The organism is Mesorhizobium neociceri (assembly GCF_013520985.1).
Classification (GTDB): Bacteria; Pseudomonadota; Alphaproteobacteria; order Rhizobiales; family Rhizobiaceae; genus Mesorhizobium; species Mesorhizobium neociceri.
The window spans coordinates 1-57,671 of record NZ_JACDTY010000002.1 but is presented as its reverse complement, the minus strand read 5'-3'; the positions used below and the strand labels follow the sequence as shown (position 1 = coordinate 57,671).

The 57,671-nt window shown below is 59.1% G+C and carries 46 protein-coding genes, 1 tRNA gene and 5 pseudogenes (1 of these 52 running past the window's edge); 28 read left to right on the top strand and 24 right to left on the bottom strand.

The features are described from left to right. On the top strand, positions 1–481 hold the final stretch of the coding sequence (locus H0241_RS04390) for a hypothetical protein (protein WP_328824638.1). The gene continues 575 nt to the left of window position 1, outside the view; 481 of the gene's 1,056 nt are visible here — the last part of the coding sequence; the start codon falls outside the window, past its left edge; its stop codon occupies positions 479–481. 57 nt (positions 482–538) lie between these two features. Next, on the top strand, positions 539–1,699 hold the full coding sequence (locus tag H0241_RS04385; protein ID WP_181056202.1) for a DUF4236 domain-containing protein: 1,161 nt from the start codon (positions 539–541) through the stop codon (positions 1,697–1,699). A gap of 35 nt (positions 1,700–1,734) precedes the next feature. Here the strand turns inward: H0241_RS04385 and H0241_RS04380 are convergent, their stop codons facing one another. After that, a complete protein-coding gene (locus tag H0241_RS04380; RefSeq protein ID WP_328824614.1) occupies positions 1,735–2,385 on the bottom strand; it encodes a thermonuclease family protein in 651 nt (216 codons plus the stop codon). A gap of 219 nt (positions 2,386–2,604) precedes the next feature. Then, the gene (locus H0241_RS04375) at positions 2,605–3,054 is read right to left on the bottom strand and encodes a MucR family transcriptional regulator (RefSeq protein ID WP_181056201.1); all 450 of its coding nucleotides are present in this window, start codon (positions 3,052–3,054) and stop codon (positions 2,605–2,607) included. A gap of 636 nt (positions 3,055–3,690) precedes the next feature. Here H0241_RS04375 and H0241_RS04370 point away from each other — a divergent pair. From H0241_RS04370 to H0241_RS04340, 7 genes and pseudogenes are all read left to right on the top strand, one after another. Next, positions 3,691–9,261, top strand: coding sequence for a DUF3320 domain-containing protein (locus H0241_RS04370; protein WP_181056200.1), 5,571 nt, complete (start codon positions 3,691–3,693; stop codon positions 9,259–9,261). A gap of 1,792 nt (positions 9,262–11,053) precedes the next feature. After that, positions 11,054–11,791, top strand: coding sequence for a 3-oxoacyl-[acyl-carrier-protein] reductase (gene fabG / locus H0241_RS04365; protein WP_181056199.1), 738 nt, complete (start codon positions 11,054–11,056; stop codon positions 11,789–11,791). A gap of 1,005 nt (positions 11,792–12,796) precedes the next feature. Then, positions 12,797–13,387, top strand: a complete 591-nt coding sequence (locus H0241_RS04360) for a NodA family N-acyltransferase (RefSeq protein ID WP_027038548.1) — start codon at positions 12,797–12,799, stop codon at positions 13,385–13,387. A 288-nt stretch (positions 13,388–13,675) separates the two neighbouring features. Further along, positions 13,676–13,957: an acyl carrier protein gene (locus H0241_RS04355; RefSeq protein WP_027038547.1), complete on the top strand. Its 282-nt coding sequence runs from the start codon at positions 13,676–13,678 to the stop codon at positions 13,955–13,957. Next, on the top strand, positions 13,958–15,166 hold the full coding sequence (locus H0241_RS04350) for a beta-ketoacyl-[acyl-carrier-protein] synthase family protein (protein ID WP_181056198.1): 1,209 nt from the start codon (positions 13,958–13,960) through the stop codon (positions 15,164–15,166). Positions 15,167–15,354: 188 nt separating this feature from the next. Then, positions 15,355–15,634 (top strand): annotated as a pseudogene (locus H0241_RS04345) (transposase); the annotation flags it as partial. Between the two features lie 5 nt (positions 15,635–15,639). Further along, positions 15,640–16,314, top strand: coding sequence for a glutathione S-transferase family protein (locus H0241_RS04340; RefSeq protein WP_181056197.1), 675 nt, complete (start codon positions 15,640–15,642; stop codon positions 16,312–16,314). A 962-nt stretch (positions 16,315–17,276) separates the two neighbouring features. On the opposite strand, the gene H0241_RS04335 is transcribed toward H0241_RS04340, so the two are convergent. Further along, the gene (locus H0241_RS04335; RefSeq protein WP_027038545.1) at positions 17,277–18,230 is read right to left on the bottom strand and encodes a GDP-L-fucose synthase family protein; all 954 of its coding nucleotides are present in this window, start codon (positions 18,228–18,230) and stop codon (positions 17,277–17,279) included. A gap of 757 nt (positions 18,231–18,987) precedes the next feature. Then, positions 18,988–19,977 carry a nodulation protein NodZ gene (locus H0241_RS04330; RefSeq protein WP_210284770.1) on the bottom strand — a complete coding sequence of 330 codons (990 nt, stop codon included), beginning with the start codon at positions 19,975–19,977 and terminating at the stop codon, positions 18,988–18,990. Between the two features lie 347 nt (positions 19,978–20,324). Here H0241_RS04330 and H0241_RS04325 point away from each other — a divergent pair, with 347 nt between their 5' ends. The 7 genes from H0241_RS04325 to H0241_RS04295 all read left to right on the top strand — a co-directional run bounded on the left by H0241_RS04325 (position 20,325) and on the right by H0241_RS04295 (position 27,922). Next, a complete protein-coding gene (locus H0241_RS04325; RefSeq protein ID WP_181056196.1) occupies positions 20,325–21,269 on the top strand; it encodes a LysR family transcriptional regulator in 945 nt (314 codons plus the stop codon). A 993-nt stretch (positions 21,270–22,262) separates the two neighbouring features. Next, positions 22,263–23,156, top strand: a complete 894-nt coding sequence (gene nifH / locus H0241_RS04320; protein WP_181056195.1) for a nitrogenase iron protein — start codon at positions 22,263–22,265, stop codon at positions 23,154–23,156. A gap of 98 nt (positions 23,157–23,254) precedes the next feature. Continuing rightward, positions 23,255–24,754 carry a nitrogenase molybdenum-iron protein alpha chain gene (gene nifD / locus H0241_RS04315; RefSeq protein WP_181056194.1) on the top strand — a complete coding sequence of 500 codons (1,500 nt, stop codon included), beginning with the start codon at positions 23,255–23,257 and terminating at the stop codon, positions 24,752–24,754. 156 nt (positions 24,755–24,910) lie between these two features. Continuing rightward, positions 24,911–26,452, top strand: a complete 1,542-nt coding sequence (gene nifK / locus H0241_RS04310; RefSeq protein ID WP_181056193.1) for a nitrogenase molybdenum-iron protein subunit beta — start codon at positions 24,911–24,913, stop codon at positions 26,450–26,452. Then, complete coding sequence (locus H0241_RS04305) at positions 26,436–26,642, top strand: hypothetical protein (protein ID WP_181056877.1); 207 nt, start codon at positions 26,436–26,438, stop codon at positions 26,640–26,642. The genes nifK and H0241_RS04305 overlap by 17 nt, the downstream gene beginning before the upstream one ends. Beyond that, a complete protein-coding gene (locus H0241_RS04300; protein ID WP_181056192.1) occupies positions 26,635–27,114 on the top strand; it encodes a NifX-associated nitrogen fixation protein in 480 nt (159 codons plus the stop codon). Before H0241_RS04305 ends, H0241_RS04300 begins: the two co-directional genes overlap by 8 nt. Before the next feature lie 103 nt (positions 27,115–27,217). Then, entirely contained in the window at positions 27,218–27,922 is a 705-nt protein-coding gene (locus tag H0241_RS04295; RefSeq protein ID WP_235983994.1) for a response regulator transcription factor, read from the top strand. 305 nt (positions 27,923–28,227) lie between these two features. Here the strand turns inward: H0241_RS04295 and H0241_RS04290 are convergent, their stop codons facing one another. After that, on the bottom strand, positions 28,228–28,464 hold the full coding sequence (locus tag H0241_RS04290) for a hypothetical protein (RefSeq protein ID WP_050596693.1): 237 nt from the start codon (positions 28,462–28,464) through the stop codon (positions 28,228–28,230). Between the two features lie 571 nt (positions 28,465–29,035). Here H0241_RS04290 and H0241_RS04285 point away from each other — a divergent pair. Further along, complete coding sequence (locus H0241_RS04285) at positions 29,036–29,263, top strand: hypothetical protein (protein WP_027038818.1); 228 nt, start codon at positions 29,036–29,038, stop codon at positions 29,261–29,263. A gap of 285 nt (positions 29,264–29,548) precedes the next feature. Here the strand turns inward: H0241_RS04285 and H0241_RS04280 are convergent. The 6 genes from H0241_RS04280 to nodB all read right to left on the bottom strand — a co-directional run bounded on the left by H0241_RS04280 (position 29,549) and on the right by nodB (position 34,031). Then, positions 29,549–29,625: transfer RNA gene (locus H0241_RS04280), tRNA-Arg, on the bottom strand. A gap of 5 nt (positions 29,626–29,630) precedes the next feature. After that, positions 29,631–29,816: a hypothetical protein gene (locus H0241_RS04275; protein ID WP_181056191.1), complete on the bottom strand. Its 186-nt coding sequence runs from the start codon at positions 29,814–29,816 to the stop codon at positions 29,631–29,633. A gap of 259 nt (positions 29,817–30,075) precedes the next feature. After that, positions 30,076–30,864 (bottom strand): ABC transporter permease, encoded by a 789-nt coding sequence (locus H0241_RS04270; protein WP_181056190.1) that lies wholly within the window; start codon positions 30,862–30,864, stop codon positions 30,076–30,078. A gap of 3 nt (positions 30,865–30,867) precedes the next feature. Continuing rightward, positions 30,868–31,782, bottom strand: coding sequence for a nodulation factor ABC transporter ATP-binding protein NodI (nodI, locus tag H0241_RS04265; RefSeq protein WP_181056189.1), 915 nt, complete (start codon positions 31,780–31,782; stop codon positions 30,868–30,870). Between the two features lie 222 nt (positions 31,783–32,004). Continuing rightward, the gene (gene nodC / locus H0241_RS04260) at positions 32,005–33,357 is read right to left on the bottom strand and encodes a chitooligosaccharide synthase NodC (RefSeq protein ID WP_181056188.1); all 1,353 of its coding nucleotides are present in this window, start codon (positions 33,355–33,357) and stop codon (positions 32,005–32,007) included. A 14-nt stretch (positions 33,358–33,371) separates the two neighbouring features. Then, a complete protein-coding gene (gene nodB / locus H0241_RS04255; protein ID WP_181056187.1) occupies positions 33,372–34,031 on the bottom strand; it encodes a chitooligosaccharide deacetylase NodB in 660 nt (219 codons plus the stop codon). 534 nt (positions 34,032–34,565) lie between these two features. Here nodB and H0241_RS04250 point away from each other — a divergent pair. Then, positions 34,566–35,510 (top strand): LysR family transcriptional regulator, encoded by a 945-nt coding sequence (locus H0241_RS04250; protein WP_027038824.1) that lies wholly within the window; start codon positions 34,566–34,568, stop codon positions 35,508–35,510. 1,355 nt (positions 35,511–36,865) lie between these two features. Here the strand turns inward: H0241_RS04250 and H0241_RS04245 are convergent. Continuing rightward, the gene (locus H0241_RS04245) at positions 36,866–37,897 is read right to left on the bottom strand and encodes a LacI family DNA-binding transcriptional regulator (protein ID WP_181056186.1); all 1,032 of its coding nucleotides are present in this window, start codon (positions 37,895–37,897) and stop codon (positions 36,866–36,868) included. A 267-nt stretch (positions 37,898–38,164) separates the two neighbouring features. Continuing rightward, complete coding sequence (locus H0241_RS04240) at positions 38,165–39,469, bottom strand: dicarboxylate/amino acid:cation symporter (RefSeq protein ID WP_181056185.1); 1,305 nt, start codon at positions 39,467–39,469, stop codon at positions 38,165–38,167. A 292-nt stretch (positions 39,470–39,761) separates the two neighbouring features. On the opposite strand from H0241_RS04240, the pseudogene H0241_RS35555 reads away from it, so the two are divergent. Then, positions 39,762–40,003: pseudogene (locus H0241_RS35555) on the top strand (hypothetical protein); the annotation flags it as partial. Between the two features lie 21 nt (positions 40,004–40,024). On the opposite strand, the gene H0241_RS04235 reads toward H0241_RS35555, so the two are convergent. Continuing rightward, on the bottom strand, positions 40,025–40,297 hold the full coding sequence (locus tag H0241_RS04235; RefSeq protein WP_181056184.1) for a hypothetical protein: 273 nt from the start codon (positions 40,295–40,297) through the stop codon (positions 40,025–40,027). 540 nt (positions 40,298–40,837) lie between these two features. Here H0241_RS04235 and H0241_RS04230 point away from each other — a divergent pair. Together H0241_RS04230 and H0241_RS04225 are read left to right on the top strand one after the other, a co-directional pair. Then, on the top strand, positions 40,838–41,677 hold the full coding sequence (locus H0241_RS04230) for a host specificity protein (RefSeq protein ID WP_210284769.1): 840 nt from the start codon (positions 40,838–40,840) through the stop codon (positions 41,675–41,677). Positions 41,678–42,587: 910 nt separating this feature from the next. Then, positions 42,588–42,824 (top strand): annotated as a pseudogene (locus tag H0241_RS04225) (helix-turn-helix domain-containing protein); the annotation flags it as partial. A gap of 242 nt (positions 42,825–43,066) precedes the next feature. On the opposite strand, the gene H0241_RS04220 reads toward H0241_RS04225, so the two are convergent. The 8 genes from H0241_RS04220 to sctW form a co-directional block, all read right to left on the bottom strand. Next, positions 43,067–43,975 (bottom strand): LysR substrate-binding domain-containing protein, encoded by a 909-nt coding sequence (locus tag H0241_RS04220; RefSeq protein ID WP_027038832.1) that lies wholly within the window; start codon positions 43,973–43,975, stop codon positions 43,067–43,069. A gap of 381 nt (positions 43,976–44,356) precedes the next feature. Continuing rightward, positions 44,357–44,599 (bottom strand): EscF/YscF/HrpA family type III secretion system needle major subunit, encoded by a 243-nt coding sequence (locus tag H0241_RS04215; protein WP_181056183.1) that lies wholly within the window; start codon positions 44,597–44,599, stop codon positions 44,357–44,359. Positions 44,600–44,832: 233 nt separating this feature from the next. Continuing rightward, on the bottom strand, positions 44,833–46,197 hold the full coding sequence (locus tag H0241_RS04210) for an FHA domain-containing protein (protein ID WP_235984121.1): 1,365 nt from the start codon (positions 46,195–46,197) through the stop codon (positions 44,833–44,835). Between the two features lie 5 nt (positions 46,198–46,202). Further along, positions 46,203–48,290 (bottom strand): type III secretion system export apparatus subunit SctV, encoded by a 2,088-nt coding sequence (gene sctV / locus H0241_RS04205; protein WP_181056181.1) that lies wholly within the window; start codon positions 48,288–48,290, stop codon positions 46,203–46,205. Further along, complete coding sequence (gene sctY / locus H0241_RS36580; protein WP_456238126.1) at positions 48,287–48,667, bottom strand: type III secretion apparatus assembly chaperone SctY; 381 nt, start codon at positions 48,665–48,667, stop codon at positions 48,287–48,289. The genes sctV and sctY overlap by 4 nt, the downstream gene beginning before the upstream one ends. 4 nt (positions 48,668–48,671) lie before the next feature. After that, positions 48,672–49,103 carry a type III secretion apparatus assembly protein SctX gene (gene sctX, locus H0241_RS04200; protein ID WP_181056180.1) on the bottom strand — a complete coding sequence of 144 codons (432 nt, stop codon included), beginning with the start codon at positions 49,101–49,103 and terminating at the stop codon, positions 48,672–48,674. Between the two features lie 2 nt (positions 49,104–49,105). Then, a complete protein-coding gene (locus H0241_RS04195) occupies positions 49,106–49,468 on the bottom strand; it encodes a type III secretion system chaperone family protein (RefSeq protein WP_027038839.1) in 363 nt (120 codons plus the stop codon). Further along, positions 49,465–50,448 carry a type III secretion system gatekeeper subunit SctW gene (gene sctW, locus H0241_RS04190; RefSeq protein ID WP_181056179.1) on the bottom strand — a complete coding sequence of 328 codons (984 nt, stop codon included), beginning with the start codon at positions 50,446–50,448 and terminating at the stop codon, positions 49,465–49,467. The genes H0241_RS04195 and sctW overlap by 4 nt, the downstream gene beginning before the upstream one ends. Before the next feature lie 1,417 nt (positions 50,449–51,865). Between sctW and H0241_RS04185 the strand changes: the two genes are divergently transcribed. From H0241_RS04185 to H0241_RS04160, 6 genes are all read left to right on the top strand, one after another. Further along, positions 51,866–52,432 (top strand): hypothetical protein, encoded by a 567-nt coding sequence (locus H0241_RS04185; protein ID WP_181056178.1) that lies wholly within the window; start codon positions 51,866–51,868, stop codon positions 52,430–52,432. Then, entirely contained in the window at positions 52,429–53,412 is a 984-nt protein-coding gene (locus H0241_RS36195; RefSeq protein ID WP_181056177.1) for a FliM/FliN family flagellar motor switch protein, read from the top strand. Before H0241_RS04185 ends, H0241_RS36195 begins: the two co-directional genes overlap by 4 nt. Next, positions 53,412–54,074, top strand: a complete 663-nt coding sequence (sctR, locus tag H0241_RS04175; protein WP_032901314.1) for a type III secretion system export apparatus subunit SctR — start codon at positions 53,412–53,414, stop codon at positions 54,072–54,074. The genes H0241_RS36195 and sctR overlap by 1 nt, the downstream gene beginning before the upstream one ends. Continuing rightward, the gene (gene sctS / locus H0241_RS04170; RefSeq protein ID WP_027038844.1) at positions 54,074–54,337 is read left to right on the top strand and encodes a type III secretion system export apparatus subunit SctS; all 264 of its coding nucleotides are present in this window, start codon (positions 54,074–54,076) and stop codon (positions 54,335–54,337) included. Before sctR ends, sctS begins: the two co-directional genes overlap by 1 nt. A gap of 98 nt (positions 54,338–54,435) precedes the next feature. Continuing rightward, positions 54,436–55,233, top strand: coding sequence for a type III secretion system export apparatus subunit SctT (gene sctT, locus H0241_RS04165; RefSeq protein WP_181056176.1), 798 nt, complete (start codon positions 54,436–54,438; stop codon positions 55,231–55,233). After that, a complete protein-coding gene (locus H0241_RS04160) occupies positions 55,230–56,288 on the top strand; it encodes an EscU/YscU/HrcU family type III secretion system export apparatus switch protein (RefSeq protein WP_027038845.1) in 1,059 nt (352 codons plus the stop codon). The genes sctT and H0241_RS04160 overlap by 4 nt, the downstream gene beginning before the upstream one ends. A 181-nt stretch (positions 56,289–56,469) precedes the next feature. On the opposite strand, the pseudogene H0241_RS36575 reads toward H0241_RS04160, so the two are convergent. After that, positions 56,470–56,631, bottom strand: a pseudogene (locus H0241_RS36575) (IS91 family transposase); the annotation flags it as partial. Positions 56,632–56,834: 203 nt separating this feature from the next. On the opposite strand from H0241_RS36575, the pseudogene H0241_RS04155 reads away from it, so the two are divergent. Beyond that, positions 56,835–57,011: pseudogene (locus H0241_RS04155) on the top strand (phage integrase N-terminal SAM-like domain-containing protein); the annotation flags it as partial. 341 nt (positions 57,012–57,352) lie between these two features. Here H0241_RS04155 and H0241_RS35375 read toward each other — a convergent pair. Next, positions 57,353–57,671 (bottom strand): hypothetical protein (locus H0241_RS35375; RefSeq protein ID WP_210284768.1); only part of this gene is annotated, 319 nt, incomplete at its 5' end.

Sequence of the window (57,671 nt, the reverse complement as noted above, 5' to 3'; positions counted from 1 at the left end):
TAGCGAACTCGATGGCTATAACTTTGATACAGGAAGCGCGGAGCTTTCCGGTCGGTTCAAAACGAAGCTGCGCGATCTCTCGAAGACGATTGCGGGCATTGCAACATCATACGGTGTCGACGTGATCGAAGTGATCGGTCACACGGACGAGCAGGCAATGTCCGGCGAGTCATCGAATATGGACAAGGGGCTGCAGTCGGTTTTGGCCGGCAAAATTGAGGTTGGTTCCCTTCGCCCCGCCGACAATGCGGGCCTTGGACTTGCGCGTGCGATTTCGGTTACCCGTGTACTCAGCGAGATGCACGACCTGGATGGTTTCACGATCCTGCCGATGTCGGGGGGGCAGTTGATCCTGCCTGGGGACCATCTGACGAACGGAGCGCAGACTGGTAACGTGAAGGCAAGACGGCGAATTGAAATTAGGGTGAGACAGCGTTCCCACGAAACGGACCTCGCGCCGGCTCAGGGATCGAAGTCATGAGTGGGAAAGAATGGTTGTGACCTAGCGTTCACAGCAATCAGATGGGGGCTCAGGGGGATGGGTTTTTACCTTCGCAAATCGGTCAGCGCAGGACCGTTCCGGTTCAACTTTTCATCGGGCGGCGTTGGCGTCTCCGTCGGCGTGAAGGGCCTTCGGATCGGGACAGGGCCACGGGGCCATTACATTCATGCCGGCGTTGGCGGTCTCTATTATCGCGGCACGCTCGGAAAGGCCGGCGCAAAAAACATCGCTCGACAGCCGGCGCCTCAAACGCCGCAGATACAGCCGCAACCGTCAGCGCCGGAATACGTCGCCGATGGTGTCATGATGAGGGAGATCGAGTCCGGCGACGTGATGGACATGCGCGATGAGACCTCTTCCGATGTGCTGGACGAAATCAATGCCAGGCAGTCCCAAAGGCGGCTCTCCGTGATACTGGCAGTCTTATTCGGCATCGTAGGCTTCCTCGTCGGCAAAGCGATCGGAGGTGTAGGGCCGGTGCTGGGGACAGGTGCCTTTCTACCGGGCATGCTGATAGGCAAATGGTTTGACGGCTATCGCCGGGTGAGCGTGCTTTTCTATGATCTGGAACAAGACGCCGAGGCTGCCTATGGTAGGCTGGTGGCCGCTTTCGAGACGCTCACCGGTTGCGCCGGAAGGTGGCATGTGGCGGCAGGGGGCAAGATCGAGGATCTGACGACTTGGAAGCGCAACGCCGGCGCTAGCATGCTGGTCGATAAAAAGCCGACGACACTTGCAAGCACCTTACCGATCGTTGTTCGCAGCAATGTCACGCCGCCTTCAATTCACGTTGGCCGACAAGTGCTCTATTTCATGCCGGACCTTGTCCTTATAAAGGACGGAAACCGGTACGGCGCGGTCGGCTATGGCGACCTTCGAACCCAATTTGCACCGAGCAATTTCATCGAGACCGGCCAAGTTCCGTCCGATGCTCAGGTCGTAGGACATACTTGGGCACATCCAAACAAAAGCGGCGGCCCCGACAGGCGGTTCAAAAACAATCGGCAGATTCCGATCTGCCGATATGAGGCATTGCGTCTGTCTAGCGCGAGCGGGCTGAATGAACTCGTTGAATTCTCGAAAACGAATGTCAGTCAGCCATTTTGCCAGGCTATATTAGCATTGGCCCAAGTGCATGGCGCAGCCCGAACGTCGTCGCCTTCGGCGGGGCAGCGGAGCCTGACGGCTGGTTTCTAAACGAGCGAAGCTGGCCCGATCCGCGCCCCGACAGATCAGCAGAGGCCCTCGCAAGGAATCCCGTCGCCATCACGGTCCAGCTTCCTGCCCCATGAGCAATTGTTAAGGTACCAATGCGCCTCTTCGCAGGAGGAAATCTGAGAGCAGTAGCGTCGAGGCTGGCAGGAATAGCTCTGCGCTATCTTACTTGGGGTGATCACACCCAACTTGCGGTTCGTTGACGGCTTTGGATCGTCAGAATGATCGGCGCGCCAGTCCCATGGCGCTTCGAACTCACCAGTCCACAATCCGACTTTCGCTGCTTTCGCTTGCGCCTGCTGTTCAGCATACGCGCCGTGGCTGTAGCGAGGCCAATCCAGAGCCTGACCGTGTTTGACCATCCAGGAACCAACACTGGCGCCATCGGCCCGGCGACAATCGCCGACGAAGCGGTGATACCTGTCCCATGCCACGAACGTGCATTGTGCTGGACGAGACACGGCCAAAAAGGTGTCTAGGGCCTCGGCGGATCGACGCCCGCAGGGATAATCCAGGCCATTAGCATCTTTGCACAGCTGCCGGCTTTCGGGTGCATCGATACCGTTGAAACGGATACGCTGACCGTGGATCTCGACCGTGTCACCATCCACAACCGAGGCCGTCCCCATGATGGTCGGTCGGCTTGCAGTGGTCCAGTCGGCGATCACTGAGCCAAGTTCCCTGTGGTTGCCTCCCGTTAGGGAAAAAAGGGCGTAGGCTGAAGCAGACAGGCCAGCGACTGCTAGGGATACGATGGCAACGGTCCGGCCGCGGGAAACGTGGCCGAGGAAGCTTCGCCGCCCGCGCCCTAGGCGCGACCGGTGTCGGTGGGATTGCCGATCGTTCTTCAACTGCTAGCTCCCCGAACGAGAAAAGGCGTGCCTGACCTACCGTGTCTTTCCCTTCTTCGCCGGCGCCTTATCTGCCGCGGCTGCCTTACGTCCAAGTCCGATCGATTTGGCGAGAACCGAACGGCTCTGCGAATAATTCGGAGCTACCATCGGATAGTTGTGCGGCAGCCCCCATTTTTCCCGATACTCGTCGGGTGTGAGGCCGAAATGAGTGGTCAGGTGTCGCTTGAGCGACCTGAACTTCTTTCCGTCCTCGAGGCAGATTATATAGTCTGGCGTCACTGATCGCTTGGGGTTAACGGCAGGGGGCTGTGTTGGCTTTTCAGGTTCGATCGGCCGACCAATACGTGCCAACGACGAATTCACACTCTCGATGAGATCCGGCAGCGATGATACAGGAACGGCGTTTTTGCTGACATAAGCTGAAACAATGTTGGCCGTGAGCTCGATGACTGATCCCAAGTGGTTATGATCTTCGTCAGCCAATTCGATGCTCCACAAATTACCCAAGCAGCTAGTTGTCTCCGACCATATTTCAAAGGGCCGATCGGCCGAATCCAATCCTGCACGAATTATTGTTTTACTAATAGAGGACGGAATGCGACGCCAGCCTGGCGAGAGCCAATTTTCTCTGTATACAGTCGAGCTCGCGGCTTGAGAAGAGGCATATCACCATCCTACACTAAGGGTATCAAGTAAGGGGCGCAGAAAGTGAAATCTTCCACGCCCGCTGGTAACCTTACGGCGCCCGGGAGAGATCGTGTTGTCAGATGGCAGCCGAGTGCTCGCCAGAGCTTGCGACCGCGGAATCTGAAAGTTTTCCAATAAGATCATTAAGTTCCAAACAGTGTTGGTTGGTGCTGTTGGTTGGAACAAAAGAGAGACAAGCAGGGCCAAAAAGGTGGTGCTATTGCGTCTCTGGGTTGGGCAATTGTTCCATACGTCCGGAGTGGAGCTATTGCTTGAGATTTGAGGGAAGGCAGCCCGTCGGATCGGTTTCACAAATATTGAGGCCTAGCCGGCATGAAACCTTTTATTCACAAATTTCAGAAGCGGCTGGTTTTTTTGTTGCGACTGCCATTGCGTAGGTTCTATGTGTTTCGTTCTGCGCGGGGGGTGTAGTTGTCTGACGTCGAAAAATCGGTCTTCCAAAGCGACCTGCCTCTGAAGGAGAAACTCGAGCGCGCCAGGATGGAGTTGCTCGATCTTTCCGCCCGCAACCGGCTATTGAACGTGCCGCGGTTTTCCAAGAGCGCGAAAACGATCGACATCGTCGATGAGCGGTCATCCGAGGTCTATCGTTTGCTGGCGAACGAAGGGAAGGTTTTTACCTTCCTCGCCGGCAAGCCCGATAGACCGAGGGCAGGCCAAGAAAGTACCGCCACGGAAGACGACATTGATTTCTCCCCCATTTCCCTTGCTCAGCCAGAGGACGATGACGTCGACGATAGGGGGGTGTCTGCGCGACATTCAGACACCAAACTGCAGACGCGGATGACCCCAACCGGGCTACAACGTCGACTTCTTGATCTCTACCATGATGCCAGGACTCTAGAAGAGGAGCAGGGCGTCAACATCCTCTTTTTAGCTCTGGGGATGCTGAAGTGGATTGATCCCAACAACAAAGAAAACATTCGTCAAGCGCCGCTCATTTTGGTGCCGGTCCGGCTCGAGCGAGGAACGGCTGGAGAGAAGTTCCGGCTACGCGCCAGGCCAGAGGATCAGAGCGCGAACCTTTCCCTCGAGCTCTATCTCGATCGGATGCACAAGCTCGCCATGCCGAGCTTCGACGCGGGAGACGACTTCGACGCCTCAAAGTATCTCAGTGCCGTGGCCGAAGCGGTTTCAACCAAAGAGGGTTGGGAGGTGCTCCGGGACGACATGGTCCTGGGCTTCTTTTCGTTCGCGAAGTTCTTGATGTACCGGGACCTTGATCCCGAGATCTGGCCCGAGGGCTCCAAGATCATCGAGCAGCCGAAGATCTGCTCGCTCCTTTCAGACGGCTTTGAAGCACGCGAGCCGTTGATGTCGGATGATATCGCGATTGATCCGCACATCGCGCCTGCGGAGATGTTGCATATCGTCGACAGCGACAGTTCCCAGACGCTCGCGATCCACGACGTAAGAAAGGGACGCGATCTTGTGATCCAAGGTCCCCCCGGCACAGGAAAATCGCAGACAATTGCAAACGTTATCGCGTCGGCCGTGGCCGACGGAAAGACCGTGCTTTTCGTTGCCGAAAAAATGGCCGCGCTGGAGGTCGTGAAGCGCCGCCTCGACAATGCCGGGGTAGGGGACGTGTGTCTGGAGCTCCACAGCAACAAGGCGAACAAGCGCATGATGCTGGAGGAGCTGCGTCGTACCTGGCAGCTCGGATCGCCTCGAGGACAATTCCCGTCTGCGCTCACTGATCAGTTGTCGCAGGCGCGCGACAAGCTCAATGCGCATGCCGACCGGATGCATGTTCCGTTCGGCGCATCCTCCCTGACCCCTTACCAGGTTTTCGGCCAGCTAACCCGGCTGAGGCAGAACGGGCAAAAGCCCGTAGATATCGAGCTCGAAGGTGCCACCGATTGGACGAGTGAAGGCGTTTCGTCACGCCGGAAGCTTCTGGACGAGGTCTCTCAACGGATCAACGAAATCGGGCTACCCATCCACCACCCCTGGAGAGGGGTAGGCTTGGATGTCGTACTGCCAACCACCGTCGAGCGGCTCGTCCCGCGCATCGGGTCGTTGCTCGATCAGGCGAAGGCCGTGCAGGCAAAGCTGATCGACATTGCCGCGCGGATCGAAGCCGAGGCCCCGCGAATTCTCAGCGACAGCGGCGACATAGAAGATCGTGCAGAACTGCTCGCGTCCGCACCAGAGCTCCCCGCCGACGCGTTGGTCTCACCGGTGTGGGATGACCATCCTAAGGAGATTGCATCACTTCTTTGGACAGGATCGGATTTCGCCCGCAAATTCGAAGACCTTTCGCAGCATTTGGCGGCGACGGCGATCGACACGCCAATTGAAGATCTCGAGACAGAGCTTGCAACACTGCCATCGGACTTTCCCAAAGACGGCTTTGTTCGCGCGCACCAGCTGACCGTTCTGCTCCCGCGCTTGCGGGATGAAGCGGAGCGGTTGAACCAAGAGCTAGGGTCAACGGTTGTACCAGACACGCTGGCAGGTCTCGTTAGACTAATCGTGACTGGGGAGAGAGTAGCGGCCGCCCCTGACGCAAGCCCCGAAGCGTTTGCGGCAACCGTTTGGGACTCAGGACTTGAACAAGCGGCGGAGCTTGCCGAGAGCGTCGCGGCGCTTGAGGCGGTTCAAGCAGAACTGAAGGGAAAAGTTGTCGATGCTGCCTGGAATACGGACGTAGCACCGACAAGGCAAGCCCTCGCCACCCATACGGGACTGTTGAAGGCGTTGAGTGGCGACTACCGTCGCGCCAAAGCCCTTCTGCGGTCCCTTCTGGTCGATCCCAACGCGCCGTCGACGGAGACAGTGCGTCTCCTAGACTTGTTGATGAAGGGGCAAGCCGCGGCCGCAAGGGTTCGTGATGGCGACGCATTTGGTCGTTCCGCCTTTGGAGCAGATTGGCGCCGTGAGAAATCCTCGTCGGCACCGCTCTTAGCTCTAGTGGAATGGATGCGCACGCTAAGGGGGCTTGGCTCGGAACCGCGACTTATTGCTGGTCGGATGGCCGAGCGCGCCGAAGCGGGCGCGCGGGCGGTCCGGGTTCGCAAGGTGATCGATATCGGCCGGCCGATGATCGAGGGTTTCTGGAACGATCTCGGCCACCTCGCGCCGTCCGTGCTGGGTGATGTGGCTTCCGCCGAGCGGGCTTCGCTGCAGCTGATGGAGGTCAAGGCGCGATCCGTGGCTCAAGCGGACGAAGCGTCTCGAGTGGTTCTGGCCAGAGTGCCAGATCAGTTGTCGCATCGGCTGGAGCTTGTACGGCGCCTGGGCGCGCTGCAGAAGCTTGCTCAAGAGATCGATGCTGCTGAAGGCCTTGGCAGGTCCGCATTCGGCTCATCTTGGCTCGGCCGAGGATCCAACTGGGTCGCGCTTACGCAGGCTGAACTCTGGTTGAAAAACAATAGCGCACTCCGACATCTGGTCGCGCGTCTGTCTGACAGGGTCGAGATCGCAAAATCGGCTCGTGCGACGCGAGAAGCGACCCAAGCCGCGGCGCTGCAGTTGAAGGCGCTTGCGGAGGATTTGAAAGCGGATGCTTCGTCTTTGTTCGGAGTAGGCGATTTCTCTGAGGTCGTGATTGCCGAGTTGATTGCCCGATTGGAGGGCTGGGTCGAGCATCAGGAACAGCTCTCGAAATGGGTTGCCTACGAAGAACGATCTGAGAGCGCCCAAAAGGCGGGACTAGGACAGTTGATCGGCGGCCTAGCCAACGGCCAGGTTCCAATCGCATCGGCGCGATCGGTCTTCGACATGAGCTTTTACGAGAAAATGCTCACGGCGATGGCGAATAAGGAGCCAGAGCTCGGCAGGTTTGACGGCGAGCTACATTCGAGGGCTGTCCGCGACTTTGCGGATTTGGACCGGCAGAGGATCAAGGCTAGCGCCATCGAGGTCGTAACCGCGCATCATCGCAAGATCCCGTCGAGGGATGGCGGAGCTGGTCCTGTCGGTTTGCTTCGATCTGAGATGGCGCGCAAAAGAGGCCATATGCCTATCCGGCAGTTGATGCTGAGGGCAGGGCCCGCTGTCCAGGCGTTGAAGCCGGTATTCATGATGAGCCCACTTTCGGTGGCGCAGTTCTTGTCGCCCGGTCGAATGTCGTTCGACCTCCTGGTTATGGACGAAGCGTCTCAGATCCAGCCGGTGGACGCACTCGGCGCAATTGCCAGAGCGAACCAGGTGGTCGTCGTTGGTGATGAACGCCAGCTGCCGCCGACGACATTCTTTGCGAAGATGACGGGCTCGCAATCAGAAGATGACGAGGGCGAGGGTGCGCAGGTTGCTGACATCGAGAGCATTCTCGGGCTCTTCACGGCCCGCGGTTTGCCACAGCGCATGCTTCGCTGGCACTATCGCAGCCGACATCAATCGCTCATCGCCGTGTCGAATAGCCAGTTCTACGAGAACCGGCTCTTCATCGTTCCAAGTCCGTATACCCAAGAGGCCGGCATGGGGCTGCGGTTCCATCACGTGCCGGACGGAGTGTTCGATTCAGGCGGGACAGGGACGAACCCGATTGAGGCGCGGGCTGTAGCAGAAGCGATCATCCGTCATGCGAAGTCGAATCCGCAAGAGTCTCTTGGTGTTGCGACTTTTTCGGTCAGCCAACGCCGTGCGATCCAAGATGAGCTCGAAGCGCTGCGGCGGTTGAATCCGGATACGGAAGAATTCTTCCACGCCCATCCGAGCGAGCCGTTTTTCGTCAAGAACCTGGAGAACGTTCAAGGCGACGAGCGGGATGTGATCATGATCTCGGTAGGGTACGCGAAGAATGCGCAGGGTTACATGGCCATGCGCTTCGGCCCACTCGGTTCGGAAGGCGGCGAGCGTCGTCTCAACGTCCTCATAAGCCGGGCCAAGCGAGCTTGTGAGGTGTACGCGTCCATAACAGATGAGGACATCGACCTAGAGCGAGCAAAGGGCAAGGGCGTCTTCGCCTTCAAGCTCTTTTTGCACTACGCGAGGACCGGACGTATCTCGCTTGCGCAGACGACGACCCGAGAGATGGATTCCATCTTCGAGGAACAGGTGGCCAACGCATTGATCGAAAGAGGCTATCAGGTCCATGCGCAGGTGGGTATCGCAGGCTTCTTCATCGATCTTGCAGTTGCTGATCCGGAGCGGCCAGGGCGCTATCTAATTGGGATCGAATGCGACGGCGCCGAGTATCACTCCTCGCGCTCCGCCAGAGATCGGGATCGGCTGCGACAGGCTGTGCTCGAAGACCATGGCTGGATCATACATCGCATCTGGAGCGCCGATTGGTTCCAACGCCCGCGCGAGCAGCTCGAGCGGACGGTGGCGGCGATCGAGGCTGCAACGAGAGAACTTGCTGAACGGGCGGAGTTGGGAAACCAGAGAAGTCGCGCGGCGGCTGTACAAGTCGTGACGGTCGACCGAGGTAGCGTCACCGAAATCGGCTTGGAAACCGCGAACGGAGCCGCGGAACCCGATCGGGCCTACGCGGAAGCCAGTGTACAGAAACCGCCCGGCCAGTTTGAACTTCACGAGACGCCCACCGGTCTTCTGGCTGGGCTGGTCGAGCAAGTCGTGGCTGCGGAGACGCCAATCCATCTCGACGAGGTCGTATCGCGTATCCGGGATGCGTGGGGCCTACAGCGGGCCGGCGGTCGAATTCAGGACGCAATTGAGCGTGGGCTTGTTGTCGCCGAAGCGCGGGGAGCGGTGGCGCGGCGAGGCGACTTCTGCTTCAAGCCTGGCGCGCCTATTCAGCTACGGGACCGCAGCGGCGTCATGTCCCCTGGATTGCGTAGGCCCGAAATGATCTCGTCGGAGGAAGTTGCCCAAGGAGCCATCGAGGTGGTCAGATCCAATCTCGGCGCGACGGAGGCCGAAATTGGAACGAGCATTGCCAGGATGCTGGGCTTCAAAGCCGCAAGCGCGCAATTGAGGCAATTGATTTCAACGGCGGTCGCCGCTGCTGTAGCCAAGGGATCGTTGCGATACCAAGACGGGCTGCTGATAGACGGCGCAAACGGTCAGTAAGACATCAGCGCGCCACTCCCAGCAGGCTGATGAGAGGATCATCGCTCATTTGGCTGATGGTTTCAGCGTCATCTATCTGGCGCGCTGCATGGCCAATTCATCGCTACGTTCGAGCAGGATCGCGCCCGCAAGGCGGACGACAGTGTCGTCGTTGGTGAATATTCCGACGACCTAGGCGCGCCGCTTCCTATCGCCGGTGAGGGGCTCGACGGATTCGTACCGGTATGATCACTGACGGTGCCGTCCGGTTCACCCGCTGGAGATGATGTTCGGCGTATGCGACCATCCGGGACAGGAGCACCGGGAGCACGCCAAGTGCGGGCAAGTCGATCAATTGGATCAGCTGCGAGCTCGCACCTGGAGATCGGAAGCTGGAGCCTTCCCGGGAGCGCGCGCAGACTCATCATCTCGTCGGTCACCTCCTTCGAAACAGGTTGGCGTGATTAACAACCTACCGGCGAACTGTCGATGACCCCCGCAAAGCCGATCGCTCGCTACGGCGCTGTTGAGGGCGCGCTCGCGAACGGCTTCGCTACTGCCGAGCTTCCCGTTCCTACCGCTCGTGCGGCAAGCGCTCCTCCCACAGCCGTTCTCGCAGCCTTTGCCGATCGGCTCCGAGGTGGTCGACTCGTGAGCGAGTCGACCGTGAATGGGATCCTTTCTATTTTTGATGAGCCAGCGGCCAAAGCGGCGAAGACTAGGCGAGCCGACCGTGAATGGGATCTTTTTTATTTGCGATGAGCCAGCTGGCAAAGTTGCGAAGGATACCTGCATGCTTCCTTGCGGTGCCCGCGGCGGTCCCGCCGCCCTCGAGGGCCTTCTCAAGCCCCGAAGGGCAACATCGTCGGAATCGAGAGGCTGCCGCTTCCCACGAAGCCCAGTTGACTGCGCCGGCTGCGGCGCCGAGCCGGCAGGCGCTGTTTTGCCATCTTCGCCTGCATTAGCTATCTCGCTCAGTTGCCGCTCAAAGGCCGACTGCGGGCCGAGCCGATGGTGAGCTGTTACGCGTGCCAGCCGTGTTCGATTGCCCACGCACCCGCTTGGTCGAGGTGAAATCCATCCGTTCTCACTTTCAGCACTGGAATCTCGTTTGAAGCTGGGCGGATCTGACACAGGAAAGCTGTCGAGAACCTGTCGACGACAACGTGCTTGCCAACGGACGTGTTGCAATTTTTTCCGTAAGCAGAGGCATGCGATGGCCTTCGGTTTTTCGCCATCGCGGTTTCGACCAGTCGGTCGTCCCCCATAGCTTCCTTGGTGTAATCCGCGAAAGGACTGCGAGCCTTTGCCCGCTTGTTCTGCGAAACGTGCGCTGGTTCAACTCCGATGATCGCGAACGTATCGCGATGTCCTTGTAGCCAGTGATGGCGTCAGGAAAGACCGAAAAGAGCCGCTGCCCGTGCTGCCGCGGCCGATATTTTTGCGTGACAGTTTAAATACATTCGCGTAGCGCGTGCCTTGCAGGCCGAGCGAACAAGGATTACGAAACGCGCCGGCAAAGCCGCGCCAAACTCTCATCGAACTGCAGCAGGGCGATGCCGAAATCGCTTGCGCTGAAACCGGCCAAGCAGCTGGCAATCGTTCATGCCAGATCGCTAACGACAATGTCTGCGGCCAGTTGGTGATCTCCGAAGCTAAACCGACGCTGGGGCTGGCTTCGAGATTGTGCACGGAAAAGGGCGCCAAGCGGGCGCAGGTAGTTAGCTCGCGTGCGCTGGCGGCGCTTGGACAGCCAGCTGGCAATTTGACCTCACCGAGTGAAGCGTGTTCTTTGAAATCAGGAGACAAAAAAATGTTCGAACTGACCGGCCGCAAGGCGCTCGTCACCGGCGCATCGGGAGGCATCGGCGAGGCGATCGCCAGGGTGCTGCACAGCCAGGGCGCGATCGTTGGCCTGCACGGCACCCGCGTCGAAAAGCTCGAGACGCTGGCCAGTGAACTCGGCGATCGGGTAAAACTGTTTCCCGCGGACCTGACCAACCGCGATGCAGTCAAGGCGCTCGGCCAGAAGGCGGAGGCCGACCTAGAAGGCGTCGATATCCTGGTCAACAATGCCGGCATCACCAAGGACGGCCTGTTCGTGCGCATGTCGGATGCCGACTGGGATTCCGTGATCGAGGTCAACCTCACCGCCGTGTTCCGGCTGACCCGCGAACTGACCCATCCGATGATGCGCCGCCACCATGGCCGCATCATCAACATCACCTCGGTGACCGGAGTCACCGGCAATCCCGGCCAGGCCAATTACGGTGCCTCCAAGGCCGGCATGATCGGCTTTTCCAAGTCGTTGGCGCAGGAGATTGCCACTCGCAACATCACCGTCAACTGCGTCGCCCCGGGCTTCATCGAATCCGCCATGACCGACAAGCTCAACGACAAGCAGAAAGAAGCGATCATGGCTTCGATCCCGACCCGGCGCATGGGCATCAGCGCCGAGGTCGCGTCCGCGGTCGCCTACCTCGCCTCCAACGAGGCGGCTTACGTCACCGGCCAGACCATTCACGTCAATGGCGGCATAGCGATGATTTGAACCTAAGCGAGACAGCTGAATAGGAGCAGGAGAACCTACTCCAGAAACGATGTCCGCCGTCCACTTGGCCAGATGCGGCTGTGTCGCTCAATATCATCTTGATCAATACTGCGGTCAGCAGGCTCAGTATTGAGGTCGCCCGACCGTTGCGCGGCATTTGTCCATAGTCGGTCGTGACAATGAAGCTTGTCAGGCTGCGAGCGGTTTCGGTTGGGTTTTGAACGCCGCGACGAGAGGCCACAAAAGCTGCCTGCAGCAGTTGAGCAGGGGGCGAGCCGGCAGCGTGGCAGCATGGCGTTGACGCTTCACCCTGCTTGCTGGCGAGTTGTGGCCCCGATGTAGGTCCCTATAGCGGTCACCGGGCTATAAACTCGGCATAGTTTTTTGACCATGCCGGATCGGCCTTGTTTAAGCGTCGCTGTGACGAAGAAACAGGCGCAGGGACGATGGAGCACATCTAAATAATCTAGAATCGACCCTGAGCAAATTACGCGCACAGTAGGCAGATTTTCCCGTGCTGGCGGGCACCGCGCTGTGGCCACCCACCATTGGCGCTGATTCGCGAGCGCGGATATCACCAAGCAACAGCGGAACGCGTGCCTCCGCCTCGCCGACAACAAGAGCGTCAATTCGAGGAAGGACCGGCAGAATTTCCGCTGACATGACCTTCGCCTGATGTGCCCCTAGCAGGACGAGTATGGATGGCCCGTTTTGGCGAGAACGGCTTGGCAATGACGATACGTTGGTGCGGGGAGGATGAAGCTGACCCAGCGCGCGCGGCTTCGTTGATGTCCATTCCGATCCTAAAGCTATCCATAATGTGGATGCGTCAAATCGAAACAAACGATTTTACCGGGTTTGCAGAACGTCGCATAGGGGCAATTCAAGGAAGCCCTTGAAGGAAGTTGTCGACGTCTGCATCAGCTCCGAGGGGCATTTTGATGCGACAAGCTCTTCATGCAAAGGCGCTTACCTCAAAAACAGCAATAAAGACGAGGTCGTTCCATGCGCTCTGAAGTAAGGTGGCGGTTGTGCTGGGAAAATGATTTGCAACTCACCGACCATGCCGAACTCTCCGACTTCTTCCGAGAGAGCTATGGGCGGACTGGGGCCTTCAATGCAAAGCCATTCGAAGGCGGCCGCAGCTGGGCCGGTGCGAGGCCGGAATTCCGAGCAATCGGCTACGACGCGCAAGGCGTAGCGGCTCATGTCGGCATACTGCGCCGGTTCATTAAAGTTGGCGAGGCCGATCTATTAGTGGCCGAACTGGGGTTGTATGGGGTCCGTCCGGATCTTGAGCGACACGGAATCGGCTTTTCACTGAGCGGTGTGTTTCCAGTGCTGCAGCAGCTTCGGGTTCCATTCGCTTTCGGCACGGTTCGGCACGCGATGCGCAACCATATGGAGAGGTTCTGCCGAGGCGGTGTGGCGACGATTGTGTCAGGCGTTCGCATACGGTCGACCCTCGCAGATATCTATCTCGACCTGCCCCCCACCCGCGTCGAGGACGTACTCCTCTTCGTTGTGCCCATTGGAAGCTCGATGGACGAGTGGCCGTCCGGCACCCTGATCGACCGAAACGGCCCGGAACTATGAAGAGGGAAGTATTTGTGAAGTTCCAAATGGTGCACTGGCGCGACCTTTGACGACAGGCCAATCCATTTTTGGACACCGCAGATCCTCGATATGCTGGCGCAACATCGGGGTGCTGGCGAGATTACTCGTCATCGGCTCCTACCCCGCAGACCGGCCGAAATTCATTCGGCTCTTATGACCATTGGGCTTTGTCGGTTGCACAAGCTGAATGGCTACTTCCGCGACTCTGCCCGCTCAGGAGTTGAGCCGCATCCACGCTCAAAACAAGCTGAAATGGAAAGGTACAAAATGGCTGACCAACTCACGACGGAAATTATTGCCATAGTCAAGAAGCGCGTCGAATCGGAGAACGGTGGAGGAACGACCCCATCCATCGCAGGTGATATAACGACTGCCACCGAACTGACCGCGCTCGGTATCGATTCCCTGGGATTAGCGGACGTCCTCTGGGACCTGGAGCAAGCCTACGGCATCAAGATCGAAATGAACTCGGCCGAGGCGTGGTCGGATCTTCAGAATGTCGGCGACATGGTGAAAGCGATGCGTGCCTTGCTTGCTCAGGTGGCTTGAATGCACAGGCGCGTCGTCATCACCGGAATAGGCGGGCTCTGCGGATTGGGCTCCGACGCCGCCTCTATCTGGACGGGGATGCGCGAAGGCCGCTCCGCCATTGGCCCGATAGTCAACGCAGAGCTTCATGAGCTGAAGGGTACGATCGGTGCTGAGATTAAGGCGCTGCCTGAGCACGACATCGACCGCAGGCAGCTCGTCTCCATGGCCCGCTTCAGCCTGCTTGCCGTGCTTGCCGCGCGCGAGGCCATGCGACAGGCGGGACTTTCCTGCGATGAGAGAAACGCCCACCGCTTCGGCGCGACAGTGGGCGTCGGCTTCGGCGGCTGGGACGCGACGGAAAAAGCCTACCGCTCCCTGCTTTTGGGCGGCGCGACCCGCATGGATCTCTTGACTGGTGTAAAGCTGATGCCGAGCGCAGCTGCCTGCCACGTCAGCATGAACCTAGGCCTGCGCGGGCCGGTTTTCGCCGCAACCTCCGCTTGCGCCTCGGCCAACCATGCGATCGCCTCGGCCGTCGACCAGATCAGGTTCGGGCGGGCCGACGTGATGCTTGCCGGTGGCAGCGACACACCATTCGTGTTTTTTGTGGTGAAGGCATGGGAAGCGATGCGCGTACTCGCTCCCGATACTTGCCGGCCCTTCTCCGCCGACAGGAGGGGCGTGGTGCTAGGCGAGGGTGCGGCCATGTTCGTGCTGGAAAGCTATGAGCATGCCACTGCCCGCGGTGCAACGATTCTTGCCGAGATCGCCGGCGTCGGCCTTTCCGCCGATGCCTTCCACATCGCCGCGCCTGCGGTCCACGGGCCGGAGGCGGCGATGCGCGCCTGCCTTGCCGATGCCGGCCTAAATCCCGAGGATGTCGACTACCTAAACGCGCACGGCACCGGCACCAAGGCCAACGACGAAATCGAAACCGCGGCGATCAGGCGCGCCTTTGGTGACCATGCTAATTCGCTGTCCGTCTCTTCCACCAAGTCCACCCACGGGCATTGTCTCGGTGGATCGAGTGCGCTTGAAGTGATCGCCTGTGTGATGGCTATCCGCGAGGGTGTTGTGCCGCCGACCGCCAACTATCGCGAGCCAGACCCCCAGTGCGATCTCGATGTCACGCCCAATGTTGCGCGCGAGCGCAAGGTCCGCGTAGCCATGAGCAACGCCTTTGCCATGGGGGGCCTGAACGCAGTTCTAGCATTCAAACAGGTGTAGCAGCGAAGCATTGCAAAGATCACCCTGCCGTATCCAGACGCTTCCGGATCACTCCACCGGGCCGATGAGCACTTCCTTGCTGAGGTACGGCCGTACAAGCGCCACTGGTCGGACAACTCATCGAATGCCATTTGGGCTACATAGAGCATTATAGGTCGCAGCCGAGCTCTTGGCGATCAGTCGCGGCGAGGAAGAGACAGGAAATCAAGCGGCGCACGGACGTCTTGCCATCTTCCCCAACGACGATGCCATTGTCCGCCTCGTCGACACCTTGCTGCTCGAGCACAACGATGAATGGGCCGTGCAGCGGGCCCGCTATATAGCACCGGAACCATCAGCCACGATGATCTGCTCATCAGTCTGCCGGCGGTGGGCAAGCTGATCAGTCCGGACCATGCCGGAGAGCCGGGCGACCAAAGCTGTCAGTTGCGCCACGCCAGTGGGCATGATCGAAGAAGCAGGAGATAACTAAGATGATGACACTGTATGGGATAGGTCCAACGCGCGCGCTTCGCGCAGTTTGGGCCCTTCAGGAGCTTGATGCGGAATTCGCGATTGTGCCCGTCAACATTGCGGGCGGCGAAAACCGTCACCCCGACTTCCTTCGCCTCAATCCTGCCGGCAAACTTCCGGTGCTGGTCGACGGTGACTTCGTGCTCACGGAATCTGCCGCGATCGTCATGTACTTGGCGGAGAAGTACGGCGCCAAAGGGCTGATGCCCGCCGACCTAAAGGAGCGGGCGCAGGCATATCGGTGGTCTCTGTTTGCAGTTACCGAACTCGAACAGCCGCTTTGGCGGATAGCCAAGCACACATTTTTGTATCCCAAAGACAAGCGTCTGCCGCAAGACATTGCCCTCGCCAGGGAAGACTTCGTGGTGATGGCAGCGGTGCTTGAACAGCACATGGACGGGCGTGCGTTCATCGTTGGCGACAACATAACCATCGCCGATTGCGTCACAGCCTATGTCCTGGACTGGGGCAATGAATACGGGCTGGTTGACGGCTTTCCAAATCTCAAAGCATACCTCAAGGGGATGTATGCTCGTCCCAAGGCCCCGCAGCGAATGGCCGAAGCCATCGCAGCCTCCAGAACTAGAAAAATCGCCGAAGCCGTTGCAGCCTCCAGAATTAGAAATCAGCGCTGATTGCATCGCTGCGGGCTCTGGCCAAGAGCGAACCAACGACCGCCGTCAGTGTGTTTCCTGCCGGCTCCTGGTTTGTCCGCATGGCCGTCATTGGTGCCGGTCACAGTAGGCGACTGCTCACCACTCGATTGCGATCTAGCCGTTGCCCGCTGTCCGGTCAGGCGTTCCCCTTCGATCCACTTACGGAGCCGGAACTCTCCGCGACCAAGCGCAAAGGGCTGGAGGTCGGGCCGATGTTGCGGAATGGCATTGCGCAGCCCTCGTGAACTAGGCAACGGGGCTCGTCGTCGCCGTGCTCCGCGCGCCAAGCTCATAGCTAGGTCGTCATGGCAGGATGTGAGCTCCGTCGTCGGCCCCGGAATGACTTGGCGACGCAGTCCAGCTCTGCGTCATCCGGCAAACGGGGACGGGTCTTGGAGCAGGACGAGCAGCGCCCACTGCGATTTTCATATATCTGGCGGACCACGTGCATGTTCGGCTGCTGCTGGTGATTTGAGGCCGAGCAGACCGGATGCGGCGCATCGACCGTATTTTCTCGATTGGCGCTTTCTCAGCCCTCTGACGAGCAATCGCGGGCGGCAAGACCAATCTGTTCGATAGTATCAATCGCTCTCAGAAGAGATCCGCCTTCAACACAGTCGCATGGGCTCAGGCGGTGATCGGCGCGCATCCGTCTGCAGGCGGATGCTGTCACCTTTACCGAACCAAGGTAGCTGGCCGAGATATGCGCTCAGGCCTGGTTTCCCTGTTGGCGGCAGTCACCTGGTGGCACAGCCCGAGTCTCCTCGCCTGGGCACCCCCGCAGACCAACGCTACTGAGCGAAACAGCTCAGTGCCGATAGCGGCGGGGCGGGGGCTTGAGCTCGTCGATGTCTGGCCGTCGACCACAGGGCTCTGCGGTAACTCTACGCCAATGGTTCGCCCAGTGGCGCCCGACATGAGCTAACCAGGCAGCATGAACGTCAAGCTTCCTGATCGCGCAGAAAGTGCTCATAGGTCGCTTGCAGCCCGACACCCAACGAGGTTTTGGCTTCCCACCCCAGCGTACGCAAGCGCGTCACGTCCAGCAGCTTACGCGGTGTACCATCTGGCTTGGTGGTGTCGAACATCAAATCGCCTTCATAGGAGACGGTGGCTTTAACCAGTTCCGCCAGTTCTCGAATGGTGATGTCCTCTCCAACGCCAACATTGATCAGAGGCGCTATGTCGGGAGATGTCAACGCCCCAAAATCCGAAGCCGGGAGGCCAAGCAGGAATGCGATGGCATCCCCTATATCCAACGAGTACATGAACTCTCGCCTAGGCATCCCGGATCCCCAGGCCACGACCCTGGGGTCACGGTTCATTTTAGCAACATGAAAGCGGCGCATCAGAGCGGGCAAAACGTGAGATGTGTCAGGGTGATAATTGTCTCCGGGACCATACAGGTTTGTCGGCATCAACGCGAGATAGCGAGTCTGATACTGCCGGTTGAAAGACCAGCATGATTCCACACCCGCAATCTTTGCCAAAGCGTACGGACGATTTGTTGCTTCTAGCGGGCCGCTTAGAAGATAGTCCTCTCGTATAGGCTGCGGGCAATCGCGTGGGTAGATGCATGAGGAACCGAGAAAGATCATACGCTCGATGCCGGCTGCGTGGGCCCCATCAAAGACGCTAATTTGAATCGCAAGATTGTTGTGAAGAAAGTCGACTGGCAAGCTTGCGTTCGCAAGAATGCCACCAACCTTTGCCGCGCACATGACAACATAGTCCGGTCGTTCAGACATAAAGAATTCGCGTGTCGCCTTCCTGTCGCAGAGATCCAGTTCGTCGTGAGTGCGCGTTACGATCTCATACGAACCTGCGGCGGCGAGCGCCTTCACGGTGGCGGATCCAACGAGACCACGATGACCTGCTACATAGACTTTTTTCATGCCTTAATTCTCATCTACTTGCGTCCAAGATCTTGCGGGCGGAATTACTCATCCGATGCGCGGAGTAGCGTCGGCTGCAATTGGATGACGGCTAGACCTGCGCAATTTTGGGAGGCTCATCGCCATCCGGCCCACCCGATGTAGTCCGCTAATCGCGCAACAGCCGGCCGAGTCCACTTGCGCGTCAGTTCGCGTTCTTGCGGCTTGCGCCTCCGCTCTATGCAACGTTGCGCTACAGTGGTGAAATTGTTTGTTTCGATGAAACACATCCGCGCCGTGGATGCATGCTAATTTCTGGCAGCATCATCTTAACCTCCACGGGAAAAAAGGGCCTCAAGACGTTCGATACTGCGTCCTATTTTCGGGAAGCGTTTTCGCTGATACCGGGGAGGCGCCGCGCATGCACCGGCCCCGAGGCGGCTCGGCCCGCTGGGCGCCGATATATGCCACCTCACACGAATCTAATCGCGCATTGCCAGGTGCGCAGCGGTTTCGGTCGGCTGTGACGTGGCACCAGACTTGCCGAGTGGCCAAACCGATGGATATGGCTCCGCCTGAATCCGGCGCCCCGAGTGCCTCTTCGCCTGCCGCTTGCGGATCGGTCCGGCCATCGCTCTCGACCGGCCATCGATTGAGGCGATCCCCCGTCAGATCCGGATGGTAATGATGGCCGATCAGATTGGTGGCGTTGGCCTCCTGCTTCCAACGAGCAGGCTGTGCGCGCAATCAGGATCCTCCGGTGAGGTACCCGGTGTCCTTACGAAATCGGGAGAGGTTTGGACGAGTTATCAATCACGATCAAACGGCCCGGATTGTTCAAATCGAACTCAACAATGCGTGGCACGAACAGGCGGGCATATCGTGAGAAAGCGCTAGTGGGCGGAAAACGAATGACCGTATCGCAGCGCCCAAGCAGATACATCTCCACGAGAGCAGAAAAGCCGCCCTCAGCCCCTAGTGCTCCTATATGTAGCGGCCCGGCGCGATCCGGCAGAAGGCGTTTCGGGATTGTAAAAAGGTCGGGAAAGACGCCTGACAACTTGTTGAGCACCTCCGCGCTGTCGGTAGACAGGAACACCCTTGTAGGTCTTTGATGCGGGAGCGCTTTGGCTTTATGGATAGCATTGCATACCTGCTGCAAGGCGGACTCTGAATCAGCCCAGTAGGGCGCGTGCTCCATGATATTTTCGCCGTTGCCGTGCCGGACATGAACCCCGATTACGCTGTTCCCCTGGAAATGCTCCTCGTAAATGGCTTCAATTCGGGACGAGATTTCAGGCTTAGGTTTGATACTTTTAAAAACTTGTCGTTCGGCATCTTCCCCACAACGCCACATCAAGCAAGCATCACACACTACGGTATTGGCTTCAGTGTCATTTCCGCCTTCGAAAAGCTCCCTCAGCTCGTCGCGTTCCCGGAAGATCTGCTCGTCCGGTCGGTAGACGCAGTCGACCGACGGCTTATTCCACCACGGCGGGAAGAAAGGCCCAGGAAATGCGAGCTGGTTTATCTGATCGTCGCAAATGACCGGTACGCCGGCGATGTCCTGAATTGGCTCGAAGAACACCGGAAAGGCGTTCGTGAGGGGTTCAGTGAGGTAACTCGAGCCACGCCAATCTATCACTAGCCTCCGCCCTGTCCGGTGTGCGTAGGACCAAGCTGCCGCGAGCGACCACAGGCAGTCACCGAAACCAGTGCGCCGTCGAGAGACAACGAATCGATCGTTCACTGAGTCACCAACAAGCATGTGCATCGTTCCGGAATACCGCAGGGTCTAGGAGGAAGGGGCTACTAAAGCCTGGCCCGATTGAACCATCAGAATCCCCAGTCAGGCCAGGTTGAACTCTTCGTTTGCCGCACTGGAATTGTGAGGCCATCTGCTCGGAGTCCGCATTCGGCGTTTGAAGGGTTGGATTTGCGGCTCTCTTGATGTTAGACGCAAACCGCGTTCACCCCCGGCGCCCAAGCCAAATCGATAATTTGCGTCAGGCTTAGTCATTGAGTTCTCCTATACGACGGCGTTTTAGTTGGTAAAATCAATTGTTTCGATGAAGCGCATCCACGCTGCGGATGGCTTGAGGCTGTGGACGTGACATGCGTTTGAACGGCCTTGATTTGAATCTTCTCGTCGTTCTCGACGCGCTGCTGACCGAGCATAATCTGACGGCGGCTGCACGGCGCATCAATCTGAGTCAGCCGGCCATGAGCGCGGCCGTTGTCCGGCTGCGCGATTACTTCCGCGATGAGCTTTATACGATGAGCGGCCGCGAGCGTTTTCTAACGCCGCGCGCCGAAACACTCGCCCCCGCAGTTCGCGCCGTCCTCGGGCAGATTCAGCGTTCGATCATATCTTTGGAACCGTTCGACCCGGCTCGGTCCGATCGCCACTTCAGGATCGTTCTTTCCGATTTCGTCATATTCGTGTTTTTTGAAAAGGTCGTGGAGCGTGTCGCGCGGGTAGCACCCGCCGTCAGCTTCGAATTGCTGCCTATCGACGATGACACCCCTGAACTTCTGCGGCGCGGTGACGTCGATTTTCTAATTGTCCCGGAAATGTTCATGTCGAGCTCGCATTCGCGGGTGCCGCTGTTCGACGACAGACTCGTGTGCGTAGGCTGCCCCTCAAACAAGCAGATGCCACGGCAGCTTACATTCGAGAGATACCTATCGATGAAGCACGTGGCGGTAAAGTTCGGGCAAGCGCAGAAGCCTACCATCGAGGACTGGTATTTGCATGAGCATGGCTTTAAGAGAAGGGTAGAGGTCCTCGTGCAGGGCTTTAGCATGATCCCGCCCGTGGTGACAGGCACAGATCGCTTGGCGGTCATGCCCTTCCGGCTGGTCAATCATTTCGAAAAATCGATCCCCTTGCAGATCTTTGATCTGCCGACCCCGCTGCCCGCATTCACCGAGGTAGTCCAATGGCCCACCATTCATAACAGTGATCCAGCAAGCATCTGGTTGCGAGAAATAATGCTGCAGGAGACGTCGCAGATGGCCATTCCAAGCAAGATGCCAGCATCTGGCGGGCGCTCCTAGATTTGCTGAACGCCCACATCGGCTCTCTCCTCAATAGCCCGCCCCGAAATTGATGCTGGTGGCAATTGCGCCTGCGAGCTCATCTAGCGCGTGGGCTTCCTCGACCAACTCGAACGGGAAACGGTTCCGCATAGCCTGTGTCCAACACGCCTGGACCTGGCTGTCGTTGTTCTAACTTCGCGGGAGGGGACCCGGATAAATCCAGAACGTCGGATTTGAATGTGTTCGACACCGGTCAATTCGCACAAGGAGAACGTCTCCTCCGAGTGTGTGGTGGAACATGTCGCACACCACGCGGAAAATGCAGTGACACTTCAACCGCGGCAATGGCCTAGTCCTTCAGTTCTCGATTGACGCCCAGCTCTGGAATGACCACTTCTTGGAGGCAACGTGCGCCATCCCAGACATGCATCACCGGCGCTGTTTGTTGCCAACGAATTTGGTCCGGAAGACACGCCATTCGGGTCGTCATTGCGCTGGTCAGGGTTCGTTCCGCTACGTTTTACTCCGCGCGATCGCCACATCCCGAGAACTTAGGAGAGAGTGGTGTAGGGGTGGGGCTGCGTAGGTGCGACTATTCCGCGAGCGCGGGGCGGGCGTTTCGAGCGCTCCAGCCGGCCGACAACGCGCCCGAGCCGCTCCTGCGGCGTCTGCCGACCGTATGGCCACGCTCTGATAGCCGCCCGCGAACTGCGAGTGGGCCGATGTCGGCGCGTGGGGATCGCAGTGCGCCGTGCCGCTCGACCATGCTGTCGCAGATAAAGGGACCCACGCGATCTGTCGCCCTTTGTCGGTTCCGCTACATGGGTCGTCCGACAATGGCTGTCGGATGGCGAGCCAAGCCGTTGAGGAGCAACGCTTGGTTTTTCCTCGGGCTGGCTCGGGCGAGTTGGCATGGATCTTGAGGTCCTTCGGCTGTGAGGCGGCGAGAGCTGCCGACGGCATTGATGTCGCGGGCGACCGCGATTGCAGGAACGAAGGAAGGAAAGCACTATGGCAGGTCTGCGTCAGATCGCCTTTTACGGCAAGGGCGGCATCGGCAAGTCCACCACCTCGCAAAACACGCTGGCCGCCCTTGTCGACCTCGGCCAGAAGATCCTCATCGTCGGCTGCGACCCCAAGGCCGATTCCACAAGGCTGATCCTGAACTCGAAGGCGCAGGACACCGTGCTGCACCTTGCGGCCGAGCAGGGTTCGGTGGAAGACCTCGAGCTGCAGGACGTGCTCAAGATCGGCTACAAGGGCATCAAATGCGTGGAGTCCGGCGGTCCGGAGCCGGGGGTCGGCTGTGCCGGGCGCGGCGTCATCACCTCGATCAACTTCCTCGAGGAGAACGGCGCCTATGACGATGTCGACTATGTCTCCTACGACGTGCTCGGCGACGTGGTCTGCGGCGGCTTCGCCATGCCGATCCGCGAGGGCAAGGCGCAGGAGATCTACATCGTCATGTCGGGCGAGATGATGGCGCTTTACGCGGCCAACAACATCGCCAAGGGCATCCTCAAATATGCCCATTCGGGCGGCGTGCGGCTGGGCGGGCTGATCTGCAACGAGCGCCAGACCGACCGCGAGCTCGACCTCGCCGAAGCGCTGGCCTCCAGGCTCAATTCCAAGCTCATCCACTTCGTGCCGCGCGACAACATCGTCCAGCACGCCGAGCTCAGGAAGATGTCGGTGATCCAGTATGCGCCGGACTCCAAGCAGGCCGGCGAATACCGCGCGCTGGCCGAGAAGATCCATGCCAATTCGGGGCAGGGCACCGTGCCGACGCCGATCACCATGGAGGAGCTCGAGGACATGCTGCTCGACTTCGGCATCATGAAGAGCGACGAGCAGATGCTGGCCGAGCTGCAGGCCAAGGAAGCGGTCAAGGCGCTGGCGCAGTAGCCGGCCCTGCCGCACCGGGCGCGGGGCTTGAGCCGCCGCGCCTGGCCAAAAGACAACGGCGCCTCGCCGCGCGAGGCGTCCACGCCGAAAGGGGTCCCATGAGCCTGCAATACGACAATGACGGCGCTCTGCATGCCAAGCTGATCGAGGACGTGCTGGAACGCTATCCCGACAAGACCGCCAAGCGCCGCAAGAAGCATCTCGGCGTCGCCAGGAGCGGCGAGGCGCCTGGCGAGGACGGCGCGGTCGTCTCCGAATGCGAGGTCAAGTCGAACATCAAGTCGATTCCGGGCGTGATGACGATCCGCGGCTGCGCCTATGCCGGCTCCAAGGGCGTGGTCTGGGGTCCGGTCAAGGACATGGTCCATATCTCGCACGGCCCGGTCGGCTGCGGCCATTATTCCTGGTCGCAGCGCCGCAACTACTATGTCGGCACCACCGGCATCGACACCTTCGGCACCATGCAGTTCACCTCCGACTTCCAGGAGAAGGACATCGTCTTTGGCGGCGACAAGAAACTGGAGCGGATCATCGACGAGATCGAGGGGCTGTTTCCGCTCAACAACGGCATGACGGTGCAATCGGAATGCCCGATCGGGCTGATCGGCGACGACACCGAGGCGGTGTCGCGCAAGAAGGCCAAGGAGCACGACAAGACCATCGTGCCGGTACGCTGCGAGGGCTTTCGCGGCGTCTCGCAATCGCTCGGCCACCACATCGCCAACGACGCCATCCGCGACTGGGTGTTCGACAAGAAAGAGATCGCGTTCGAGGCCGGTGCCTACGACGTCAATGTCATCGGCGACTACAACATCGGCGGCGACGCCTGGGCCTCGCGCATCCTGCTCGAGGAGATCGGGCTGCGCGTGGTCGGCAACTGGTCGGGCGACGCTACGCTGGCCGAGATCGAGCGCGCGCCGAAGGCCAGGCTCAATCTCATCCATTGCTACCGGTCGATGAACTACATCTGCCGGCACATGGAGGAGAAGTACGGCATCGCCTGGATGGAGTACAACTTCTTCGGCCCCTCGCAGATCGAGGCCTCGCTGCGCAAGATAGCCCGGCATTTTGGCCCCGAGATCGAGGCCAGGACCGAGGCGGTCATCGCCAGATACAGGCCGCTGGTCGATGCGGTCATCGCCAAGTACCGGCCGCGGCTGGAAGGCAACACGGTGATGCTCTATGTCGGCGGCCTGCGCCCCCGCCACGTCGTCACCGCCTACGAGGACCTCGGCATGGTGATCGTCGGCACCGGCTACGAGTTCGCCCACAATGACGACTATCAGCGCACCGGCCATTACGTCCGCAACGGCACGCTGATCTATGACGACGTGACCGGCTACGAGCTGGAGAAGTTCATCGAGGGGGTCCGCCCCAATCTGGTCGGCTCGGGCATCAAGGAAAAATACCCGGTGCAGAAGATGGGCATCCCGTTCCGGCAGATGCATTCCTGGGACTATTCGGGGCCGTATCACGGCTATGACGGCTTTGCCATCTTCGCCCGCGACCTCGACCTGGCCATCAACAACCCGGTCTGGGACCTGTTCGACGCGCCCTGGCGCGAAAGACCGCGGCGGCGGGCAATCGCTGCCGAATAGACAACCGGCCGCACAGGTCTGCCCGGGGCAACGATGCTGGCCGGGCAGGCGATGAAGCCAAGCGGCCGCCTGCTTTGCCGGCGACCTTGGAAAAAACGTCCCGACATCCTGGGCTGGCGCATGGCGCAGCCAGGTCAACCAAGAGGTAGTCACGCTATGCCGCAGTCGGCTGAAAAAGTCCTCGACCACGCGCCCCTGTTCCGCGAGCCGGAATATAGGCGGATGCTGGCGCACAAGAAGCTGAACTTCGAATGCCCGCATCCCGACCAGCTCGTCACCGATCAGCGCGAGTTCACCAAGAGCTGGGAATACCGCGAACTCAACCTCGCCCGCGAAGCGCTGGTGGTGAACCCGGCCAAGGCCTGCCAGCCGCTCGGCGCGGTGTTCGCGGCCGCCGGCTTCGAGCGCACCATGTCCTTCGTCCATGGCAGCCAGGGCTGCGTGGCCTATTACCGCTCGCACCTGTCGCGCCACTTCAAGGAGCCGGCCTCGGCGGTCTCCTCCTCGATGACCGAGGATGCGGCGGTGTTCGGCGGCCTGAAGAACATGGTCGACGGGCTTGCCAACACCTACCAGCTCTACGACCCCAGGATGATCGCCGTCTCGACCACCTGCATGGCCGAGGTGATCGGCGACGACCTGCGCTCCTTCATCGAGAACGCCAGGGACGAGAACGCGGTGCCGCGCGACTTCGACGTGCCGTTCGCCCACACGCCGGCCTTCGTCGGCAGCCATGTTGACGGCTATGACGGCATGGTCAAGGGCATCGTCGAGCACTTCTGGAAGGACCGCCAGCGCAGCGCGGCCAAGGGCACCATCAACATCATCCCGGGCTTCGACGGCTTTTGCGTCGGTAACAACCGCGAACTGAAACGCCTGCTCGATCTGATGGGCGTCGCCTACAGCTTCATCCAGGATGCCTCCGACCAGTTCGACACGCCCTCGGACGGCGAATACCGCATGTATGACGGCGGCACCAGGATCGAGGACGTCAAGGCGGCGCTCAAGGCCGAGGCGACGCTGTCGCTGCAGTATTACAACACCCGCAAGACGCTCGACTACTGCCAGGAGGTCGGCCAGGAGACCGCCGCCTTCCACTATCCGCTCGGCGTCCAGGCGACCGACGAGTTCCTGATGAAGGTCTCGGCGCTTTGCGGCAAAGAGATCCCCGAGGCCATCCGCCTCGAGCGCGGCCGGCTGGTCGATGCCATGGCCGACAGCCAGTCATGGCTGCACGGCAAGAAATACGCCATCTACGGCGACCCCGACTTCGTCTATGCCATGGCCCGCTTCGTCATGGAGACCGGCGGCGAGCCGAGCCATTGCCTGGCCACCAACGGCTCCTCGGCCTGGCAAGCCGAGTTGCAGGAGCTGCTTGACGCCTCGCCCTTCGGCGCCGATGCCCAGGTCTGGGCCGGCAAGGACCTGTGGGCGCTGCGCTCGCTGCTGTTCACCGAGCCGGTCGACCTGTTGATCGGCAATTCCTATGGCAAGTATCTGGAGCGCGACACCGGCACGCCGCTGCTGCGGCTGATGTTCCCGATCTTCGACCGCCACCACCACCATCGCTTCGCGCTGATGGGCTACCAGGGCGGGCTGCGCGTCCTGACGACGATCCTCGACAAGATCTTCGACAAGCTCGATCGCGACACCGGCGAGACCGGCGTCACCGACTATTCCTATGACCTCACCCGCTGACCCGATGGCCTCGCTCGGCGCCACGATCCAGCAGGTCTTCAACGAGCCGGCCTGCGACAAGAACCGCGGCAAGGACGCCAGGGCGCGCAAGCACGGCTGCTCGAAACCGCTCACCCCAGGGGCGGCAGCCGGCGGCTGCGCCTTTCCTTCGAGGACGAGGACTGAAGCGAGGAGAGAGCGAGATGTTTGATGCCGCGGTCACCCCTGCTGTCGACGAGGACGAGGCGGCCCTTGCCACCCCGTTCGTCAAATGCCTGGTGCGGCTGATCCGCGCCCAGGATGCCAACGGCGCATGGGAAGGCAAGCCGGATGCGGATCTGCTTCGGGACTTCATCATCAGCAGGGACCAGCGCCGTGCGATGCCGATCATCGGCGATCCCGATCCGGACGTGCTGTGGAGGCTCGACAAGTTCTACGCCGCCGTCGGGCTTGCGATCGAGGAGCGCTGCGGCCTGATGGCCTCGCCGATGATGGAGATCAGCCATGAGGGCTTTGGGCGCGTGCTGCTCACGGCCGGGCGGCTGGTCGTGCTGTCGCGGACCGTGCGCGACGTCCACCGGTTCGGCTTCGAGACGTTGTGGAAGCTGGCTGCGGCCGGCACCAAACTGGCCGGCGACGCGATCGCCGCCATCGAAGCCTATCCCGACGTGGCGCGGGCCTGATGAAACCCGTGTTTTGAACAAGCGGGTCATGTCAGGCCTTGAGCAGTTGCGATGCCACCCAACGGACGCGGTCGAGGCCGATCTGGTTCCTGGGGTAGCGCTGATGAAGCCACGCGTTCTGATCTGTTCGCAAGACGCGGAGTTCTATTTGTTCCTCAGCCACATCCTCGAGGTGGACGGTTTCGCCACCGAGCCGGCAGGCGGCGCCAAGGAAGCGCTCGCCCTGGCCGACGAACGCGACTTCCAGGCCGTGGTGCTGGACTGCGGGCCAGCCGGCATAACCGGCTCCGCGATCTGCGCCCGGCTGAAGCGGGAGCCCCGGACCGGCGGCCTGCCGATCATTGCCCTGATCTCGCCCGGCGCCGAGAACCAGCACCTCAATCTCTTGAAGGCAGGCATCGACGAGAGCCTTGTGCGGCCGATCGCTCCGGCCAAGCTGCTCGACTGGCTACACACCAAGCTGGCGCTGCCAAAGCCTGGTGCCAACGGGGCTGAAAATGGCCAGTGGCTCTCGTGTGGCGGCCTTGAGATGAGGCTCGATGCCCACCGGGTTCGCGGCAATGGCCACGAAATCCACCTTGGACCGATCGAGTTCAACGTGCTGCGGTTGTTGCTCGAGACGCCGGGCAGGGTCTTCAACCGCGACGAGCTGATCGGCGCGGCCTGGCCGGCCAACATCCATGTCGGTCCCCGCACCGTCGACGTCCATATCAGCCGGCTCAGAAAAGCGCTGCAGGCGGCCTCGCCCACCTTCGTCATTCGCACGATCAGGTCGGCCGGCTACTCGCTCGAATGGCCGGACGGCTGAAGAGCTAAACCGACGGAGTGTCACCACACCCATCTCCGTAGTGCTGAGGGCAACCTGCGGCACACGGCGGTGAAGTCAGACCCTGATGGATAACGGCCAGGACGGCGATGGTGATCAGCGCTGCGATAAGCTGAGGGACTGTGGTGCGCGACATAGGCGCAACCAGGAGCCCCTTGGCTGAAATACCAGCGGCCGACGCATACTGTTGGGGTGCGGGGATTACATGAAACCGTCGGCCGCCAGCTTTGGGCGGGGGCGCGCCATCATATGACGCAGGGGGTAGATTAGGCGCGTTCGGTGCGCCTTCAATGAGGATGCCCGGATATGGTGAACAAGCGGTTACCATCCACAGGCTGGTCGGCTGTTAGTTTTTCGACGGTGGCGATGATCGCTTTGGCGAGCGCTTCTGGCTTGTTGGATCGGCCCTGACCGTAGAGACCCAAAACCGCTTCTTCGCTCGGCAGCACGCCGGCCGGGCAAGTTTCCTCAATCGCCATCCTGATCAGTCGTAGTGCGGCCCGGCAGCCAGGATCATTTTTCATCGTCGCTCTTATATACAAATTTACTAAAATGCGCGGAACCGATCGCGTTCACGCGACTTGAATCGCGGCTGGGGTATTGTGAATGCGGGCCGGTGATTTCCGCCTATCCGCTCAATCCTGCCCTTGTCGAGCCTGAAAATACCGCCGCCTCCGCCCTGCTGTTCAAAGTCCGCCTGCATCTCATCCCAAGTGCCGAGATACCTGCCGCAATCTTTGCAAGTGGTCGGGGTTGGCGGAGCAGCATCAGCCGGAATTCTCAACCGGATCGTATGGGCATTCAAGCAACTGGTCGAGGTAGTCGTGGGTGATGCCGTTTGCCATCGGGTTTCTGCTTTGGGCGGGAGCACCGAAGTTGGCTTCCAAGCGTCCGCGTGCCCGCCAAACAGAGCAGACGACCGATTGACCCTACGCCTCAGTCACAGAATAGCGAGCCATTTCCGATCGCTTAAGCGCAGGAGTGCGTAGGCCCATGCCGGCCATTAGAAGGCAGGCGGCCACCCCGACCGTATCGCGCTGCCTGTAGCGCCGGACCGCGCTGGCGGGCTTCACTGCGGCACGCTAAATTGGCCGAATGGGCAAGCCAAGCAAAACCGGGTTCACCAAACTGCTCGCGGCTGACACGACGCTGTTGTCGGCCGAGCCACTGATCGGACTGCTCGAACTGGAGACCGACACCGGTACGGTTCAATTCGCCATGAACAGGATCATTGCCGAGCGGCTACTTACTGCCGTCGTGGAATTCCTCCAGGCCGGTGAGGGCAATGACGCTCCGACATTCGCGGTCGAGCGTTCGCAATAGAGCGTCAGGAGGCGCAAGGCAGTTTGGGGCGGCCCAAACCGGCCTTGGTTGCATTTCACCTCGATCGGGTTAGCGAACTCAGAGATCGTCTGTTGCTTGTGTCGTTAAGGCTGAATAGCGGCATGTCGTAGGCCATCGGTCCCGCTCTGACGCTTCTCCAATCGCCGATTTCCGTGTCGGGCATGGCACGAGGCGATCGATAGAGAAAAAGTCCAGGTAAAGGCTACGTAGGAAGAATGGCGGGCCATGCAAGATGAGCAGCGCCGCGAGCATATGCTGTTATTCTGGTGCGCTCGGCAGGACTCGAACCCGCACCCGCCAGATTCGAAGTCTGGAACTCTATCCATTTGAGCTACGAGCGCGAAGTTCAGCCCTCAGCGGCTTTGCGGCGTTGGGCATTGTGACAATTGAGAAAGACGACGATCTCGTCCGCATCCTTCATCGTCATTCCGATCATGGTGCGGCTCCCCATTTCGGCCGGCCGACCGGTTTTCGCATCAAAAACGGTCCATGTCCCGTTCGGCTCCTTCCTCAGGTCGTAGAGCTGATTCATTCGACTATCCTAAAGACCTGTCGCAGCCAGTGCAAATTCCGAGGCAGACCGCCGCGCGTTAAAAGGCTCTACGAAATGAGCACGAGCTGATGATTGCGAGCGTGCGGCCACTTTTCGATCGCATGCATCCGCTCACTATGGACGGCCCAGTCGCGCCCGCCTCCCAAAGGCCGACGCGAGCGTCGCATGCCGCGCCGTTTTCAAGCCGCTGCATCCAATATAATGCATCGTGTATCTCCTCCGCATCTCGGGAATAGTGTCAACGCATGAGGCGCCGGCGAAACAGCGCCATCGAGAGGAAGAACGGCAACACCGCGTAGATGCAAAGCGCACCGATGTGCAGGCCGATGCCGGCGGCGGGGCGGTCAAGCATCGCCGGGCGAATGAGGTCGATCGAATGGGCCAGCGGTAAAAAGCGCGCTACCCGCTGAAGGCCGCCGGGTAATTGAGTGAGCGGGAAGACCGCACCGGAGAGGAACATCATGGGCGTGATTACGAGCGTCTGGTAGAATACGAAATAGTCGTAGCTGGGCGAAAGCGACGTGACGATCATGGCCAGGCTCGCAAAGGCGAACCCGGTGAGGCATATGACCGGTAACACATAGAGGACAGACGGCCACGCCGCATAGCCCAGCGCGGCTGCAACAGCTGCAATTGCCGTACCGGCCAGAAAGGCCTTGGTGGCTGCCCACGCCAATTCACCCAGCACGATATCGCCAAGAGTAAGTTGTGTGTACAGGATTGCTTCCCAGATGCGTCGATCGTGCATGCGGGAGAAAGCTGCGTAAATCGTTTCGAAGGTCGACGCGACCATGGCACTCGTCGCGACCATGCCGGCTGCCAAAAAGGCAATGTATGAGGTGCCTTCGACTCGACCCACCATTAGTCCTAGGCCAGTGCCTAGTGCGAAGAGAGAGATGATGGGATCGGCGAGGCTACCGAGAATTGACGCAAGTGCAACCTTCCTCCATGCCAGATAGTTGCGGCGCCACACCGCAGCCCAGTTCCACGCGTTGGCGGGTAGAACCGCAGTAAAATCGTCAGCCATTGTTCACTTCTCCAGCTCTAGCCCGGTCAGCCGCAAGAAAACGTCCTCCAGATTTGGAGGACGCTGCAGAAAACGCAGACCCGAGCGCCCGCGAAGTTGTGCGCGCACCTGCTCCGGATCGGGCGCATAGCAAAAAACCGTCTCCCCGCTTACCTCGACGCGCTGAACGTATGGCCTGATCAGCGAACTCAGCTCCTGTGGATTGCCGCCGAAGATCTCGATGACCGGGCACCCGATATGCTCCTCAATCAGAGCATAGGGGCTGCCTTCGGCGATGTTGCAGCCGTGATCGAGGATGCATAGACGATCACACAACCGCTCTGCCTCTTCCATGAAGTGGGTGGTCAAAATGATCGTCTTGCCGCGCGCCAGCAGGAAACGCAGACGCTCCCAGATCAGGTGGCGCGCGTGTGGATCGAGGCCGGTGGTCGGCTCGTCCATTACGAGTAACTGCGGATCGTTGATCAGCGCGCGTGCGAGCGTCAGGCGCCGCTTCATGCCGCCGGACAGGTCGGCGACACGTGCATGCGCCTTGCTCTCAAGGCGGGCGAACTCAAGGAGCGATGGGATAATGGCTTCGATCGCGCGTGTGCTCATGCCAAAGTAGCACCCGAACACCAACAGGTTCTCGCGCACGGTGAATTCCAAATCTAGATTGTCGAACTGGGGAACCACGCCGATGCCCTTGCGTGCCAAGCGACCTCGAGCTGGCATTGGCACTCCGAGCACCGTGACCTTGCCCGCGTCGGGCCGTGTCATCCCGAGGACCATACGTGCAAGCGTGCTCTTGCCCGCGCCGTTCGGCCCCAGGAGGCCGAAGCACTCTCCCGACGCAACGGTAAAGGACACCCCGTTCACAACGAGCTTGTTGCCAAATGACTTCTTCACGCCGGCGAACTCGATTGCTACTTTGGACATGGGTCTATCTCAGGGCTGAAGAAGCTGATCGGGCGGCCGGCAGCTTACGTGAAAGCGTTCGTAACGGTGGGTCCCGCTTTTGTGACAGGCCGTTTTTGAGAGGGACAATAGAAGTTGCGGATCTCGCTTCCACTCGAACCGATTGGAGTCGAGTGCTACGGATCGCTTCGGCCAATTCCCGCCTCGGACAATCATTCTTACCCAGGCTCACGACATGTAAGGTCAATCGCTGCTGAAAACGCCGTCAGTGGTGAGCCTTGAAGACCCGCCCGAAAGATCCGCCCCATAAATCGACTCAGCACTTTCCGGATTTGCTGCAGCGTTTGGTCCGGCGATCGCGTGTGCGATGACGATCTGCTTTTCCCCCTCCTTGGGAAGGTCGCCAACCTTGCGGGACAGCCAATCACTGTTGCTCAACGTACACAGCGCATAGGCTTTCAAGGGAAGTAAGAGAAAGATGTTGATGAAAGTGTGCGCGGAAAACCCGAGAAATCGAAGTTGGCGAGCGCGATAGGCTGCCACGCTGCACCGCGTGACAGTCATGGCTGCAATCAACAGGCCGGTCGCCCAAGGCACTGCGCCAGTCAGCGCGAAATGCGCGAGCCCGGTTAATGCCGACAGCGCAAGCAACAGCGGACCGAGGTTCTGTCCGAGCACGTCCAGCGTTAGGTAGCGGTTGAGGCTGGGCAGCAGGTGCAGCGCAAGCAAAGTGTCGCGGAACGTGCTCCGGGCCCAGCGCAGTTGTTGGCGCAGATACGGCCCTAGCCGATCCGGGACGACTGTTGCGGCAATGGCGTCCGGAACGTACTCTGTCCGAAGGCCCGCTTTCAGCATGAGGATCGTGAGATGGCGGTCCTCGCCGAAGTCGCTTGGCTTGCCCCGAAACAGTTGTGTCTCGTACTGGTCCAACAGCAAAACGAGAGCGGAGCGGCGGTACATGGCGCATGGGCCGCAGCAGCACATAACGGCCCCAAAGCGAGCCTGTGCCGCTCGTTCTTCATTGCAAGCCAACCAGTACTCCATATCGATCAAGCGCGTCAGCCACGTGTCGCTGCGGTTGCTGGCGATCAACTGACCCATGGCTGCGCCGACGGCCGGATCTCGCATCTTCCGTGCGAGTTTTGTGAGGACGTCGGATGCGATTGTCGTGTCCGAGTCGACGTTGAGCACCAAATCGCCAGATGAGCGCCGTATCGCGGCGATCTGCGCCTTGCGCTTGCCGACATTTTTGGGGAGCAGAATGAAATTGAATCTCAGGTCCCCGGCAAAGGCGTCGTGTACAGGTAGGACAGCGTCGCGATTTGCAGAACCGTCATCAACTACGTAGACGCGCAATTTTCCAATATATTGTTGGCCCGCAATTGACGCCAGGCACGCCGACAGCGCGCTCGGATCCTCGTTAAAGCAGGGGACGATGACGTCCACGCTTGGCAGGACGTCGAAAACGACAGGGTCCTCAGACGCCGGTAGGTGATCCATCGGCAAAGCATAGGCCATCTGCATGCTTTTATAAGCAGCTGAGAGCAAGGCGTAACACGAGATGGCAGCAGTGCTGGTTGTGGCAAGCAGGTTCATAGGATGTCGATTACTCAGTGATGTTGAGGGAGCGGTCGGATTTCAAATCCGCGGTCATGCAAAGCCGGGATCAGGCGGGACAGAGCCGCGATCGTCTGGTCGCGCAGACCGGCGTCAGTGCATTGTGTCAGTTCGCTGGGAGGGCATCCGTCGTGCAAGAGCACAATTGAGCCCGACCGGACCGAGGTGAGCACTGTATCAACAATCGCGTCCACCCCAGGGCGAGACCAATCTCTGGGGTCGGCGGACCAGTGGAGGGCCGCCAGCCCGGCAATCTGTGACGCTGTGAAGACTTCTTCGCTCCAGGCGCCATAGGGCGCGCGAAAATAGCGAACTGAGGCCTGCGGGCACGCCGTCAGGATAGCCGCGTTGGTCTCAAACAGCTCGCGCTGCACTTCGCTGAAGCCGCATTTCCTCATATCGGGATGCGTCATTGTGTGGTTGCCTACGGCGTGCCCTTCTGCGACCATCCGTTGGATTAGATCCGGATGCTGCAAGGCGTGGGCCCCGATGACGAAGAAGGTCGCCGGCACCCGCTGTTCTGCCAACACATCGAGAATCTCCGGTGTGAAAACTGGGTTGGGGCCGTCGTCAAACGTCAAATAAACACTGCGGCGGCCGCTGCCCTCAGGGTCGTCACTGCGCACTTCGCATAAGCAGTCAACGTGCGTCATAGCTCTGGTCCGTTCCGATCATCAGGGTGCCCGACGGCCAGTCGCTCATTGGCCCTCCAAGCGGAAAAACGCCGCGCGCCTGTCCTCGATGCGCAGGTTTTGCACCGGCCAACTACGGGCCGAAGTCGATCCACAGGTATTTTTGAGAATCCCGAGGGTCCAGTTTATTCGGGAAGATTCAATTCATATCCCAGCACAGTCTCCACTGCGGCAAGCGCATGAATGACACCATCTTTCTTGATGCTTTCTTGAGGTAAGCACCTACACATGGGAGCTCGTCGCGCTGTGCCGACGCTATGCAGATGATCGAAGAACCCAGGCGCAAGGCAAATGCGACTTGGTTGATGTCGGGCGCGCACCAGAGAGCTTAAGCCAGGAACTGCCGCTCGGAGCCAACGTAAACATGGATAACTACCTTTAGGCTTACATCCTTGAGTTCTCCCTATGCAAAGTTCTGCAAAATCGGTAAAATCGTTTGTTTCAATGAAACGCATCCACGCTGTGGATTGCTCAGGCTGTGGGGCAGCTCAGGACATGCGTTTGAAGGGCCTTGATCTGAATCTCCTCGTCGTGCTCGACGCGCTGCTGACTGAGCGCAATCTGACCACGGCGGCACGCCGCATAAACTTAAGTCAGCCGGCCATGAGCGCGGCCGTCGCCCGGCTGCGCGATTACTTCCGTGATGAGCTATTTACGATGAGCGGGCGCGAGCGTTTTCTAACGCCGCGCGCGGAAACACTCGCCCCAGCTGTTCGCGCCGTCCTCGGGCAGATTCAGGGTTCGATCATATCTTTGGAGCCCTTCAACCCGGCTCAATCCGATCGCCACTTCAGGGTCGTTCTTTCCGATTTCGCCATATTCGTGTTTTTTCAAAAGGTCGTGGAGCGTGTCGCGCGGGAAGCACCCGCCGTCAGCTTCGAGTTGCTGCCTCTCGACGACGATCCCTTTGAACTTATCCGGCGCGGTGACGTCGATTTTCTAATTGTCCCGGAAATGTTCATGTCGAGCGCGCATCCGAAAATGGCGCTGTTCGACGACAGGCTCGTGTGCGTAGGCTGCCCCTCGAACAAGCAGCTGCCACGACACCTTGCATTCGAGAAATACCTCTCGATGAAGCACGTGGCGGTGAAGTTCGGGCATGCGCAGAAGCCTGTCCCCGAGGACTGGCTTTTGCACGAGCATGGTTTTAGGAGACGGGTCGAGATCGTCGTGCAGGGCTTTAGCATGGTCCCGCCCCTGGTGACAGGCACAGATCGCTTGGCGGTCATGCCCCTCCGGCTGGTCAAGCATTTCGAGAAAACGATCCCCTTGCGGGTCTTTGATCTTGCGACACCACTGCCCGCATTCACCGAGGCCGTCCAATGGCCCGCCATTCATAACAGCGACCCTGCTAGCATCTGGTTGCGGGACATAATGCTGCAGGAGGCGTCCCAGATGGCTACTCCAAGCAAGACGCCAGCACATCGAGGGCGCTCCTAGACCTTCTGAACGCCCCACATCGGGTCTCGCGGCAACCGTTCGCCGGAATCGACGACGCGCTGCTACTTTGGCCAGCGCTCGGCCAGGCGGCGTGCATGTGATTTCGTCTGGATCTCGGTCCGGAAGCTCGTGCTCGCCCGCACATCAAAGAGCCGTCTAAGAAGGCATCGCCAAAAAAGCGGTCGATGCGGCTTCGCGAATCTCGTGGTCCGAACCGCAAAGTCGATGGCGAATCAGGCGGCCGCATTGAGACACGCGAGCTGAACGGCTGTCGAGGACCTAACCTGCTCAGGCGAGGGCTCGAACGCCTTCTGCAACCCCTCGCGACGCGGTCGTAAACAAGCTCGGCGCCTGCCGTCCGCAGTGATTGGAGTGCTCGACCTGTCGAAGCCATGACGGCTGCCGCATCCGCGGGAAAAACGGTACCACTTCTCCGCCGTTCAGCCCTGGACGCCCGCCCGGCAAGCACAGCTTTAACGGCACGCGCCGGTATCGGAAGTTGGGCCTGCTTATGAGCTCAACCCATGCAACTTCGCCGAGAGTGGCGGGAATGTTCGTTTGCAATGATGCCGGATCTCAATTACGCTTCACGTTGAGCTCCTGTCATTTGGCTAGCTCTTGCTCCGCCCCGTTGCGCCAATCAAGCGATAGATCAGAGGGATATCTCATGAATCGAAAAACCGTGCTCATGATGGCGTGCGCCGGAGCTGTCAGCATATCGCTCATGGACTCACAGAATGTGCGCGCTCAGTCTGCGCCCGATTTATGCGGCTATTTCTGCGGCTCGCAGCCGGGTCAGATCGTTGAGTTTTGTTCAGCATTTTGCCCATTATCTGCTCCTATTTCGCTTCCAACGGACCCCCAGGACAAGAACGGAAACGAAGTCGACGGGCAGAGTCCGTCTCAGACCAAAGGCGCTGCGATCGGAATGTCAGAGAAACCCTGACGGGTTGTTGGGCGACGGCCTGGTCACCATCAGCCGGCCTGTGAGCGGCGATCTCGCCCTCCGCGCTAAGGCTAGGCCTTTCGTCGTTTTCCGACGACGACTGCGGGTCGAGTCGAGATCGGACTTGGTGATGGGCACTACGTTCGTTGACCCGGATGTGGATGCGATTTCTCCCACAGGATGATTTCACGTGATCGGCGTCGCCGAGCCGTCCGACAGACCATTTGCCTGCCGCCCTGGTGCCAGCCGATTTGTGATGCGTGGCACGTCCGCCCTGACCGCGCCGTGATGCCGAGCTTTCGCATCCTTTGGCATGCCCGACGGCCGTCGGCCATAGCGAAACAGCAGGACACTCAACCGAACTTGTTTCCTCCGCGGAAGGATCCGGTCACTTACGACAGGTCTCACGTCATATGCTTTCCGGCAGATGGATGTCGAACGGCAGAAATGTCTGCCAGGGCGTCTCGGGAGTATCAGCCTCGATTGCCCTCGCCATTCCCAAGGTCAACTCCTGGCAAAGCCGTCGCAGTGGCGTAGACACCGTCATGGTGACGATGTTTTCTGCGAGCGCCGCCCGCGACTCCGGCGTGATTTCATTGACGATGGCGACGAGTTCCTGACCTTCGCCCTCCTCTCGGAGGGCGGAGATTGCCCCCTCCATCCCGCCGCCGGCCACATACAGACCTACGAGCTCGGGTTGCCGGTGCATGAGATCCAGCATGGTCTCATAAGTGATCTGCCGTTTCTCGAGATTCACGAGCGTATCGAGCACCTCGAAACTCGGTGCGTTGTCACGGAAATAAGAACGAAAACCGGTTTCGCGGAGTTCATGCGCCTGGAAGCGATGGCTGCCGACAAACACCGCCACCTTGCCGGGACGTTTCGCGACTTTGGAAAACATCCAAGCGGCCGTGCGCCCGGCCTTGAGGTTATTAAGGCCAATATAGCCCTGGCGCACGCCCGAGGCGAAGTCGGACAGCAGCGAGAAGACCGGAATGCCCTTGGCTTTGAGCTCCTCCACCGTTGCCGTGATCTTCGGGTGGTCCGGTCCCACCATGGCGATCGCGTGGCAGCGCCTGCCAAGGTCCTTAAGCACAACGATCAGATCCTCAGGCACATGAGACGGGGCGAATGCGATGTGCGGGATGCCGTGGAAGGGCTGGGCCAAACTGACAGCCGATTCGACTTCGCGCGCGAACTCTTGGTAGAAATGCTGGGCCGGTTTTCGCAAGATGAAGCCCAGCCGATATTGCGGCAGGCCCCGTTGCGAGCGCTGCTTGATGAGACCGGCTGCGTGATAGCCTATGGCATGGGCGGCCTCGTAGACGCGTCGCGCAGTCTCCTCCCGCACCGGATGTCGGGCGTTCAGAACCCGATCTACCGTTGAGACGCTGACTGCCGCTTCGCGGGCGAGATCGCTAATCGTGGGACGTTTGGCCATGATCCATCGGACTAACATCCAGCACGCTCGGCGACCATCCCGGCAGAGCGAAGATCACCGCATGCTTCATGATCGCACGCAAATTTGAACACCACTGCTGCAGGGCGTCATAGGACCGTGCGGATACACGCAGTTCGTCCGCTCAGGCGCTCAGCATTTGCGCTCCCGGCACTTAGCGCCTTGAACGGGGGTCCGCCGCTGGACCCAGGGGCTATCGATACGGAAAGGACGAGCTCGCTCCGCTGACGCGTTACTGTCGATCCAGCCTTAACGGCTCGAAAGCGGTTGACCGCGGAAGGCGGCTTCTAACTGCGCTTGGTCCAATTCGCCTTCCCAACGGGCCACGACGAGCGATGCCACCGCGTTACCGACTAAATTCGTCAGAGCCCGGCATTCAGACATGAAGCGGTCCACGCCGAGAATCAGAGCCATGCCAGCAACGGGAACACTCGGCACTACGGAGAGCGTAGCAGCCAGCGTAATGAAGCCGGCGCCTGTTACCCCAGCTGCACCCTTGGAGGAAAGCATGGCAACGAGCAGCAGGAGAATCTGATCAGCAATAGACAGATCGGTGTTCGTCGCCTGGGCGATGAAGAGCGCCGCGAGCGTCATGTAGATATTAGTGCCGTCCAGATTGAAGGAGTATCCGGTTGGTATGACGAGAGCCACGACCGAACGGTTGCAGCCCGCCTTCTCCATCTTATCTATGAGCGAGGGCAGCGCGGCCTCCGAGGAGGACGTCCCCAGCACAAGCAGGAGCTCTTCCTTGATGTAGCTGATCAGAGAAAGGATCGAGAACCCGTTGTAGCGGCAGACCGCGCCGAGAATCCCGAACACGAAAAGGAGGCCGGTAAAATAGAACGTCCCGACCAGCATCGCGAGGTTGACGATCGACCCGAGACCATATTTTCCGATCGTGAAGGCCATGGCGCCGAAAGCGCCGATTGGGGCAGCCTTCATCAGAAGGCTAACGAGCTTGAAAATGGGCACGGTAAGCGCCTGAAGCAAGGAAAAGACAGGCTTGCCCCTGTCTCCGACCATCGCCAGCGCGACGCCGAACAGAACAGAGAAGAACAGGACCTGCAGGATGTTGCCTTCCGCGAAGGCTCCGACAATTGTCGATGGGATCATGTTCATCAGGAAGCCGGTGACGGATTGCTCGTGAGCCTTGGTGGCATAGCCAACGATGGCTTGGACGTCGAGCGAGGCCGGATCAATGTTGAGGCCGGCGCCCGGCCGAACAATGTTGGCAACGATAAGCCCGAGGATCAGCGCGAGCGTCGAGAAGGTGAAAAAGTAGGCCATCGCCTTGCTGGCAACGCGGCCGACTTTTTGGAGATCGTTCATGCCGCCGATACCTGTCGCCACGGTCAGAAAGATTACCGGTGCGATGATCATCTTGACGAGCTTGATGAATGCATCGCCGAGCGGCTTCAGGCTCTCGCCGATTGCCGGATAAAAATGGCCGAGTCCGATACCGAGCATGATTGCGGCAAGCACCTGGACGTATGGCCTGCCAAAACACGACTTGCGAAGCGCGCCGTTCGCGCTGCGGGCTCCTGGAACTAACATTATGTCTCTCCCTGACCGGATCGGGGCGGGACTGTTCCTCCTCCCGTCGCTGCGTTCCGGTCGAACGCCGCTGAAAATTCGGCGCAAGTGCCGTGCCAAACGGAGATCTAGGCCGGTGACGCACTTCCACGAGGCCGGGTGAGGCATTGCGCCAGTTGCGTCGCGCCGATGCGCGCGCCGGCTAACTTCTTCGCAGGTTTAAACCGGACTATTCCCCCGCCTTGCGGTTTGGCCACAACTTGTCGGCCCCGCCCGTCGGCTTCGTAGTCTTTGCGACAGGCCGCATTCCGACAACCACCTCAGCCAAGCCAATCGTCGGCTCATCTTCGAACAGGGAAAGCCTGATCGCCGTCTCTACAAGATTGCGACGCTCGCAGCTTTGCGGGACCGGCTTGCATCTGCCGACACTTGGTCGACGGCAGCCAATCCTTCTGGCCGATCGACGAGCATCTGACGCTGCGGTCGACATTCACCACAATGAAAGTGGAGGATCGCATTGGGGCTGGGGTCCAAGGTGACGGCGCGCAGTGGCTTGGAAGAGGAGGGCGTCGCACCTCAGCCGTCTTGAGGGTTATGGATGAGATAAGCTTGTCTGAGTTGGCCAAACACCACGTCGGGATTCGGTGTTAACTCCACCTTGGTCGTGTAGTGCTCACCGTTAATTTCGAGTTGTACCCGCTGCTCCGGGTGCGCAGGCCCGGTAGGAGTCCGCGTTTCCCCAATCGGCGCAATCTCGACATCCGCCGCACCATGAACGGCATTGCGATTGGTCGGCTCGTTTGATGCGAACAGCGTGATGCCGTCCGCTACGAGAGCGCCGAACTTCATAGGCGCGACGAAGTCGTGTGCCTGATCCTCCGGCAGACGGTTACTCAGCGCACTTGCTTGCCGTCAAGCGTGAGCGCAGGTTGAGGGGTGAGATAAGGATAGGGGACGTCCACACGGTGCCGCCCTTCACAGCGCCGGGTGCTAGTGTCCGAAGGCAATGAGTTCAGGGACACCAGGCTTTCTGCCCTCCATCTGATTCGCCTCAATGGCATTGGCAACCGTTCTCTTGACCAGCAAGACGCTGGATGGCAGGGTCCAAGCTGGCAGGCAGCGGCGAACAGAAGCGAGGTGCTGAGGCAGGTCGCAAAGCGCTCCAGCGCGACCGTGATAGGGCGCCTGATCTCCTGGCCTCGACTTTGGAATTGCCGGTGGCTCCGCTTAGTGTTAGGCCGCTGGCGACCGCCGAATAGAGGCCGTGGCTAGAACTACGGATGTCGATTGGGCGCTTCTGCTTCTGACTTGGTCAGCTGGGCTGTATCCCACCATGGGTTGGGCACCAGGCCGGAGTCTTTAAATCTGTCGATAGGGAGAGCGAATCTGATGTATGGCCGAATCGTTGGATCATCCAGTCCGTTCACGAACGCCGACTATGCTGGTGAATCGGGACAGCCAGAAGACAGCCCCAGCCTCGCGGAAGTGGTTGCAGGGGAGCCGAATAGCTCCTCGTCGGCTACAACGGCGCCATACTCTCTCGTTTCCGAGCCGCCAATTACCGAGATCGGTAGATCTGATTTCATGGAGGAGGTGAGGCGATTTTTGGGTAATGACATCAGGCATATTGCGATGCAGCCCCAAGAATACTCAGATTTCGTTTCTGAAAAAGCCGAGCGCGCAGGAACGGTTGCTGGAGGCTATGCCAGCACTTTCGATGATCCGGACAAGCCCGCGCGATTTTTCAGCTATCAGTTGGGTGACGAAACTGTCGGGCTCTTAAGGATGGGAGGACCAGTTCGGATTAAAGGAGAACGGTTTCAGCAACAGTTTGGGCGCAATGATATCACGTCCGTAGTAGATCTTCGGATTACCCATCCGATGGTTGAGAACGCGGGCGACATCCTTTTGGAACATCAACTTCGCATAGACGGCGATCATCCGTTGGTTTTGTCACGTCCAGCCTTAGAAGGCATGGAACCCCGCCTTGCGGAAATGGGTTTCGTTCACGTGGGTAGCAATCACTGGGTGCTTGATCCTAACCAGCATCCCGAAGCGTGGACGAAGAATGAGAACGACAAGTGGCAGAGAGCAGACAGGGGTACACAGTATCTTTCCAAAGTCGAGGATAGCGATGCTGGTACTGTCGCGAGTATCGGTACGGATTCGTCGGAGGACGATCCTTGTTTTTACTTGGAGCGTGCCCTTAGAGGGTTGACGGTGGGGTAAACAGTCGCAAGAGCAAGCCTGAACTGCTGGCTCTGCAAGGAGGTTATAGCTCTTTCGGCCGTTGCCTTGGCCCCTCTCAACTTCTTCCTGACAGACCAAAATGCCAGGACGACGCAGCCGAGAATCGACTTCAAATCCGCCCCGGGAAGTATCCAGACCTAACGAAAGCGCTGTCCGGGATTTAGCGAAATTGCTGTCGCGCTTTACTGAAACCGGTATCCATAGCCTTGAACAGTTCGAATGGTCGCCGACGTGGTCGATGGCGCGGTAGGAATCACTCGCTGGCCCGGAGCTTGTGAACGTCGCGTCGCCCGGTCACGCTACGCTTGCGCCGCCTAAATACTCCAGCAGTAACGGCGCGAAAAATGAACGTTGCGGTGTGAATGGTCGTGTGGTCGACGGCGACGCCCCGTTCGCTATATCTCCTGAGGATCACGCAGGCTGAGATTGCAGGCCCGCCCAGCAACGCAAAGTAGGATCACTGACTGATCGAACTGGCGGCCCGTTCCGATAATGCGGAAGTGACCTTGCCGTGGCGTTGGTAATGAAACGCTGCAACACATCCGTCGCTGCCGGGCCTATGCGGGCTAGCCAAAGTCGCAACCTGTCTGTCAGCAGCAACGCTGCTATCAGCGTCAACGACGCAATGCGCCGTCTCGCCTCACAGATGGTCCTGCACCCCGCGACGAGCGACAGCAAACGTCGATCGTCACTCCCGCCCCGCCGCCCAAGGCATCAGTTTACCGAGCCAATGCGATTCCATTTTGCCTGGTGGCCTGCGTCAATACAAAGCGTTCACCCGCCGGTCGGCAACGCGCTGGCCTAGCTGTGAGCTTTCGGGAGGTTGTCCATTCGGACTGGACCGAGGAGACTGGAGTTACCAGGCTTCAGCATCCACCGGAGGGTCAGATTGAACACCCACAACAACGCCCGTCTCACGCCGCTGCGTCGAGAGGAGATGGCGCTGTGGGTGATAGAAGGCGCTTTTTCCAAAGCCCATGCGGCGCGCGTCTATGGCGTGTCGGCGAAGATCGTGGCGCGCTGGGTCGAGCGTTATAAGACCGAAGGGCGGGCCGGCATGGTCGACCGCTCGTCTCGGCCCATCGTCATGCCGGGCCTGACCGAACAGGCCGTGGCCACGCGCATCGCGTACGAACGAGGTGTTCTTCCGCGATTTCCAGAATCGGCGTGAGGTCGCCGGTTATCCCGGTCTTGCATCTAGCCCTTGGAGCAGCGGCACGTCAGCCGCGATCAAGGCATCCAGAGATCGGGCAATCCGCGAGCGCGGCGAACCGTCATTGAACTTGCCTAGCTGTGGCTGCGCGATCAGCCCGAAAGCGGTCTCGCGTGCTGGCTTCATGAGCGCGTCGGCGTTGAGGCGGCTTCCTTTTATTTCAGCAAGAAGCGCTTTTGAAAAAGCCTTTCCAGCTGCGTGGCGATCAGGATGCTTACCGCCTCAGCAGCAGATGTGAGCGGCATGTCGCCGGACGAGATGAGGCATGCCGTCAGATAAATCGGCGGATCGATGACGACGGTCTTCATGCCTTCGCAGCCTGGTAGCACTGATACATTCCCCTTGGGAACAATCGCGCATCCGATGCCGGCTTTAACCAAGGCGATCGCGTAGTCGCACGTGTCAACCTCTGCGACGCAGTTCGGTGCCACCCCGGCCGCTGCGAACGTCCGGTCCAGTGCGTTGCGCGTCGTATGAGGCCGTGCGGGGAGCACAAGAGGAAGTGTCGTCAACTCTTCGAGGGAGACGGAGGGCGCGACATCTTCTCCGTTGTCCGGCCGGATCAGGTACAGGCGCTGACGGAACAGCGCCTTGCGGACAACGCCAAGGGTGAGTGTATCCTCGAAAACAGTGCCAATGTCGAGCGCATGCGATTCGATGAGTGATCTAATGCGGGAAAAGTCACCGATAACCAAGCGCAAAGTCACCTTCGGGAGTGCCGCCCTGCAGGCGCGGACTAAGGGACTGACGAGGGAGGCGGCGAGCGCCGAAGGCATGCCAAGCCCTACCGAACCTTCTGGCTCCCCCTCGGTGGAGCGCACAATGTCGCGCAACTGGTCCATCCGACGCAGGACAAAGACGGCCTCCTGATAGAAGACCCTACCCACTTGGGTCGGCGAAATGCCTCGTACGCTACGGTGCAATAGGGTGACGCCGAGACCTGCTTCCAGTTCAGCGATCTGTTGGCTGAGGGCCGGTTGCGCCACACGGATGGCAGCCGCTGCCCGGGTGAAGCTGCCCGCATCGACGATGCTGACGAAGTAGCGGAGGTGGCGTAGTTGCATGCGATAACCTTGCGAGAACTGAAACTTGGCGCTCTAAGTTGCTAGTTGTAGAGATGACATCCGTGTCTTGAGTGCCGCCAATGCGCCCATGAAGAGCGCGACTCTCTTGGGATGCGCCCCTTTGCGCGTGCCGGCTTGGCTCGCCAAATGAACAACCGGCTCCATAAGATATTCATACTAATCCCTGAGACCGAAGCAGACCGCGTCGGTCGATCACGAGCCGAGGATGCGAATCAGCGGTCCGAGTCTGCGAACGGCGTTGATCCAGCTCGCATCCATTTCATTGCGCCACGAATCGTGCGTGGGACGCCATTGCGTAGGGTCGAAAACGGCTCGCCCGCCGGCGGAGTGCTGCAGAATCTCCGAAATCCAACCGAATGTTCAGTTGATCTTCTGGACCACTCCCCTCAGCGCGTCGTAAAGCAGCTTGACCATGTTCGACTGCAAATTCAGGTTCAGGCTCCATTGCTGACTTAGGGACTGAAGCTTAATGAGATCGGAAGCGTTGTTCGGATCCATGGAGGCCATGAAGCTCCTGAGGTTTCTTTCGGCTGAAACAGTTACGGCGCCGAGGCCGCTGTTGACGGCGTTGAGGTTAAAGCCAGCGTCAGGTATAGTAGACAACTTCATCTCCTATTATAGTTACAGTTAAGCAATATGAAACTTCTAGATATTCTTTATGGAATTCATCGCCGCATCTATTGCTTCCATAATTGATTCAAACAATTCGAATGTATACCGAGGGACGCCAGCGTCCATTTCACGTTTCAACCATTGCCGCCAGGTATCGAACTCCCTCTCTAGGGCAGATCTCTTTGCAGGGTCGAAATCGCTTAGCAGCCGCCTCTGGAACTCGCTCACCGTTCTCCCTCCTCTGCTATCCATCTCGGCTTGCTCGGATAGGGAACATGCACCTCATCCGCGCCGATGCGCACAGAAATTCCGCCACGATCAATGGCAAGGATCTCGCCCAAGGCTTCCAGACTGTCGCCGATCTTCAGGCGCGTTCCATTCTCGATGACGACGTACGGCGTTCGGCCGATGTTTACACCTCTCGGCGCCGGCAACGTGACGGGCGTGAATTGCGTCTCAAGCAGGATGTAAGGCCCGAACTTCTGCTGAAAGCGCGAAGCGACAGTCTGCCACGTTTCAAAAGCAATTGGGGTTAGCCACCCGGAAACGAATACGCCGTTTGGCCTCGTCAAGATGTGAACGGACCCACGCAGTTGGACCGTCATCGCAGTCTCCAGAAAGACGCGAGCGCGCTCGGGTGTTGCGATCGCGTCGTTCACTTCGCGTAGACCGGGAATATCCTGCCGTAGGCGATGAAGCGCCTCTGCGACCTTCGCATCGCTCGGTCCATATCCTGTGACGGTGATCTTTCCGGCGCCGTTCAACCGAACGTTGCCCCGGATTCCGAAGCTGCGGATGACCGTGGTGACAAGGTTGATGAGTTGCGAATCCGACACAGGCCGTTTGAATAACACTTCCGTGTTAAGGCCAGTGTTGCGTAGGGCGGCTTTTACCCCACTCTGCTCTTCAGGTCGTAAGTCTCCTTCGATGATCAGTTTGTCATCCGCGAGGATGACGTTGAAATCGGGTGCGACGTTCAGATCGTGAATGATATCGCGCGCTGCCCTCATTGGGTCGAGGGTCGGAGCGACTTCCCGGGCAGACGGAGGAACTCGCTCATTTGTCGCCCAACAGATGACCGGAGTGATCAGGAGAGCGCAAGCTACGGCGCCGAGCCGTAATGGACGCGATGTGGAGCCTGCCATGCGACATAACCTTCGGCCGAACAAAGCCGACGCTACTTCGGAACCGGTGGAGAGACACCCGGAAGTGTCCAGGTCCCCGCTCTCGACCATGGGGGCGGACTCAGGAAAGCTGCTCCCGGCCGGACCGATCCCGAAAACCGTCCGCCCAACCTGTATCCGACTGAGCGGATCGAGCACCGTCCAACTGCCTGACGTGAGCTGCCTCCCGTCGATGCGTACACCTGGTGCGAGAGCAATAATCTGGATGCGTCCCGCCTCGACGGCAATGCGAAGATGTGAGGCAGCTAGTTCCGGGTCTGGGAAGGCGATGTCATCGGTGGCGCTGGCGCCGATCAGCCAAACTCCTTCCTCCAGCGAAGTCTCTGCACCCCGGTTCGGCCCGGACAGCACGCGAAGCGTCAGCTTGGCTTCGTCACCAGCCACAGCAACTTGTTCCATGCTCATATCTGTCACGACAGTGATATCCTCGCCAGCGGCTGGACCGAGATATCGGGGGTAAGCTCCTGATAGGAGAGCACGGATAGCCCATGGAGATCGACTTCGATGATCTTGCGCAAGTATCGGCGGATATCTATGGAAGTCAGCAGCACGGGCTTGTGCCGCTGCTGGTCGACATCGCCCACCGCCTTTCGCACGTTGTCGAGGATCTGCCGTGTGGTACGAGGGTCGAGGGCCAGATAACTGCCAGAGGACGTCTGCCGAATAGCATTACGCACAGTGTCTTCCGCTTCCGGCGCAAGAATGTAGGCTGGCAATACATTGCCATCAGAATGTCGGAAACAGATTTCCCTTTTCAGCGCACAGCGCACATGCTCGGTGAGCAGAACGTTGTCTTTTTCCTTCTGCCCCCACTCGACCAGGGCGGTGAGGATGGTGCGCATGTTGCGCAGCGACACTTCCTCGGACACCAACCTCTTAAAGATCTCAGAAATCCTCTGCAGGGGAACGGACCGCAGTGCCTCCTTTGCGAGCTCCGGGAACGATCCTTCCATGTGACTCATCAGATTCTTTGTTTCCTGGATCCCGATAAACTCATCTGCTTGCCGTCGCAGCACGTGACCAATGTGGTAGCCGAGGATCTGAACCGGTTCCAGAAATGAGATGCCGGCGGCTTGCAGCGACTCGCGATGTGCCATGTCCACCCAGGCGGTCTCGATCTGAGGCAGGAAGGGTTCATCGAGCATGTATGGGATGCCAACCATATCGAGGTCCTCGATATCACGAGCCAGGAGATGCTGCGCCCGTAATTGTCCTTTGCCACATGGAATTTCGTTTACCATGATGGTGTACGCGCCATCCACGTAACTATCGTTGAGGCGTAGATGAATGCCTGGAAAGGGAACGCCGAGATCCAGCAGGAGCGCTTGCCGCACAGCGGCCAATTCCTTGTTCAGCCGGTCTGACCGAATGATTCTCTGAATGACGGGACCGACGTCGATCATGAGAGGAACCGTGACGGTGATGGCATCGCCGCCGCTGCTTCGCTCAGCCGGCCCGTCCGACGCTGTTCCGAGCGCGCTCATGCCGGCGATTGAGTAAGGACTCACTGCCGGCGGCGAAGGCCGCCGATTGTGCCGCAACAACCAGCCACAGCCTCCCGCCAATCCTGCCAAAACCACGAAAATCACCGTAGGAAAGCCGGGCACAAAAGAGAACAGAAGGAGGATGAATGATCCCACTATCAGTGCTCTTGGCTGGGCTGTGACCTCGTCTCCAATCTCACTACCGAGATCTGAGCCCTTGTCCTGATCGGTTACCCTTGTGACGATGAAGCCTGCCGTGATTGAAGTGAAGAGAGCCGGGATCTGACCGACGAGCCCGTCCCCGATAGTCAGGATGCCGTAAACTTCGAGAGCTTCGTGCAAGCCCATGCCTTTTTGTAGGGTGCCAATCGCGATGCCGCCTATGATATTCACGGCGATGCTAATCAAGCCCGCGACGGCATCACCTTTGACGAACTTCATGGCCCCATCCATGGCACCGTACAATTGGCTCTCACGCTCGACGGCGGTGCGGCGCCGGCGTGCTTCCTGGATGTCGATGCTACCCGCGCGCAGGTCGCCATCGATGCTCATTTGCTTGCCCGGCATTGCATCCAGGGAGAAGCGTGCGGCGACTTCAGCCACGCGCTCGGATCCTTTCGTAATGACAACGAACTGCACAATGGTGATGATTAAGAAGGTGACCGCGCCGACCACGAGATTCCCTGCCACCACGAAGTCGCCGAAAGTCTTGATTATCTGGCCGGCGTGTGCGTGCAGCAAGATCATGCGTGTCGCGGCGATGCCGAGCGACAAGCGAAAGAGCGTTGTCAGCAAAAGCACCGACGGGAAGGAAACGAATGCAAGGGGTGACTTGATGTAGACCGCGACCATCAGCAAGAGCGCGGAGATTCCCAGGTTGACAGCCTGCAGTACGTCCATGACGACCGACGGCAGCGGAATAATCATCATAAAGATGATCGCAATCAACAGCGCCGCCAAAATAATGTCGTTCCGGCCAGATGCAGCCGCCAGGACCTTTTTGAGCAAATTCACACTGCTCTCCCACGCGAAGCACTCGGAACTCTCACCTCTTTAAGCAGAGTTACGACCATTCGCCGACAGGCTCTCGCCTCGGATCTGAGGCCTAGTTTCCAATATGCCTTGACCCGCACCTGTAACAATCGGATTCGCCCCTCACCATCCAGGGGGTGCGCTAGAGAGCGGCCCGCCTCAGCGATAGCTTCCTCGTAGTCTCCCGCACGCAACAGCGCCAGACAGCGTGCGTGTCGTGCCCAGCGCGCTCCGGGGTCGAGGCTATCGAGGGCGCCCAGCAGCTTGGCTGCATTGTGAGGGCAGTCATATTTCATATAGAAATACGCAAGCACCGATAGGGCATCGCGCTTGTCGGGACTAATCAGGGGTTGCGTCATCAGATTATCCTCGCATCAGAGCGCGGCAGGCGTTGTCGAAGACAAGACGGTCACATCGCGCCTGATCGAGGACCGAAAGCGCGCCGCGGAAGACGGCGCGATCAGAATTCCCGGCTTGCGCCGCCAAATTGGCTAGCAGGACGTGTGTGGCCTCCAGCGTCGCAGCGTAGTTCGCAAATTGGAGGATTGAGGGATCAACGATCGGGGGAGCAAAAGCAGCGATCATCAGGTCGTCGAGGGAGGGGGCGTCATATAGCAGATCGAATTGCAAAGCTGGCCGAGTATCCGGTACCGGCGCGCCGCGAGCGGCCAGCAGCGGTACAACAGGTTCTGTCCGGATAAGACCACCAGCGCCCGGTTCGAATTGCCGCGGTTCCGCCAATCCAGCGGGGGATTGAGCTAAAAAAGTTAAGCTTTCAGAAGCGATGCTGCTCATGGTCACTCCAGTGCCGCATCAATTTCACCGACGAGCCGTACGAGTATCTGCGCCGCGGTTTCCAGAGTTGGCAGATCAATGCCCTCCTCAGTCATACGAATCAGCAGGACCAGCAGCGCTTCGCCGTAGAAGGCGACGTGCACCATGAACGGTAGCGCACGATCCGGGTGCACGGCTCCGAGAGCGGCGGCGGCAGCCCCCTTGCGGTGAAGCGGCATGGCACGCGTTAAGTACATTATGAAAGAGCCTTCGCGACTTTCCATGTGGAGATTGCCCGAACGCTCCAAACTCAGAGTCAATGGAAGAGGCTGCGGAGGAAGTCCCATCGTCGAGCAAAAGGCCTGAGCAGCAGCCTCCGCGCTCATGCGCTCTCTTCCTGTCCAATGCGGATGTCCATCGCTTGCTGCACTGCCTCCAACGTGCTTCTTCGTGCCTCCAAGTCGCTGTAGACTCCGACCGGAATCATCGCGAGCAATTTTCGTGATTCGCGCAGCAGCGAAATCTGCACATCCAGTTGAACGGCAGGAATTCCGAGCCGTTCCGGGATTGGAATGACCTTCGACGGATGAGGAACGATATCCTCAACGAGCGGCAATAATTCCTGCATCACCTCGGTAGCGGTGATGACTATCTTACTTTGTCGCCCGATCCACTCGACCATCTCCCCGCAGCATTCGTGCACAGTGTCCAGCACTCGCAACGCCGACAATCCGCCGAGGATCTCACGGAGCCGAGCAGGCTCGATTGATGGGCCAGCCGAACCGATGTCCTGGCCGAGCGCGCGGGTAAGAAAATTGATGTGCCGAGGAAAGCCCCCAATCCCAAACCTCTCGAGAATTCCCCTATAAAGCTGAACCGGTCCTGGATTGCTGGAGATCGTGGCTCGATAGAAATCACTCAGCTCTGCAGCGCCCTTCTTGTCACCTCGAGCTTCCTCAGATGCCACCATGGAAATATTGAGCCCGGCACGAACAGCCATCCCTTGCGTAGCTATGAGGTGGGCTCTGCCAGCATCCGTCCGTGCCGCAAGCTCGTCGAGACCCTCACGTCGCAACTCTCTCGCCGCTAGGTCGAGTGCCGCATAGGCAAAAGAGGGGTCTGCGAACCGCTGGCCAGCTTGGCGCAGTATGTCTTCCGCGGCACAATCGCCGCTGCGGATGTCGTGCAATAGCGCTTGCAACTCGGCACGGTCAAAAAACGGGAGCCGTTCGAGATAGGCATCAAGCTCATCGATCACGCTGTGCGGCAGCGCTACACGTTCTTCCTCGAATTTGTGCTCGGCGTGCCCCGTCGACTCCATCGTCTCAGAAAACGTGAATGTGAGCTCTTCCTTTGCCTGCTCCAAGAGCGTCCCATGTGTGGGCCTCTCGAGGCGAACAGCCTCACCGTGCCATGAGCCCACTGGCGTCGGGACCTCGGTTGCCGAAGTTTCAGAGCCGAGACGCAAAGAAGCCGTCCCCAATGCCTCTATCGCGTCAGACATTCCTTTTGGCTCCGTATGAACGACGAGGATTCGCTTGAGCATCCGCCCAACCAACATTTTTCTGGATTGTCAGCGCCAGCGCACTGCATATGCCGACGTACGCGCTATCCCGCGAACCGACTCGCGATTCTGTTGCAAGGTGATGCGAGGCTGCATAAATCACGTTTCCCTCGTCACTGAATTGCCTGCTTCAATCGAAGCTACATCTGGGCGGTGTGCCATCTACCCGACGGGTCCCCGCGACAGCGCTCATTAATTTCCGGTGCGGCAGACGAATATCGATTCAGTGAGTGTGCGAGAAATACGCAATCGCTATATAGTCATATCCCTTACATATATAAACTTACTAGAATGGGGTTGAATCGTACCTGAAGCAGTCAAGCCTAGCAGCATTTTACGCGCCCGCTGCAAGGCTTGGCCTTGATCGGCCCGAGCACGGCGGAATGCTCGATCGGAGCGGGGTGCAAGGGGCCGAGGACTGGCGCAACTGGAATACCCGCCGAGCCAGCGTTGTCGTGCAGTGACCTCTTGGCGAAAGCGTGGTGAAACGGGTGGAAACGCCGCCGGACCGTCTCGCAATCTTCCAAACCCGCAGGCTCATGCAAACCCGCAGGCTCATGGTCCTCAAGCTGGGTCATGGCCGCGGCCATGACGTGGCGACGATTTAAAAGGACAACATCATTTGCCTAACCTCATAGCGAAGCCGCAGAGCGCCGCTGATCAGCCTCGTCACCCAAACTCCAGCATAGATCGCAGCTGAATTTCCTTCTCGCATTCCCACTCGCCAGGTCCGTTAAACACCCATGTCGGGTCCATGAACCGCAGCAGTTCGGAGCTCGTTCATAGCTGTGACAGATGATGCAATATCGACACGGTATTTGCGTCGGACCCGCGTTGAGCAGAATTTAGAACGACAGCTCGATGAGCAGCGGTCGCCCCTTCCCGGCGAGTGGGGTGATTTCGGGACATGTGTCGCTGTGACTGAATGATTTCACTAGGCCTAGTGGCATGCAAAGAGAGTGTCGGAACTCGGTCTTCTCCTAGGCACCCCTGCCGACACCGTAAATGGCCCCAAGGAGCTTCTTCAAGCCTATGTCTATTGGGTTAAGCAGTTCGCCAGTGGTCGGAATCGTTGAGCGTCGACCTGATGCGAGGGCGTGCACTAGCGAGGGATGCCTCGATGTTGGCCGTTAGGCGGAATGAGAGTTCCACGCATCCCTCAGGGATAGCTTCTTCCCCGTGGTCCACTCGGCTTGGCGACATCGAGCGGTTCTCGCAGATGCTCAACGAGACAAATTTCAATGGTTGCAAGTCATACGACAACGCACAAGGCAAGGGTCTCGGCAACCGCGAGCTTGAGTCGGCAGAACACAGCAGCGAGGCGCCTACTGGTCAAAACATGCTCTACTTCCCCGGTGCCCCCTTGCTGGGCAGCGCCATCGTGAAAACATCTCCAGAGATTCCGGACGCGGCCGAGCAGGGGACGGCGCCACTCTCAGCCAAACTCGCGCAATTGGCGACGGCAATAGCTGATCGAATCTCGCTCCGCCGAAACAATGTCGGCGACGGCACGGTGCAGATCCTGCTCCACGGGGGACTGCTCGGCGGTTCGCGCCTGACGATCAGTTACCGACACGATACCGTGCAAATATTCATCGAATCCGAGCGCCTTTGGCTAATGCAGCAGTTCCAGGGCCATGCGTTTGCGCGCGATTTGTCGAATCGACTCGGCATTCGGGTCGTGGTGATGGTAGGTGCCCGCTGCTCCGCGGAGGAACAGGGCAACGATGGGGACTCTCGCGGGCCGGAGCGGGTTCTTCACTATTTGGCCGAGAAGGGCTCGTGATCGATCTCCCTTGCTATAGTCCACGAGAGGCGGCCGCCATTTCGCTTCTTGCTACCCGCCTGCCAGCTGTTTTCAGTCTCGCTGGGGTCGATGTGGCAGCCGTCATGGCCGGTTCGAAACTGCCGGATCTTCCGGTGGAATATCGCCGGGTCATGATACGCCTGCACGGCCACAATATCCGCACGGCGATCGACTCGATGCTCCTTCCGCCGATAGCGGTGAGACACTGGCCAGACATCACGACGCTTCCAATGGATGACGCCTTACGGGAAATCTTGTTCGACGTCGTCCTACGCGATGTCGGGATTCAGATGGAACGATGGTGCGGTCAGCGGCCCATCTGGTCTTCGTCTCAGATTGCGGGGACGTTTCCTCATGCGATTAGGCTTGTTCGCCCGGACCGTCCGGACAAACTCCTCGGGTTGGTAGAATTCGATGCCGGTGGCCTCGAATTGATCGCCGGCTGCTGCGGTGCGCTGCCGGTCATGTGCGCAGTGACCGACGACCTTGCCATCTCTCTCGACCTGATAGTCGCTCGGGTGAGCCTTTCCTTGGCGGAACTACAGGCACTGACGCAGGGCGACGTCATCCTGCTCGAGGTCTCACCCATCGCCTGTGAGGGCGCGATGAGCGTTCTACTTTGGTTCTCAGGCAGTTCACGATTTCGCGCCTCGATCATGGACGGTCGCCTTACAGTCCTTTCAGCAGTGGATCGCATAATGGATAGACCAGATTCTCTTCCTCCGGAAACATTGGACGGCATCGACCTCCCGGTCGATGTGGATGTCGGACGCCTCACCATGTCGCTCAAACAGCTTCGTGAGCTCGCTGTGGGCCAAGTACTGGATCTTGGCTTCGACGCCACCACCAACATCACTTTGCGAGTTAATCGCCAGACGGTCGCGGCCGGCGAGTTGGTGCGCATCGCCGATCGGACAGGTGTGCGTATCCTGGATGTGCGTCTAGAACGAGCCGAGTGATGAACAGCGGGTTGCCTGATCCGGTCGCCCTGATCGCCCTGATCGGCGCCATGGCCATCGTTCCCTTCCTCGCGGTCACTGTCACATCGTACGTCAAGTTGGTGGTCGTGTTCGGGTTGATCCGCAATGCCCTCGGCGTTCAAAACATTCCGCCGAACATAGCCCTGAATGCAGTCGCCATCCTGCTTTCCGTATATATTATGCAGCCAGCGGCTAAGAACGCCTATGAAGCAGTGCGCCAAAAGGCGATTGTATTCGAAAATTTTCACGAGCTCAGCGAAACGTTACCACTCGCCACAGAGCCATTTCGCAAGTTCATCTTGAAGAACACGTCGCAGCAAGAACGACATTTCTTCACCGCAACCACACGGGAATTGTGGAGCGAAGCGGACGCAGATTCGGTGACCGAAAACGACTTTATGATTTTGATCCCAGCCTTCATTACATCCGAGCTGGCGGACGCGTTCAAGATAGGTTTCCTTCTGTTCCTCCCTTTCATCATCATCGACCTCCTCATTTCGAATATCCTTCTGGCGATGGGTATGATGATGGTTTCGCCGATGGCGATATCCCTGCCGTTCAAGCTGTTCTTGTTCGTCGCCGTGAACGGATGGCAGCGCCTGATTCACGGTCTCGTCCTGTCCTATGCCGGACCAACGTGATGAATAGCACCACTCTCGCCAACATTGCCATCGACGCCCTGAAACTGACGCTGGTTCTGTCGGCGCCTACGATCGTCGTCGCTACAGCAGTAGGGCTGGTCGTCAGTGTGGTGCAGGCCCTGACTCAGGTTCAAGAGCAGACACTTCCGTTCGCGGTGAAACTGATATGCGTGAGCCTAGTTTTGGTGGCGACCGCGAGCTGGCTCAGTGGAGAGCTGTACCGATATACCCTCAATATTTTCGACAAGATCGGCGCGATATGATTTCACGGGTGCAACAATATACTCCTTCGGCCTATGACCACTGCGCAGCAAGTACCAGAGCGATCGCACCGACTCTCAACCATTTCGCCTGATGCTCCATGTCGCCACTTGATCCATCTCTCTTGCAGAGCGCCCTCATCGTGCTTGCGCTTGCCATGGCGCGTACGACAGGCATGATGCTGATCATACCCATTCTGGGGCGCGGCGTTGTGACAGGACTAGCTCGCAACGGCGCAATCATGGCATGGAGCCTCCCCATAATGGCGCATGCTTGGGCAACTAGGCCAGCAAACCTGGATAGCTTGCATGTGACGATGATCCTTGGCCTGGGGCTGAAGGAACTCTTGCTAGGGCTCGTACTCGGAATGCCAATTGCCGCGACCATCTGGGGTGTTGAGGCGGCGGGCACTTTCATTGACAACCAAAGGGGCGCCGCGATGATGAGCCTCTTGAACCCCGCGAGCGGCAATGAGATTTCGCCGCTCGGAACCCTGCTCGCCCAGCTCTTTGTCACATGGCTGTTCGTTACCGGCTATTTCTCCTCGCTGATCGAAGCGCTCTATCGCTCGCATGTTGTCTGGCCTCTATGGAGCTTGCAACCTGCATTCGGTCCGGCATTTGTCCCAGGGATCCTGCATCTCGCAGATGTCGTCATGCTGCTGACGTTGATTCTCGCCGGTCCAGCCATTGTTGCCATGTTCCTCGGCGAAATGGGTCTGGCACTGATCAGCCGCTTCGCGCCACAACTGCAGGTCTTCTTTCTCGCCATGCCGGTTAAGAGCGCGGCGGGCATCCTGCTCTTAGTTCTTTCGCTCACGATCGTTCTGGCAGAGGCCAACAAGCACGTACCGTCACCGGCTGCGATATTTAACCTCATCACCAATTGGTTGTCATGAGCGGCCCAAAGACCGAAAAGCCTACTCCCAAACGGCTGCGCGATCTACGCAAACAGGGGCAGGTCGCGCACAGCAAGGAAGTTGTCTCCGCGGCACTGATCGTCGCATTTTTCGCTCTGTTCTTCGCCTCCTTGACTTCAATGATAAACCGGCTCGAAGCAATGATTCTGCTGCCTCTGCCGCTTCTTGAAGGTGACGTGCTGAGTGCCACTCAAAAGCTTGGGAAGTCCTATATTGCCGAACTACAAAGTATTCTCGCGGTCTTCATCGGCATAGTTTTGGTTATCGGCGTGGGCGCCAACATCGTACAGAATGGCCCGATGTTCGCGCCCAGGGCCGTCGCGCCGTCGCTGAAGAAACTTAGTCCCAGTCAGAACATCAAAAACATCATTTCGCTGAGAAATGCTATTGAGCTGGGCAAGTCGATTATAAAGGTTCTGATGGTTGGCTTGGTACTGTTGCTGGTGTTGCGCGACGGTATGCAAGCGCTGGTCTGGACGCCGAGTTGCGGGACATCCTGCCTACGCGCGGCGACAGGTAGCTTGCTGCTCGGTATCGCCATCTATACGGCAATGACTTTTCTAGCGGTGACAATCGCGGACCTCGCATTGCAACGTTGGCTGTTCGTGAAGAAGAATATGATGTCGAGGGATGAGGTATTGCGAGAATTCAGAGAGAATGTAGGCAACCCCGAGATTATACGGAAGCGGAAACAACTCCGTATGGAGTTGCTCAACAAGGCAATGGTCGACCAAACGCGCCGCGCGACCGTTTTGATCACCAACCCCACGCATGTTGCTGTGGCAGTTTACTATGATGGGCGGCAAACTTCCTTGCCCATGATCAGCGCAATTGGCACCGATCTCACGGCGCAGCGAATGATCGACGCTGCGATCGCTACCGCTGTGCCCGTGATGCGAAACATTCCGCTTGCTCGCGCGCTACTGGAGGACGGCCTTGTAGACGAGTATATCCCATCACATCTGCTCGAACCTCTCGCCGAGGTCCTTCGAGCGCTTGGTAAATTCTCGGCGGATGGCGATCGGTCGCGCTAATCGCTGCCTGGCCGAAGATACGCTGCAACCAAAGCCTACTACTTCGATAGCCGATTAAATGCCATATCGGCTATACCGATCCTGTATTTCTCACACGCATATTGATCAATATGTCTGGCGCACCGAAAACGCGTGCCAAGCGTTCTCCGCGATGCCCGGGATCGGCCGCCGCCATCCTCTAGGCTTCGGATGCGGCATTGAACAGGATCGCATAGACCAACGTCCTTGATCTGGAAGGCGATCTCAGCGATCTGGGCGGGACGGTGAAGACCACGTGCAAGTATGGGACCGGCAGCAGCAGCTCAGGATGCCGCTCGGCCCTGGGCGCGGGCCAGGCCCTGGCAGGTGGCGGCAGGTAATGGGCGTCGTCCGTTACCTGCATTGGACTAACCCGCTCCGCGTCGCGGAGCGGCAAGGAGGATATGCACCGACGGCGCAGTCCTGATCGCGTCGTTCGCGGCACCGGACATACATGCAAAGGAGCTCCAACTGCGCGAGCATGGGGTGGCTGCTTGCAGCCCATTCCATCGGACAAAGGAGCTTGTCATGACTCACCTTCGCCAGCGCATAAGCGAGGACATGCAGGTGCGCAACCTCGCGCTCAACACCCAACTCTCGTATCTGCAGCAGGTATCGCTGTTCGGTCGCTATTTCGGCAAGTCGCTGGACCTGCTCGGGCGCGAGGACATTCGGACCTACCAGGTCTATCTGACCAACGAGCAACTGGAAGCTCAGGGCATAGGAGTCGCGCCGCCGACTGACGCCCCGCTGGCTGGCGAGCGTCTCATCGAGAAACACTTCGATGAGGGGAGCAATCGGCGGCATGATTGCCTCCCTTCGGTGAGGAACCCTTCACCGGCCGCGGCGACGTCGCGCATGAGGTCGGCGGTGGCCTCCAGTTACCAGTAGGTGGCATAGATGTTGACGTGGCCCATGTAGGTCGCAAGAGCCGCCATATGCGCGCCGCTTCGGCTTCGATCCGCCGGAATGCCTTGCAGCGCGCGCACCGCAAACGTGTGCCGCTAATTCCGAACTCGGAATACTGCATAACTCCGAGTGCCGGATTATTCCAAGTGGCGACCGGGAGGCCAAAGAATGCGGGCGATTTGTGGCTTTTGGGTCGGCATTATCAGAGGCTCTTCAGGAATGTGAGGAGGTTGGTCGTCGGGCTTGTAGCGGCCCAACCCGATGTCGGCCGTGTCGGTCCTTGCCAGAGCTGCTCCTTGAGCTTCATGTCGGTGTAGCGCGACGATCTGGGGATCTTCCGCATATTTGGTGCAGGTGCCGGGATTCACGGGCGGTGCGAATGAGTCCATAGAGTCGGAATCGCAGTCGACGCCGGTGATTCGCCCGTGCTCCATGCCTTCCGCTCGCTGGTCTCGC

Bases quoted from the DNA above. Each gene is read 5' to 3' on its own strand.
- H0241_RS04385 (WP_181056202.1), top strand. From the start codon at position 539: ATGGGTTTTTACCTTCGCAAATCGGTCAGCGCAGGACCGTTCCGGTTC.
- fabG (WP_181056199.1), top strand. From the start codon at position 11,054: ATGTTCGAACTGACCGGCCGCAAGGCGCTCGTCACCGGCGCATCGGGA.
- H0241_RS04360 (WP_027038548.1), top strand. From the start codon at position 12,797: ATGCGCTCTGAAGTAAGGTGGCGGTTGTGCTGGGAAAATGATTTGCAA.
- H0241_RS04355 (WP_027038547.1), top strand. From the start codon at position 13,676: ATGGCTGACCAACTCACGACGGAAATTATTGCCATAGTCAAGAAGCGC.
- H0241_RS04350 (WP_181056198.1), top strand. From the start codon at position 13,958: ATGCACAGGCGCGTCGTCATCACCGGAATAGGCGGGCTCTGCGGATTG.
- H0241_RS04340 (WP_181056197.1), top strand. From the start codon at position 15,640: ATGATGACACTGTATGGGATAGGTCCAACGCGCGCGCTTCGCGCAGTT.
- H0241_RS04335 (WP_027038545.1), bottom strand. From the start codon at position 18,230: ATGAAAAAAGTCTATGTAGCAGGTCATCGTGGTCTCGTTGGATCCGCC.
- H0241_RS04330 (WP_210284770.1), bottom strand. From the start codon at position 19,977: ATGCTTGTTGGTGACTCAGTGAACGATCGATTCGTTGTCTCTCGACGG.
- H0241_RS04325 (WP_181056196.1), top strand. From the start codon at position 20,325: ATGCGTTTGAACGGCCTTGATTTGAATCTTCTCGTCGTTCTCGACGCG.
- nifH (WP_181056195.1), top strand. From the start codon at position 22,263: ATGGCAGGTCTGCGTCAGATCGCCTTTTACGGCAAGGGCGGCATCGGC.
- nifD (WP_181056194.1), top strand. From the start codon at position 23,255: ATGAGCCTGCAATACGACAATGACGGCGCTCTGCATGCCAAGCTGATC.
- nifK (WP_181056193.1), top strand. From the start codon at position 24,911: ATGCCGCAGTCGGCTGAAAAAGTCCTCGACCACGCGCCCCTGTTCCGC.
- H0241_RS04305 (WP_181056877.1), top strand. From the start codon at position 26,436: ATGACCTCACCCGCTGACCCGATGGCCTCGCTCGGCGCCACGATCCAG.
- H0241_RS04300 (WP_181056192.1), top strand. From the start codon at position 26,635: ATGTTTGATGCCGCGGTCACCCCTGCTGTCGACGAGGACGAGGCGGCC.
- H0241_RS04295 (WP_235983994.1), top strand. From the start codon at position 27,218: ATGAAGCCACGCGTTCTGATCTGTTCGCAAGACGCGGAGTTCTATTTG.
- H0241_RS04290 (WP_050596693.1), bottom strand. From the start codon at position 28,464: ATGAAAAATGATCCTGGCTGCCGGGCCGCACTACGACTGATCAGGATG.
- H0241_RS04285 (WP_027038818.1), top strand. From the start codon at position 29,036: ATGGGCAAGCCAAGCAAAACCGGGTTCACCAAACTGCTCGCGGCTGAC.
- H0241_RS04275 (WP_181056191.1), bottom strand. From the start codon at position 29,816: ATGAATCAGCTCTACGACCTGAGGAAGGAGCCGAACGGGACATGGACC.
- H0241_RS04270 (WP_181056190.1), bottom strand. From the start codon at position 30,864: ATGGCTGACGATTTTACTGCGGTTCTACCCGCCAACGCGTGGAACTGG.
- nodI (WP_181056189.1), bottom strand. From the start codon at position 31,782: ATGTCCAAAGTAGCAATCGAGTTCGCCGGCGTGAAGAAGTCATTTGGC.
- nodC (WP_181056188.1), bottom strand. From the start codon at position 33,357: ATGAACCTGCTTGCCACAACCAGCACTGCTGCCATCTCGTGTTACGCC.
- nodB (WP_181056187.1), bottom strand. From the start codon at position 34,031: ATGACGCACGTTGACTGCTTATGCGAAGTGCGCAGTGACGACCCTGAG.
- H0241_RS04250 (WP_027038824.1), top strand. From the start codon at position 34,566: ATGCGTTTGAAGGGCCTTGATCTGAATCTCCTCGTCGTGCTCGACGCG.
- H0241_RS04245 (WP_181056186.1), bottom strand. From the start codon at position 37,897: ATGGCCAAACGTCCCACGATTAGCGATCTCGCCCGCGAAGCGGCAGTC.
- H0241_RS04240 (WP_181056185.1), bottom strand. From the start codon at position 39,469: ATGTTAGTTCCAGGAGCCCGCAGCGCGAACGGCGCGCTTCGCAAGTCG.
- H0241_RS04235 (WP_181056184.1), bottom strand. From the start codon at position 40,297: ATGAAGTTCGGCGCTCTCGTAGCGGACGGCATCACGCTGTTCGCATCA.
- H0241_RS04230 (WP_210284769.1), top strand. From the start codon at position 40,838: ATGTATGGCCGAATCGTTGGATCATCCAGTCCGTTCACGAACGCCGAC.
- H0241_RS04220 (WP_027038832.1), bottom strand. From the start codon at position 43,975: ATGCAACTACGCCACCTCCGCTACTTCGTCAGCATCGTCGATGCGGGC.
- H0241_RS04210 (WP_235984121.1), bottom strand. From the start codon at position 46,197: ATGAGCATGGAACAAGTTGCTGTGGCTGGTGACGAAGCCAAGCTGACG.
- sctY (WP_456238126.1), bottom strand. From the start codon at position 48,667: ATGACGCAACCCCTGATTAGTCCCGACAAGCGCGATGCCCTATCGGTG.
- sctX (WP_181056180.1), bottom strand. From the start codon at position 49,103: ATGAGCAGCATCGCTTCTGAAAGCTTAACTTTTTTAGCTCAATCCCCC.
- H0241_RS04195 (WP_027038839.1), bottom strand. From the start codon at position 49,468: ATGAGCGCGGAGGCTGCTGCTCAGGCCTTTTGCTCGACGATGGGACTT.
- H0241_RS04185 (WP_181056178.1), top strand. From the start codon at position 51,866: ATGCTCAACGAGACAAATTTCAATGGTTGCAAGTCATACGACAACGCA.
- sctR (WP_032901314.1), top strand. From the start codon at position 53,412: ATGAACAGCGGGTTGCCTGATCCGGTCGCCCTGATCGCCCTGATCGGC.
- sctS (WP_027038844.1), top strand. From the start codon at position 54,074: ATGAATAGCACCACTCTCGCCAACATTGCCATCGACGCCCTGAAACTG.
- sctT (WP_181056176.1), top strand. From the start codon at position 54,436: ATGTCGCCACTTGATCCATCTCTCTTGCAGAGCGCCCTCATCGTGCTT.
- H0241_RS04160 (WP_027038845.1), top strand. From the start codon at position 55,230: ATGAGCGGCCCAAAGACCGAAAAGCCTACTCCCAAACGGCTGCGCGAT.